Source organism: Shewanella sp. 4_MG-2023, from assembly GCF_030548015.1.
Taxonomy (GTDB): domain Bacteria; phylum Pseudomonadota; class Gammaproteobacteria; order Enterobacterales; family Shewanellaceae; genus Shewanella.
The window spans coordinates 1-57,671 of the sequence record NZ_JAUORL010000006.1; the positions used below are offsets into that span (position 1 = coordinate 1).

Here is a 57,671-nt window from a genome sequence, read left to right on the forward strand (position 1 = left end):
AGCATGTTAATAAACGGTGACCTTCCTACAGAGGACTTTCACCTCATTAGTTCATGCCCATGCTGGGCGTACACAAGGCGCTTAACTCGTTCCCTTCGGTCACTGGGACAATAACACTGCGGTGCTTCGCACTTTACCGCAGTGTTATTGCCCGTTAGCTTTGCGTTAAATTGCAAATCAGGAGTCAAAATGTTCTCTGACCTTATGAAAGATAAAGTTACGATTTTAAAACAAAATGGTGATAAACACGAAGGTATTCAAGCAAGTGTGCAAAGTAAAATGACCTTCATACAAAGAAGCGACATTCTTATTGAAACTGGTGATTTAATTCAACGGATTATGTCTAATGGTGGTGTTGAAACCTATAAAGTAATTGATCCTGGGTTTCATGAAGGCGGATCATTAATTCCAGCTGGATATCAAATCAAGCATAAAAATTTAGGATTGCCTGAAGCTGAAAAAGCTGTGCAGACAATTACATATAATTTGAATGGGCATAATTCTAGAGTCAATAACAACTCTGTAGACAACTCAACTAACACTGTAAATAATAGTGATGTTGCAGAGCATATCGCTTTGTTACGCGATGAAATTAATCGTATTATCGAATCTGAACAAGAAAAGCAAGATGCACTAGAAGTTGTGGATGCAATTGAAAGTCAATTTGAAAGCAATAAACCTAGTAGAGTTCTAGTTAATACTCTCATTTCTGGTTTGCCACATGCAGGTAGCATCGCTTCTATTGGTTCTTTTTTACTCGCCGCCGTTGGTGGTTAGCAATTTAACAGATAAGGATAGGCCGCGCGTAGCCGCGTCCTTATCCCAAGTGTTGAACAAGCCCGAGTGATACCTTTATAGTGTAAATATCGGCGTAAGATCTTACGCTTTTTCGATGTGTGCAGAGCAGTTACATTTTTTACTAGCCGCATCGTTCCCTTAGCATCGCCAGCTAATTTCGTAGTGGTTCAGTAAAACTGGCCACTACTTTGTAGTCAAAAGGTGTGTTTGGCATAGAATAAGTTATCAGAACGTTTAGTTTCATTTGTTCATCGTAACTCGGAATTGTCCAAAAGTGGGTTAGGGACGTAACACATTTCTGCCCCATTGTGTGTTTCGACCGATTGAACAAACTCTTCACTAAAGCATCATTTGACTTACTTTTTTTCATGCCTAGAACTCTAACTATCTAACCAAATTTGCTAATCCACTACAGTGGCCAAATTAACTATGCCACTACAAAAGGCTTCACATCTATTCCTTCCCGATGTTTTAGCCTTATAAAGGGAATTGTCAGCTTGTAAAAACAAGTTATCGGTATCAATCACTTTTCCTTTGATAGTAGAAATACCAATACTTACCGTGACAACACCTGCATCGGTAGAGTATTCATGAATCATTGCTTCAGCTTGTATATTTTTTCTTATTCTTTCTGCGACATCTTTTGCTTCACGGAGGTTAGTATTGGACAATACAATCACAAACTCTTCTCCACCATATCTTGCTAGTAGATCAGAATCTCTATACACACTTTTTCTTAATTGGCTAGAAATTATCTTTAGTATACTATCCCCCGCAGCATGACCATAATTATCATTGTAGTTTTTGAAATTATCAATATCTATAATCAGAAGTGACAAGGGCTCACCAGATCGCATTGCTAAGGCTGAAATTTTTTTTAAATATGCTGAATAAATACGACGATTATATAGCCCTGTCAAAGAATCAATCTCGCTAAGCTCCTTTAATTTTTTATTTACCTCAACTAATTCTTCTTTAAGCTTTTGGAGATTTACTTGCTCAGTAATATCACGACTAATACCGAACACTCCTATCAACTCACTTCCTCCATCTTTGTAAAGAGGCCATTTATAGGTAGATACCCAGCCCTCATTTCCATCTTTATCTGTATAAGGCTCGATTTTGTTTATTTTCTGTAATCCACCTTCGATTATTTTTTCATCTTCCTTACGATATGCGAATGCATCATCATGAGGAAACACATCAAAGTCATCTTTACCGCGAAGTTCCTTCCATGAGTTTTCCCCGACAAGATCTGCAAAGCTCTGACTGCACAATAAAAACTTATAATTCATATCCTTAAAGTAGATGTAATCGCTAGTAATAGATAATAAGGACATGAAGTGACTGAGGAAATTACTTTGCATACATCTGCTCTCTTATTTTTCGGGGGCTCACAAAATTTCAGCGTTAAATTATCCGTTAATATTAAAGATAGCTGACTTGGCCAACTAAACCAAGTCACAGCCTTCATTACCTATGCCAATCGAAGTTGGTATGTTGTGGCTAAGTGAATTTGGCCACTAATTTAGAGTGAACCAACAACATTTTCTATCTCGCAATGTGCCCCATTGCGACTTAGCGAGTAAATTATTACGGTCACATTCCACCAGTTGTTTGGAGTTCTCTGCCTTCAAAAGTAACCATAAATAGTTTTAGAGTGTAGCTTCCTAAAATAGTGGTATTTAATATGCTATTCCCCTGTATATTATGCATCTTAGTAATTACAGGGTATAAGGAAGGGTATCATTATGGAGTCTTGTTTGATTTTCTTTTTAAATCATCGTGTTACTTTCTTTTTGGCGGTGTGATGTAAATATCACAATAGTCTGTGACGTGGTGTAGTGAAATAGTTAATTTGGCCACAAATTAAAAGGTTAAACCACTGCGGGTAACACATGTGATGGTCAATGGAGTGAGGGCATTCGTTAGATTCCTTCACTACCCCTACAAAATCTAATGTGTATTACTATCGACTAGTACAATAACTCTAGCAAGCTTCTGTCCAGAAATAAGCTAGCTCGGTTCTAAATGAGTGACCATTCCCCCTTGGCCACTCAAACAAAATGATAAGTTAAATTGATAACAAATTTCTCGGAAACAACAGTTAAATTATTTTAAAATCATATACAAGAATACTAGTAATATTGAAGCCAATTATCTTTCATCGCTAATATGATTATCTGTTTTGAATTCGATTGTAATCAAGTATGCCTGCATCTATTGGATGATTTTTTTTGTATTGCGTCATCAAGGTGTCACTGAATGCCCAAAAAGCAGGGTCAGTTCTTCGAACGCCATAGTTATCTAACAATCTTTTGTAATCAGCATTGGTTTTAACCTTGAGAACTTGAGCGACTAATGCTGGCAGCTCAGCTTCTTTTACGCGCCAAAAAGCATTGGGGTAACTGCCAAGTAGGCCGTTAACCAGTGTCACATTATCGCGTTTATATAGCCGGTTGGATTCTTCATCAAATAAGCTAGAGATGTTTTTATGGGCACTGTTTCTTATTAGGGTGAAAAGCTGAGGTTCAACAGAGGTATCTGCAGCTTCAATCAAAATATAAGTAAGTTCAGGGAATATAGATGCATTTTCCCCTTGTAGATGATTAATCCTTTGAAGGTGCGCCTTACTCTCACCTGAAAGCTGGGTTGACTCAAGTGCATAACGAGTTGGCGTTACCTTTGCGACTCGCTGTTTGAGCATTTGCAATAATTCATGCTTAGGGTCGTTTGTCGTATAAATAACTTCTGTGGGTTTACTGAACTCATTGATATTGCCTTCAAGATGATCTGTTAAATACAGACTTGCATCTTGATACCAATCAGCAAGCTCTTGGTGACGGTTTTTCGTTGGTAACAAGGTTAAAAAGTTCGACTCACCTTCCATGCGAAGAAGATCCATGTACATGCGAGTAATTAATTGATGGCCAAAATTACCATAGACATCATAACCAGCCACAAGCAGGTAATGAATGCGCTCTAATAACGAATAACTGATAACCCAAGCGGTTTTAGGTTGCTCACCGATTAAGCCTTTCACGACTGATGCATTATCAAAATGGCGAAATACCGTTAGGCTAGCATTAGCATTCGTACCATTGCCGTCCCAAATAAGCTGAGTCGTTAAGTGTTCATTATTTTCGAATTCTTCTTCCAAGAATGCATTTTTAGCACGAAGAAAGCGGCCCTGTTGTCTAGCATATTTAATCCAATTACTAACCGGTCGCAAAGTATTGCTTTCCTGCTCAGCAGGAAGGGTCAGGTTGTCGGCCTGTGAGCGATAAAATTCATTTAATTGTGAGAGGTTAGACATATCAGGGTCGACAAAAAACACCCAAAATCGGTCATTAATAACATCAAGTGCAAGCTGTCCTCGACATACCGGGCCTTTTATATACGCCATAATGGTATTTTGCGCATTATCAAGCAAAAACTTATAGCGCGCCTCTACGGGTAATTCTGTGAAGGCGATAAGCGGATTTGCAGCAACTGATGGTTTATAGCTTGGTAAAGCGCTAACTTTATAATTGGGTTCAATAAACAATGACTTTATACGCTCAAGCTTTTCATCGCTGAGTGCATATGGCATATGTGTTTTATCGACAATGGTTTCGCGCACTTGTTCTAAGCGATAGTAAAACGAATCTGTCTTTGGATCATCGTAAGGTCGACGTGTTGCGATGACATCGATGACTTCCCCTGGGGCGCTTTTCGATCTAACCAATTTAAAAAAGGTCGGTACCCCTTGCGGGCCAATGTCCTCGTTCTCGAAATATAAATGTGAAACAAACAAATGTTCAAATATATAGCGACTTGTTAGTTGTTGTTTTAATGATTTTTTATTGAGGAATGTTTCCCATTTCTCCGCCGCTGTAAGTTCATTGCTTGAAGGAGGAGCTACGGCTGTCATTGGTGCGCCTGTAGAAAGCCACTGCAACAATATATTATTTTCATTGTTTGATATTTGCGGTAAGCCATAAGGCATCCCCCATTTAGGGAAATCCTCTTCATAGCTGTCCATTTCTTCAATCGATGGGCACTGTTGGTTATGATCAAGGGAGAAGTCCCACGAGTCATCAAGTATGTCTTCTGTTGGTAAAGGATGGCTTTGTTTTAACAGTAGCATTCGCGCAATAACACCGGCTTGTATATTGGCTGCTGGTGATTGTGAGCGTTCATTCAGTACTGGAGTAAAGCCTTTATCACGCCATTGCGCAGTTGTTTGGGCATCGAGAAACATGCGAGTAGTATTTGCAGAAAGTAACCGCGTACCTTGGTACACTTTATCTTTATTCGCACCACGGTCTATACCTTCAGCGGATGACATCTTAAGTTGACAAGGCGCATCGTAACAAGCGTGGCAGACAACACATCGGTTATCGATTATAGGTTTAACATCATTAATATAGCTTTGAGCTTGAACTGAGTTTGTTTCTACCATGCGCTGTTGGGGCTGCGCTTTACCGTATAACTTATCGTAATTAAAACCCACAAAAATCGCGCAACCTGACAAGATAACACAAAGAAAAATTACCATTGTGCGGCTGTAGTACTTCAAAAAAAAATTATACATAGTCAATTGGCAACCTCTTGGTTTGTTGCGTTTGCATCAAATGATTATTGATGGTTTTGTGGCAAAAAATTTGCTGTTGCTTCAGGAATAATCTTTCCCATCTCATTCAGCGATTCAATTAATCAATGATAAGGAATGAATTTGAATAGAAATATTTTGTTATTGAGTTTAACCTTTGCTGCTTGGGTTGGTATGGCTTGTCACCAATGAGTTATCTTTATCTCATTCTGTCATAGCGAGTAATTTGCCACTCCTTCAATCACTTGGCGTGGGTTTATTGAATATGCGCCTATATGGCCTAACAAGCTAGTTCAATATCAATTTATCTCGAACACATCGAGGTCCAGAACGACAAAACCTAGCCTAAAAGTAGTCTAGTTATACTGTGCTATCAATAAACACAGTAATAGCCTAGTAAAATTGAGCAGATCATCACAGAGCGAATCCAGGCATAAACGAGTGTTATATAAGTGATAGGGTTTTACGCATTCTAAAGCCAGCGTATTTTTAAGTGAAAAGACCACTGAGGGCAGATAAAAAGTCTAACTTTTTTATTGGTTAGTTGAATCATATCTTATGATTCAAGATGCTGCTGTAAAGACAAAAAGTCTGACCTTAATATCTGCCTACTTCAAGTTATTTTTGGCATAAAAAAAGGCTACCAGAAAGTAGCCTTAAATCCCCAGCTCTGAAGCAAGCTTCAGCGCAAATGGTGTAAAATTAGCAGACTCTAGCAACTAAGCCTTTTAAATAGAATCCTTCAGGGAAGCCGCTACCGATTGGGTGATCGCTGGCTTGGCTTAAGCGGTCAATAAACTGTACATCACGCTTGGCATCTAAGGCTGCATCTGCCACAACCTTTTGGAATAAGTCCGCAGGCATCAGCCCAGAACAAGAGAATGTCAGTAAAATGCCGCCTGGATTTAATAACTGCATCGCAATCATGTTGATATCTTTGTATCCGCGACAAGCACCGTTTAGTTGGGCTTTATTATCGGCAAATTTTGGTGGGTCTAATACAATAACATCAAAGGTTTTACCCTCGTCACGGTACTGGCGTAATAGCTTAAATACATCAGCTTCATGGTAATTAACATGGTCATCATTAAAGCCATTGATTTGCATATTTTTACGGGCGGTATCTAACGCTAACGCCGACACATCAACGTTTTCAATGCTCGATGCGCCGCCTTTAGCGGCGTATAAGCCAAAGGTGCCGGTGTAACAAAAACAGTTAAGTACTGACTTGTCTTTTACAAATCTGGCAGCAATATTGCGGTTATCACGTTGGTCTAAATAAAAGCCGGTCTTATGACCTTTAGTGACATCAACTGCGATTTTAATGCCGTTTTCTTCAATGAACACTGGCATTTCTGGCAGCTCACCATGAAGTAAACCCGTTACCGGCTTTAACCCCTCTTTTTTACGAGAGTCAACATCTGAGCGCTCATAGATAGCGCAATCAGGATAAAGCTCAGCGAGGACTGATACTAAGGTATCACGCCAGTAATCTGCGCCCGTGTTAAGTAACTGGCACACTAATACATTAGCGTATTTATCAATGGTTATGCCAGGCAGTCCATCTGACTCAGCAGCAACCAGTCTGTAACCGGTTAAACCCTGCTCAGCAATTAATGCTTCACGGCCTGCTTGGGCTCGTTGAATGCGGCGAACAAAAAAGTCTCTATCGATAGCTTCTTCTTTATCAAAGCTCCAAATACGCACTTGAATTTGCGACTCTGGTGACCAAGCACCACGACCTAACCAATGACCATCATGGGCTACAACATCAACAGTTTCACCAGCTTGTGGTTTTCCTTTAATATTGTGTATACCACTTGCAAAAACCCAAGGGTGTTTACGTTCAAGTGATTTCTCACGCTTTGGTCTAAGCTTGATTCTGATAGCCATGATGTTGCCTTTTTCAAATTGGGATACGGATGATAAGGATCCTCAGAAAGGAACGCAAGAAACAATAGTAAAATATAGCGTATAGCAGGCTTTAACGGATTAAAAAGCAAGATGATGTTGCTAAAATGATGTTACTAAGATGAGGTCTAGCATCGCTAAATTTATACACGGCTGATTATATTTTACCGAGTGTAAGCAGTCATTAGGTTATTTCTTGTTTATATTTACAGCTCAAATATGAGCTCTCTCATTTTTATATCATTATTCTCCTTTAAATTTACAACCCAAAAAACGCTAGTTAAAATAAATTCAATAGCGTTTTTAAATAATTTTAAAATTGAAACAGCAAATTGCAACGACAAAATATTAACCATTACTTTTGATGTAATAACAGGGTAAATAATTGAGATTGGCTTAATAAGGTAATATTTTTATAATTATTACCATCTGTGGTTAATGAAATAATCGGGTTTTGTAAAAAGTCTTTGGCATCATCTGCAGAATACAATTCTGGTATGTCTAAATGATATGTTTCACTGCCCTGTACATCGAGTCTTAAATATAGCGGCTCTGATTTTACCCAATAACCTGAGTCATCGGCATTATCTTGAAATAAATCACTATAGCTAATTTCTAACAAATGTAGCCCTTGGCCTAAGTCTACCTCACGCTGAAACTCTACAATAACACCATTAACGCTATCGACATCAAGATCGTCATGAAAGGTTATGCTGGCGGACTGGGCTGTAAAACTGCTGAGTAATAATCCCATAGCAATCGCTAATGTTAATTTAGTCTTCATGTTCAACTCCAATAAATTAATAGTTAATGTCACGTATATTCAAGCTAGCAACTGTGCTTTCACAACGGTCATTTAATTAGACCTAATGCCGTCATAAAAAATTTCACAAATACACTATTTAATTTATTTGAAGACGAACAATACAATCATTAAAAAATAAAACCTGTTGATAATCAACATCACAAACAATAATAAAATCTGATCAACACTTAAATGTTTATCAAAATTTTAATATCGTTAAACATCGCTGCAGATTTACCTAATAGGCTTCAACTCACAAAATCGATTGCTCAAGATTACGTATTTTTTTATCAAAGTACGCTTTTAAGAAATCTAGCAATAAGCGCACTTTTTTAGAGTCTGTCGCCCCGGGTGGAAATACCCCATAAATGGTAATGTCACTAAATTGATAATCATCCAATACGGTTTCTAAACTGCCCTGTTTCACTTTTGGCCAAGCATCATAGGTTGGCACTCGCCCTATCCCATGGCCGCCTTCAATGAATGCGGTACGCGCTGAGGCGTTATTGGTGGTAATTGAGCCTTTCATTTCAATACTAAATGAGCGTGAACCCTTATTAAGATGCAGCACTTTTTTTTGTGGTTTATACATCACCCAGTCATGGCTGGATAAATCAGCTGGGGTTTCTGGCCTGCCGTATTTATTAAAATACTCAACCGAGCCACATAGGCAAGTTTTGAGCACACATAATTTAGTTGCCTGTAAGCCTGAGTCAACCAAAGGCGCACCACGAATAGCTAGATCAATGCCTTGATTGATAATATTAACGATTTCATCAGTTAACATCACATCAAGTTCAATTTTTGGGTACAAACGTTTAAATTCATTAAGGGCTGGCACTATGGTTTCTAAGCCAGCGTTGACAGGACAGGTGATCCTAATCAAACCCATAGGCTCACTTTTCATATTCTCAATTTGCTTGTTGGCCGTGTTAGCTTGATCGGCTATCACTTTACAAGATTGATAATAGGCTTCACCTTCTTCGGTCAAACTAATACTTCGAGTAGATCGATTTAACAGTCTTACCTCTAAATGCGCTTCAAGCTTTTTTATGTGATAACTCACTACCGCCCTTGAAAGACCAATATGCTTTGCTGCGCCGCTTAAACTGCCCTGTTCAACAACTTGGGCAAACACCACCATGCTTTTCAACTGCTCAAATGACACATTCATATTTTAATATCCAAGAGTTTATTTACTGGAATATTGTATCAATTATTTAAACAATGAAGTCAATTATATCTGCATTGTCAGATGCTAATTGGCTTTCTATACTGTAGCCACTTTCAACAAAGAGATAATGACTTTCTCTTTTGAATCACTCTACATCAGAACTTATGCAAGCTTTGTACTTGCCGTAATAACTAAAATAAAAGGGTTTTAAAATGACACAGAAAAAAGTATTAATGGTGCTTACCTCTCATTCAGAACTAGGCAACACGGGTAACAAAACTGGTTTTTGGGTCGAAGAATTTGCAGCTCCATATTATGTGTTTTTAGATGCAGGTTTTGAAATCACCCTCGCATCGCCAGCAGGCGGACAACCACCGATTGATCCAAGCAGTGAACTAGAAGGCTTTCAAACCGCTGACACTCAGCGCTTTGATGACGATAGCCAAGCTAAAATGGCACTGGCTAACACCAACGTATTAGCTGATATTGATGCCAGTGATTACGACGCGGTATTTTATCCTGGCGGTCACGGTCCACTGTGGGACTTAACAGATAATGCAGACTCTATTAAATTAATCGCGCAATTTATTGCTCAAAACAAACCTGTTGCTGCGGTATGTCATGCAACGGCAGCGTTACTTAACGTAAAACAAGATGACCAGTACCTTGTAAAAGGTAAAGCGGTAACTGGTTTTACAAATAGTGAAGAAGATGCTGTGCAATTAACTGATGTAGTTCCTTTTTTATTAGAAGATGAATTACTAAAACGTGATGCAGATTACCAAAAAGCAGCTGACTGGCATGCGTTTTCAGTTCAAGATGGGCTAGTTATTACAGGCCAAAATCCTGCAAGCTCATCATTAACAGCACAAAAATTAGTTGCTCAGATCACTGAGTCATAAATTCGTTATTTAGGATATTCTCATGCTTAATTTTACATTCCAAAATACCACTAAAATTCATTTCGGTGAGGGCCAAATTAGCGCCATCTCAAAGGAAATTCCAACATCAGCTAAAATATTAGTTGTTTATGGCGGCGGCTCCATTAAATCAAATGGTGTTTATCAGCAAGTGTCTGATGCGCTCAAAGATCACACATGGTTTGAGTTTTCAGGTATTGAGCCTAATCCACAATACGATACGTTAATGAAGGCACAAACCATCATTGAAGCTGAAAACATCGATTACTTGCTAGCAGTCGGTGGCGGCTCAGTGGTCGATGGGGTTAAATTTATTGCTGCTGCTGCGAAATTTGAAGGTGATGACCCTTGGGATATCGTCGCAAAAGGCGCCAAAATTGAACAAGCATTACCTATTGGTGCCGTATTAACCTTACCTGCTACGGGTTCTGAATCAAATGGCGGCTCTGTTATTACTCGTAATGGTAATAAATTGCCTTTTGGTAGCCCATTAGTACGTCCGTTATTTGCAGTGCTTGATCCTTCAGTCACTTTATCTTTATCAGACCGTCAAATTGGTAATGGTGTTGTTGATGCTTATATCCACATCATGGAACAGTATTTGACCTTTGATGTAAACGCTAAAGTACAGGACCGTTTCAGTGAAGGTTTACTACAAACCTTAATTGAAGAAGGCCCTAAAGCCCTTGCTGCTGAAACAAAAGACGATTTAGAGATTAGGTCTAATATCATGTGGTCTGCCACTATGGCGCTTAACGGCTTGATTGGCGCCGGTGTACCACAAGATTGGTCTACACATATGATTGGCCATGAACTAACAGCAAGCCATGGTATTGATCATGCGCGCACCTTATCAATCGTGCTTCCTGCGGTAATGAAAGTGCGTCGTGAGCAAAAACATGCAAAATTAGTTCAGTATGCTGAACGTGTATTTGGCATCACAACAGGTAGCGATGAGCAAAAAATTGATCAAGCTATTGAGGCTACCGAAAACTTCTTTAAGTTAATGCAAGTCCCTACACGCCTAAGTGATATTGATCTTGGTGCAGAGCAAGTTGACGTATTAGTTGCTGCACTTGAAAGCCATGGCATGACTAAACTTGGCGAACATGGCGATATTGACTTAGCAGTAAGCCGCGAAATTCTCACCACTGCGATCTGATCTATAACTCAATTGACCATTTAGATGAAAGGCTAGCATTGCTAGCCTTTTTTAATGGCAGTTTTTATCTTTCCTCTTAATAGCTCACTGTTCTTTGCTTCTTTGCAAAATAACACCACTAAGTTTGCCAAGTGGTTTTATAGGTAAAATTATGCTTCGACTTGTAGCTTTAATCATTGACTTCATGGCAGTAAATAGCTATTCCGCTAATCCCAGCCTTCACTAGCGCTTGTATTTGTGATCTAGTTAAATAATTCATCAGATGATGAATATTGAAGAATTAATTCACTAAAACAATCCGCTGCATTGCTTTACCATATTCTACACTTAATGAATTAATGGATACGCTAAGTATCTTCAAAGCTGTGTTGAATTTATGCCTAAAAAAATAATGCCAGTTAAAAAGCCAGTCGGTAGGCCAGCTGTCAAAGCAGATAATCGCTGCGCACTTATCAATGCAGCAAAAACCTTATTTGTCGATAATGATTACGATAAAGTCTCTATTCGAGCCATTGCTGCTAAAGCAAAAGTGGATGCAAGTTTAATCCGCTATTATTTTCAATCTAAATTGGGGCTTTTTGCCGAAATGCTCAAGGAAACCATTGAGCCAGTTCATGCCCAATTAAATAATTCCAAGGAAAAATCGACTCAAGATTCACCAGAAAAAATATTACTGGCCTTTTATAAAATTATGAGTCAAAACCCAGATTTTCCGAAACTCATATTTCGCACCGCCAGCCTTAAAACCACCAAGAAAAACCAAGAGCTGCAAGCCAATTTATTGAGTTTATTCCCGAAAAATAGGTTAACCATTTTTGAAAAGATGCATCAGCAAAACCGTCTACAGCAAGGTATTGATCCAATGTGCGCCAAAATGAGTTTTATTAGTTTAATGGTATTTCCATTCTTAATGCCTGACATATTTAAACAAGCATTGAATATTAAAACCTCAGCAGAATTTTTACAGCATTTAGCTAAGCAAAATGCACAAATATTACGTCATGGGCTTATTGCCAATGAATCTCAACTCAGTCAGGACGCTTAACATGACCCCGTTAAAAAGACACTATGTTTTTCCAGGCATCATCGCCGGTATTATCATCTTTATCGCTGCGATATCATTACGCTCGTCACCAGAGTTGCAACCCAACCATGATAAATCACGCCTGGTCGATGTTATTAGCCTGACAAAACAGCCCGTACAACCTGTGATCAAAGCCTATGGTCGTGTGGCTCCAAAGCATATCTGGCAAGGCATTGCCGAAGTGGGCGGCAAAATTACTTATCGCCACCCTGAGCTTGAAACGGGCAGATTGATCAAGGCTGGCACCTTAGTGTTAACCATTGACCCTCTTGAATACCAACTAAAACTTGCTCAAGCTGAAGCTAACTATAATTCAGCTCAAGCGCAGTTAGTACAGCTAAATCAGCAAGAAATAAACTTACAATCAAGCATAGAAATTGAGCGCCAACGACTGACCTTAGTTGATCAAGAATATAAACGTAAACAATCGTTAAATAAGAAAAACTTGATCTCAAAATCAGAACTTGAAACCCAAAAACAAGCTTTACTGGCCCAGCGTAACTTAGTGCAAGACTTAACCAGCAGCTTAAGCTTGTTGCCTGATGATAAAAAAGTCACTGCGGCGCAAGTTAAGGTTAATCAAGCTTTACTGGAAGATGCCCAACGTCAACTCAATAATACTCGCTTTACTTTGCCTTTTGATGCACGCATTGCCGAGGTCAACATTGAGCAAGCTCAAGCCGTCACCAATGGCGCTGTGTTGTTCGAGGCCCATCAATTAGGCGCAGTTGAAATAAAGGCTGAATTGTCATTATTTGATGCCGAAACCTTAATTCATTCAATTAATGAACTGCCAAGAGATACCTCTGCATTACCTTCAATTGAAAAAGTTAATTTTGACACTCATATCACGGTCAATATGGGTAAAACCTTACACCAATGGCAAGCTAAATTGACTCGCGTTGCCGATACCATAAACCCAGATCAAGCGACGATAGGTTTTTATCTTGAAGTTGATCAAGATTTCAACCAAATGAATTTGTTAGCTAAACCGCCATTAACCAAGGGCATGTTTGTCACCTCCTATATTAAAGGTTATCCCTCAGAGCATTACGTTATCCCAGAAAAAGCCTTACATGGTGAGCAAGTTTATTTAATGGATCAAGACAACAAGCTGGTTATTAAACAGGTTGAAGTGCTATTTAGAACCGACAATGGCGTCGCCATTAAAGGCGATATTCACCAAAATGACCGTGTGGTTACCAATGACTTAATTCCTGCCATTAATGGCATGGGGCTTAAATTATCAACAGCGAACGAAACCACTACCCCAGTAACAAGTGATCTAGCGAATGACGAGGAGCAGGCACTGTGATTAATTTTTTCACTCGTCACCCCACCATTGCTAACTTAATGATGTTGGCATTTTTTGTCATGGGCTTAAGCAGTATTGGTAACATTAAACGTGAAACCTTTCCTGAATTTAGTCCGCCTTACATTATCGCCAGTGTGGTTTACCCCGGCGCATCTCCAGCAGAAGTGGAAGAAAGCCTGTGCCTGCGTATGGAAGACGCCATTGATGGCTTAAGTAATATCGAAGAAGTGAAATGTGACGCCCAAGAAGGGATTGCATCATTGACGGTAAAACTTAATGGCGAAGCCGACATTGGCCGCAGTTTGGTTGATATTCAAACCGAAATTAACGCCATTAAAGACTTTCCGGCGCAAATTGACCCACCAACGGTCAAAGAGCTTGATTGGGCTGAACCGGTTGTAGATATTGCCATCGCTGCAGATGCCAGCTTGCCACACCTTAAATCCTATGCTGAGGATTTAAAGCGACGGTTAAAAATCGAGGCGGGCGTGAGCTTAGTGAGCGTGTCTGGCTTTTCAGATCATCAAATACGAGTCGAGTTAAACGAAGCGGATATTCGTCGCTTAGGGCTAACAGTAGCCGAAATAGCTGATAAAGTGGGCAGGCAAAATGTCCAAATGCCCGCTGGCAGTATCGAGCTTTCTGATAAAAACCTGTTGATCCGTTTTGATGAACGACAAATCACCCCTGATAACCTCAGTAAAATCATCGTTTCCTCTAATACTGAAGGCGGCGTGGTTACCTTAGGCGACATTGCTACCATCACCGACTTATTTGAGCTTGAGGAAGAACATACCATCTTTAATGGCCAACCTGCGGCCATGCTTAAAGTGCAAAAAAACAAAGCCGATGATGCCTTAAGAATTAAGTCCAGAGTCACTGAGTTTATCGAACAAGAACGGCTTATAGCCCCCGATGGCGTGACCCTAACCTTAACCAACGATTTATCTTCACTACTGCAAGACCGATTATCAATGCTGCTTCGAAATGGTTGGCAAGGGATCATCTTAGTGTTCTTTTCGATGTGGTTATTTTTCTCGTTACGCTATTCGTTTTGGGTTTCAGCGGGCTTACCTGTAGCCTTTATGGGCGGCTTGTTCTTAATGAGCATGTTTGGCGTATCAATCAACATTATGAGCCTAGTCGGCTTACTAATGGCCATTGGTATTATGATGGATGATGCCATTGTTATTGCCGAATCCGTTGCTGCCCATGTTGAAAAAGGCTTGCCCACCAATGAGGCGGTGATCCAAGGGGTAAATAAAGTCGCCCCAGGCGTATTCTCATCATTTTTAACCACAGTGTTTATTTTTGGCAGTTTATTGTGGTTAGACGGGCAAATGGGCGCGGTATTGTCGGTGGTGCCACTGGTATTAATCATGGTCTTAAGTGTGAGCTTAATTGAAGCATTCTTGATTTTACCGAATCACTTAAGTCACTCGCTAAAATCTAATAAACAGCAGAAACCACCGTTAAAGTTTAAACGGGTCTTTTTAGAAAAGTTTGAACACTTCAAAAACAACACCTTAGTTAATGCCGTTACCTTTGTGGTGAAATGGCGCTATGCCAGCCTTGGGCTTACACTTGGCGGTTTAATGCTGTCTTTTGCCTTAGTGGCAGGTGGCGCGGTAAAATTTGTCGGCTTTCCTGAACTCGATGGCGATATTGCTGAAGCAAGAATCATTTTGCCACCAGGTTCCACTTTAGAGCAAACCAAAACTGTCGTTAGTCACTTGGTTGCCGCAGCCAATACCGTTGGCGATAAATTAACGCAACTAAATGGCGAACAGTCGAATCTCATCCGCTACGTTACCGAGCAATATAATGTCAATGCGGATGCGGGCGAACAAGGCCCACATGTGGCAACGGTAAGATTAGATTTGTTATCAGCTGAAACCCGCGAAACCCTGATTGATAACTTCATTTCAGCATGGCGCAGCGCCAGTGGTGATATTGCAGAGCCCATCTCCTTGGTATTTAAACAACCGAGTATGGGCCCTGCTGGCCGTGATGTTGAAGTCAGACTGCAGCATGATAATTTAGCCACGTTAAAACTGGCCTCCGTTGATTTGCAATCTTACTTAAGTCAGTTTTCTGGGGTTAATGGCATTTTAGATGACATGCGCCCAGGCAAAGAAGAAGTACTGGTAAAATTAAAAGATGGCGCTGAAAATTATGGTGTTGATGGTGAGATGGTAGCATCGCAACTGCGTGCGGCATACTTTGGCCAAACCGCAGATGATGTGCAATCAGGCCCTGAAAACATCGAAATACAAGTCAGGTTGAATAAACAGCAAGCAGGTAATTTGCAAGCGTTAGCTAACTTCCCAATCATGTTAAGTAACGGTAATCAGATACCATTAAGCGCAGTAGCAACATTAGACTTTGAACGATCTTATGTACGTATTCAGCGCATTGAAAGTCAGCGCACTGTAACCATTATGGCTGACATAGATAATGCCAAAGCCAATGGCAGCGAAATTGTCGCCAAAGTGCAAAATGAATACGCTAATGAATTACGCCAAAAGTATCCGGGACTAAAAGTTGATTATGAAGGCGCAGCCAAAGAAACCGCTAAGACTGGCGCTTCTTTCTTACAGGGTTTTATTATCGGTTTATTTGGATTATTTGCGATTTTAAGTTTTCAATTTAGAAGCTATTTAGAACCTTTTGTGGTGATGTTAGCCATTCCTTTAGCACTCATAGGTGTGTTTTGGGGCCATTTACTCACAGGCCATAATCTATCAATGCCATCAATTCTTGGCTTTGTATCTTTAGCGGGTATTGTGGTTAACGACTCCATCTTGTTGGTGCAATATATCCGCCATCACGTAGATATTGGCGATGATATTCAGCAAGCGGTAATTAAAGCGTCTCGAGACAGGTTCAGAGCAGTATTTCTCACCTCACTGACCACGGCTGCTGGACTATTGCCATTACTGTTAGAAACCTCGCTACAAGCGCAGGTTGTAAAACCCATTGTAATATCAATTGTGTTTGGAATATTTACCTCAACCTTGTTGGTACTGTTTATTATTCCCTGTGCGTATGCGGTGTTAGCAGATTTTAATTTAGTCCATAAACACGAGGATTTAGAGGCCTAGTGCTTACTAGGCTATAGCTCTCAGACAAAGTTACAAGCTAAAAATAATGGCTAATAAATAACCCGCAAGCTGTATTAATGGCTAGCGGGTTATTTTTACATGTGTAGATATATGAAAGAGCTAGAAGCTTTAGCTATAGGTTGGCGCTTTAACCTAACGATCAATAAGCCCCAAACAATGATGTTAATCTGGCTTATTGATTTTATTTAATAATCTCATGAAAGTTTGTTGCTCTTCATAGGATAAGCCACTTAGGCATTTTTGATTAACCCACTCAGCTTCACCAATAAGATCTTGCTCTAAGGCCTTACCGGCATCAGTTAAAAAAATCTGAAAGGCGCGGCGGTTATCAGACTCTTGATGGCGAGTGATATAACCCTGTACTTGCAGTTGATCTAATAGCCTAGTCATAGTGTAATTAGCCACATCACACACTTTAGACAGTTCAGTTTGGCTAATGCCCTCTTCTTGCCACAGTGAAAACAGCACAGGCCAAAGCTTAACGTCAAGTTGGTAACGTTTTAAGCGTTCATCTAGCTCGTTTTGCAGCGTAAGATTAAGATGCGAGATTTGATAATATAGGCTTTCGTATCGTTTCATATAACCACTCCTACAGGCTCATCAATCCTTAGTTAAGCGCAAAAGTTAATCATCAACATAAAATACTTGGTGGCTGGTGCGTAAAAGAACTAACCAAGTTAATCAATGTTGCCCTAAAAATGTAATTGCAACTAATCATTGGTGCTATCACTAACGGATGTGACTAACATAAACAGGCTTAAGTACTGATATTATTTATCTTTATACTTATTAAGCTTGTTAACGTGTAAGTCAGTAAACCCTTGCGGAGCTGCTTTGTTATACCACAGCTTGCTACACAGGCCAATTAGCACCTCACCCTCTTTGTACGTATAAGACCGCTTTTTTAGTCAATCTATTACAAACTGATTTATATAACGGTAATAGCAAGCCCGCCCCAAACAAGCGATGATGCCTCGCTCAATGGGCACTTCAATGGTGTTTTCTAATAGTTTCACAGCCTTAATATCAACAATCTGATGCTCAGTGCCAATGCTACTTATTAAGGTTAGTCCATTATTTGCTAGCGGCTCATAGTCAACGATAAAAATTGCATGGTTATCTACGCTGACTTTAACCTTTTCAACCGGGGTGATAAGAAAATATTCATTATCAATACAATGAAGCACACTGGCAAAAAGCTTAGCAAATTTTGTCGGTAAAGGACTGGCTAAATAGAACCAATCCCCATGATGGTCAATATAAAACAATGGCTCAGTGCTACATAAATCAACTTCTGCACCTAATTGACTGGCAATACTCAATGGTTTTTCATTTTTATGTTTAGTCATTAGCAACGTGCTCATCGGCAGCAATCAGTAACTGAAGTAAGGCTTCTACTGGGTGTTTTGGCTTAAAGCCCGCAAAACGTTTCACTTGGCTACGGCAAGAATAGCCTGATACCAATATTTGGCTTTTCTCAGCGATGCTGTCTAAGGTTGGCTGCCAAGACATAGCAAACAGCTTAGATGAGCGGCCCATATTATCCAGTTCATGGCCATAGGTGCCCGCCATACCGCAGCAACCCACGTTGATCATTTCAAACTCAGCGCCAAAATGATTAAATACCGCTTTCCATTCGTTGGCCGTAGCCGGTTTTGCGGTGGATTCAGTACAATGACTAAACCAACTAAATGACGCGCTGGTTTTGTCTAACGCTGGCATGAGTTGAATCGCATCGGTTAACCACTCATTAGCTAACAGTACTTCAAAATTGCCTCGCTGCGCCCCTAGCACCTCTTGATATTCATCTCGATAACAAAGCACTAATGCAGGGTCTAAGCCAACCATCGGCATATCAAGTTGATAAACTTGATTTAAAAAGTCTGCACTTGATTTGGCAGTCGCGGCAAATTTATCTAAAAAGCCTTTAATGTGTGATGGTTTACCATTGGGTTTAAACGGCAATAACACCGGCTTTAAACCTATTTTTTCTATTAATTGTATAAAACGATAAACCAGCTCAGCATCATAAAAACTGTTAAATGGATCTTGCACCACCAGTACATAATTGCCACGCTCTGATGTTGGAATACTTTGCAGCGCCTCTAAATCATAACCACGGCTTGGATGGCCATCCAGACGCTGTTTTAATGTGGGAACTGATAATGCAGGTGAATCTATATAACCAATAGATTTTTTGATAACCCACTGACTTAATTTATTTTGCGAGGCAAAATTGGTTACTTTTGGCATAGCAGCCATAAGCGGCAGCATGTCTTCAATACCTGCAACTAAATAGTCTTTTGCTGGGCGCATATATCGTTTGTAATAGATATTGAAAAATTGCGCGCGAAATTTAGGCACATCCACTTTAACAGGGCACTGCCCTGAACAGGCTTTACAGGCTAAACAGCCTTTTAACGAGTCCATGACTTCATGTGAATAATCATAATCTCGGCCAATGTGAAAGCTGTTTTGCGCTCGCTGCATAAAGCTTAAAGGTTTAGATTGAGCCAGTGCCTCTACATCAACGCCCTCTGCCTCCAGCAGCCTTAACCATTCCCGCATCAAGCCACTTCGGCCTTTAGGTGAATGGATCCGATCGCCGGTAACTTTAAATGACGGACACATGAACGAATAGCTACTGTAGTTAAAACATAAGCCATTACCATTACAATTCATTACATCAGGAAATGCATCACGGACTTGAATCGGAATTTGTCTATCAAAGGTGCCGCGCTTAACGCTATCAACATTAAACATCATTGGGCCACTGCCTTTAGGCGCGACTAGTTTGCCCGGATTTAATCGATTGTCAGGGTCAAATAAGCCTTTAACCTCTTCAAGTTCGCCATATAGTTCATCACCAAATACGGCTGGTCCATATTCACCACGCACCCCTTTACCATGTTCGCCCCACATCAAACCGCCATATTTAAGCGTGAGTTCAGCAACTTGATCGGATAACACTTTTAGCAGCTTTTCATCCGCTTCATCGCACATATCAAGCGCGGGACGCACATGCAGCACTCCTGCATCAACGTGACCAAACATGCCATATTGCAATTTATGGCCATCTAATAAGTCCCTAAACTCCATGATAAAGTCAGCTAAATTTTCTGGCGGTACGGCAGTATCTTCGGCAAATGGCAGTGGTTTTCTGCGGCCTTTAGTTGCGCCTAGCAAGCCTACGGCTTTTTTACGCATGGCGTAAATTTTATTAATACTGGGCTTATCTTCAGTAATTTGATAACCCACAACCCCAGCTTGTTCGCTAGCCAATTGTGCCGCCAGTGTTTTTTCAAGGGCAGCAATGCCTTGCCTAATATCAGCCTCATCCCCAGCGAATTCAACCATATTGAGGCCTTCAATGGTTTTATTGGGTACTGATTCAATGAGGTGAGACACTGAGTGCCAAATAATATCTTCACGGGCCAAATTCAGCACTTTTGAGTCTATAGTTTCGACCACGGTAGCATTGGCTTCAACCAATGATGGTGCATGACGCAATGCTGATTCAAACGAGTCATATTTAATATTTACCATCATCCGCGTATGTGGCAATGGGGTGATATTTAATTTGGCCTCTGTTAATACCGCCAGTGTACCTTCAGAGCCTGCAAGTATGCGTGATAAATCAAATTGGCTTAAATCATCATTCCATACATGTTTTAGATCGTATCCGGTTAAAAAACGATTTAATGGCGGAAACTGTTTTAGAATAAGCTCACGCTTGTCGCGGCAACGCTTGGCAATCGTGCTAATAATATTGGCAGCAAAGCTATTGGTGTTTACGGATTGGGACTCTGACTGATTTAACGCCTCATCTGCCGCTATTGGTGTGCTTGAAAGCACACTACCATCAACCAATACGCTGGTAAGGCCAAGGACATGATCAGATGTTTTACCGTAAACCAGTGAACCCGCACCCGATGCATCAGTGCTGACCATGCCGCCAACCGTTGCACGATTAGAGGTTGATAAATCTGGACTGAAAAAGAACCCATGTGGCCTAAGGGCATCATTAAGTGCATCTTTTACCACACCAGCTTGTACTCTTACCCAGCCTTCTTCTGCATTGACTTCCAGTACTTGATTCATGTGCCTTGAGACATCAAGTATTAAGCCGTGGGTCAGTGATTGTCCGTTAGTGCCAGTACCGCCACCACGGGCACTAAAAGTCACTTGTTTATATTGAGGGTCTGCAGCTAATGTCATCACCAGCTCAACATCCGCCTGAGTGAGAGGATAAATAACCGCTTGGGGTAAAAACTGGTAAACAGAATTGTCGGTCGCTTGAATTAAACGCGCACTATAACGTTTATCAATTTCGCCAGAAAACGAAGATGCTTCGAGCGCATCAAGAAAGCTTAAGTAAATTGGTTCTAACGTCTGTTGATGTGATAGCAGCGGTAACATAGTCAATTTCTGTTTATAGTAATTTAAAGTCATTATAAACAAAAAAAAAGCCGCTAAAAGCGGCTTTTGTTCATGTTGATAAATTAGTTAACTAAAAACTAACTTTTCAAGCATATTAAGCATGTTCTTCTGCTAAATATAACCAAGTGTCGATGACTGTATCAGGGTTAAGTGACACAGTATCAATACCTTGCTCTACTAGCCATTGTGCAAAATCTGCATGATCAGATGGGCCTTGGCCACAAATACCAACATAAGCACCTTTGGCTTTAGCCGCTTTAATCGCTAATGAAAGCAATGCTTTAACAGCATCATTTCGTTCATCGAATAAGTGACTGATAATGCCAGAATCGCGATCTAGACCCAAAGTTAATTGAGTTAAATCGTTAGAACCGATAGAGAAACCATCGAAATGCTCAAGGAATTGGTCAGCTAATAATGCATTAGACGGTAACTCACACATCATGATGACGCGTAAACCATCTTTACCACGCTCTAAACCTTGCTCTTTTAATAATTCGATAACTTGCGCGGCTTCATCAACGGTACGAACGAATGGGATCATAATCTCAACGTTCTTAAGGCCCATATCATTACGCACACGTTTAATTGCTTCACATTCTAGAGCAAAACAGTCACGGAACGATTCAGAGATATAACGACTAGCACCACGGAAGCCCAACATTGGGTTTTCTTCTTCAGGCTCGTAACGGTCACCACCAACAAGGTTAGCGTATTCGTTAGACTTAAAGTCTGACATACGTACGATAACTTTCTTAGGATAGAACGCACTACCGATGGTTGCGATACCTTCAACGAGACGAGCAATATAGTACTCAACTGGTGATTCGTAACCTGCAATCATTTCATTGATTTCTTGCTGCAGCTCAGCAGGTTGTGAATTAAATTCAAGCAGCGCTTTAGGGTGAATACCAATCATGCGATTGATAATAAACTCAAGACGCGCAAGTCCCACACCTTCGTTAGGTAAACGGGCGAAATCAAATGCACGATCAGGGTTACCGACGTTCATCATGATTTTCATTGGTAGTTCAGGCAAGGTATCAACACGGTTAGTGATAACTTCAAACTCTTGCTTACCATCGTAGATGAAACCGGTATCGCCTTCAGAACAAGATACAGTCACTACTTGGCCATTTTTGATACTGTCAGTAACATCACCACAACCAACAACTGCAGGAACACCAAGCTCACGCGCAATAATTGCTGCGTGACAAGTTCGGCCACCACGGTTAGTGACAATTGCGCTAGCGCGCTTCATGATAGGTTCCCAATCTGGATCAGTCATGTCAGTAACGAGTACATCACCTGGCTCGATTTGATCCATGTCTTCGATAGAGGCTAGCACTTTAGCTACACCAGTACCGATTTTATGACCAATCGCGCGTCCTTCTGAAACAACAGCACCTTTGGATTTTAAGTGGTAGCGTTCAATTAATTGCACGTCTTCACGGCTACGAACAGTTTCAGGACGAGCTTGAACGATATATAACTTACCGTCGTTGCCATCTTTTGCCCATTCGATATCCATTGCACGGCCATAATGTTGTTCAATGATCACCGCTTGCTTTGCAAGCTCCATCACTTCTTCATCATTAATAGAGAAAGTGCCGCGCTCAGCTGCTGCAACATCTTCGATTTTAACTTGCTTGCCGTGAGAAGCATCATCAGAGTAAACCATCTGAATCATCTTGCTACCGATATTACGGCGCACAACGGCTTTATGCCCTTGCGCTAAAATTGGTTTGTGAACATAGAATTCATCAGGGTTAACAGCGCCTTGTACTACCATTTCACCTAAACCAAATGATGAAGTGATAAAGACAACGTCGTTGTTACCTGATTCAGTGTCCATGGTAAACATCACACCAGAAGACGCTTTATCTGAACGTACCATGCGTTGTACGCCAGCAGATAATGCCACACCTTGATGCTCGTAACCTTGGTGAACACGATAGGAAATTGCGCGGTCGTTAAATAGCGATGCGTAAACATGCTTAATCGCAAGCAGTACAGCTTCAAAGCCTTTAACGTTTAGGAAAGTTTCTTGTTGACCCGCAAACGAAGCATCTGGCATATCTTCAGCTGTTGCTGATGAACGCACTGCAAATGAAGCTTCTTGAGTCTCGCTAGAAAGTTGCTCGTAAGCTTCACGAATCGCATCTTCTAGTTCTGGTTGAAATGGGGTGTCGATAACCCATTGTCTGATCTGCGCACCAACTTTTGCAAGTTCGTTTACATCATCAACATCAAGGGTTGCCAAGATGTCGAAAATTTTCTGGTTAACACCACTTTGCTCTAGAAACTCATTAAATGCATGAGATGTAGTCGCAAATCCGCCAGGTACTTGAACACCGGCATTAGCCAGGTTACTGATCATTTCACCAAGTGACGCGTTCTTGCCGCCAACCTTGTTTACATCACCCATGCCTAATTCTTGATACCAGAGTATGTATTGCTGCACAGTTATCTCTCCACAAGTTTATTTCAATGGCCCCTTCACACGAGGGCAGAGGCATTCTACACTCCCCCTCAACAACCGTAAATGTATAATTTTATTTGTAATTTTATTACTACAAGAGGCTGAAATGACACCAAAAGTATTCTATATCTCAGATGGGACCGCGATCACAGCAGAAGTATTTGGCCATGCTGTCCTATCCCAATTTCCAGTTGATTTTGAAGCACTTACAATTCCATTTGTTGACAGCATTGCTAAAGCTGAAAAGGTAAAACAACAAATCAATGATAGTTTTATTACAACAAGCTTAAGACCCGTTGTGTTCCATTCCATCGTAAATTCCGACATTCGCGATATTATTTTCTCCAGTGAAGGTTTAGATTATGATTTTTTGAACACCTTTGTTTCGCCATTAGAACAACAACTGGGTATAAAAGCTGCGCCGGTGATCAACCGAACTCACGGTAAAAGCACGACTAACGAATCTTATGATAATCGTATTGATGCGATTAATTTCACTTTAGATAATGATGACGGTCAAACCATGAAACATATGGATAAAGCTGACATTATTTTGCTAGGTGTTTCTCGTTGCGGTAAAACGCCATCGAGTTTGTATCTTTCTATGCAATTTGGCATTAAAGCAGCAAACTACCCTTTTGTTGAAGATGACATGGATAATCTCAAGTTACCTGAAGCGTTAAAACGTAATAAGTCCAAATTATTTGGCTTAACCATTGATCCCCAACGTTTACATGAAATTCGCCAAGGCCGCATGGAAAACAGCCGCTATTCATCACTAAGACAATGCCGGATTGAAGTGAAAGAAGTAGAAATGATGTATAAAAAAGAACGGATCCCGTTTGTTAATACCACATCTCATTCTGTAGAAGAGATTTCAGCTAAAATCCTCGATATTACCGGGCTGAAGCGTCACATGTTTTAATTTTAATGTCGCTGTGGTTATTTAACTGTTAAGCCGAAAATGTGAAATTCATAACATTTTCGGCTAACTTATGTGAATAAAATGATATCAGTTCAAAAACCTGCATGATTTGTCCGTGTCTAACGCCTGCTAATTAGTTATAATCCCGAGCAATATGATGTTAATTCATCGCAAACATGCTCGGTAAAGTGAATGACTATTAAAACAGACGAACTACGTACATCCCTTTTATGTAAGGTTATTTCTCCTGCGCAACTCGCATCTGAATATCCACTTACGCAAGATGCTGCCGATTATTTAGTTGAGCAACGTCATGAAGTTGAAGCCATTATTGCTGGCGAAGATCAACGTTTATTGGTCATCATCGGGCCTTGTTCAATCCATGATACTGAAGCGGCATTAGATTACGCCCAGCGTTTAGCAAAACTTCACCATGAGTTAAAAGACGACTTATGTATCGTAATGCGGGTTTATTTTGAAAAGCCACGTACGATTGTTGGCTGGAAAGGATTAATCTCAGACCCTGATCTTGATGGTAGTTTTAGCCCAAACAAAGGCTTACGTATGGCGCGTCATTTACTTCAGCAAATCACTGAATTAAAACTGCCTATTGCCACTGAGTTTTTAGATATGGTCAATGGTCAATATATTGCCGATTTAATTACCTGGGGCGCTATTGGTGCCCGCACCACTGAAAGCCAAATTCACCGTGAGATGGCGTCGGCTTTATCTTGCCCTGTTGGCTTTAAAAACGGTACTGACGGCAACATTAATATTGCAGTCGATGCTGTTCGCGCCGCCCAAGTACCACATATATTCTATTCACCAGATAAAGATGGTGCTATGGCAGTTTATCGTACACACGGTAACCCGTATGGCCATATCATTTTACGTGGTGGTAAAACCCCGAACTATTCAGCCGAAGATGTTGAAATCGTCCGCGCCCAGCTCGAAACCGTTGGCGTAACCCAACGTATGGTGGTTGATTTTAGCCATGGTAATAGTGAGAAAAAACATAAAAACCAGCTAAAAGTTGCTGATAGCATCATGGCGCAAATGCGCGCTGGCAGCACTGCGGTTGCAGGGATTATGGCAGAAAGCTTTATGATTGAAGGCAACCAGAAAGTCGTTGAAGGCCAGCCATTAACATACGGTCAAAGTATCACTGATGCTTGCCTGCATTGGGAAGACTCAGAAAAATTATTACGTGATTTAGCCCAAGCCTCTAAAGAACGTAAAGCACTTTTAGCCAAATAACGGCTCAAGTATTAACTTATAAAAAAGCCAGTTAGGGTAACCTAACTGGTTTTTTTATCGCTTTAACTTGTACTGACGTTAACTCACTTTTTGTGCCGACGGCTCCACTGCTTGTAAACAAGGAACATTGGTATAAGCGGGATCGTCATCTAATGAGCTTAATGATAATTGCTGAAATTGTTCATGTACGCTCATAAAGCTCTCAACCAACCTTGGATCAAAATGTTTGCCCTTTCCTGCAACTATCACTCTTACCGCTTCATAATGACTAAAGGGCTTTTTGTAACACCGTGGTGAAGTCAGCGCATCGTACACATCCACTAGCGCGACTATTCTTGCAGACAATGGGATCTCGAGACCTTTTAGCCCTTTAGGGTAACCACTGCCATCCCACTTTTCATGATGCCCACCAGCAATATCACGGCCCATTTTTATAAAACTGCATTGAGGCGCAAATTCAATTAGAGAATCTAACACTTCTGCGCCAATCACTGGGTGAGCTTTAATATTTTCAAACTCTTCAGGGGTTAGTCGACCCGGTTTTAATAAAATAGCATCGGAAATCCCCACTTTACCAATATCATGTAATACAGCTGACAGAGTTATTTCTTCTACAAATGAGCCAGTTAACTCATTAGGCGCATCTTTGTCTAACCCTCTTTGGCTTGCCAATAACGCGGCATAGTGCTGCATACGTAATAAATGAGCGCCTGTTTCATTGTCGCGATATTCTGCCAATTTAGCTAAACCAATCACAGTTGCTCTTCTTGAAGTTAATGTTGTCTGTAACGAACTGAATAATTTTTCTAATAAATAACTGACAGAAAGCGTAAGAATGGCATTAGCTGCCACAAAATTCATGCATACAACCGCCCAAATAATACTGTTGTAGCCTTCAATACTCGGCCAAGGCAACCAATTATAATGACCGCAAATACCGACAATAACTAACGACATGGCATTGAGTATTTGCGCCCAATAACTGGCATTACGACCTAATAACACCCCTGTTAATGGAGGAAAAAGAAATAACCAGAAAAAACCGGCACCACTTGGGCCTATCGCCAGTAAGAAGCCTGTTCCAATCATATAGGCAAGTAAGCAACCAATGATGAATCGCAGTCTATTTGCTAAGTTGTTTTTATAAATAATCAGCAATAAGGTGGCATAAACCACAGTATTAAAGATCGCCATCGGCCATAAGCCTTGAACAATACACAAATAAACACTAGTAAAGTAAACGGGAATACAAAGGAAGGCTAACGTGGTAAATATCCGGTCAAATACCTCTTTACGCCAAATGCATAATGATTCATTTGATGCGGTGAGCTCTCTTAACAAGCCTGCAAATGGTGACATACTTCATCCTTGAATCGTTCATTGGAACAACCAACCTTGCCTTTTTAAAACAAAAATATGATGCTTTAAGCTTTAAGTATTGTAGAGATAGCGGGAATAGCAACATAAATTGCCGATAAAAACCTGTTACCTATAAATAGATTTGCCGCCACAGCCTTAAACAATTATTGCCCCATGAGCTCAATGTTTTTGCCGCTAGCAGCTTGCAAGTTTGACTCAGGTAAAAAAAACTGCCAGCTTAAAGGAAAATATCAAGCACAAAATATTGATTATTTAAAAGGATTTACATGAAATCATCATCATCTCTTAAAACCATAGCTGTACTTGTTAGTAGCTTACTTTTGCCTGTGACATCTTTGGCTGCTAACAGCGATTTTAATACTGCATTTAAAGATTATAATTTAGCATTAGAAAATAGTGATGCGGTGTTAGAGCTACAATATGCCCGGTTAGCGTTTGATTTAGGTAAGCTCAAATTTGGCGAGGATAATATTAATAGCGCTAATTTAGCCTTAAATTTAGCTACTGCGTTAACTAAAAACGCGCAAAAATCACAAGCAATGACTTTTTACCAATTAGCCTTAGATATTTATCGTACCAATGGTGACGCCATTGACGATATAGAATTAATTGATCCACTCACCTTATTGGCCGATGCCACTACAAATAACAAACAAGCAAGATCTTTACTCAATGAAGCAATAAATATTAGTGAAGACTCTGGCAATCCACTATTACATGCTAAAACCTTGATGCTGGCATTTAAACGCTTGGTGAATACTGAGTTTTATACTTCTAGAGTTAAGCAATTTCTAATTGATGCTGAAACGATATACGTGCAGCATTTACCGGCTAATTCTGCAGATAGAGTCGATGCTACCTATCTGCTCGGCTCAGTATTACTTTGGGAAAAACAATACTCTGAAGCTGAAACTAAACTTTTACAAGCCATTAAAGAGTACAGCGTGCTCGATTATGACCATCCCTTCGAGTTAAGTGCTCACGCTAAATTAGTTGAAATTTACAGCTTGCAAGATGAGCCAACCAAGGCTACCGAGCATTGCGTAGCCATTGGAAATATGACGCCATGGGAAGCTAATCAAGAGCAAACACCACTATTTAGATCTAACCCTAATTATCCCAGATCAAAGCTGATTCAACGAAAAGAAGGCTTAGTTCAATTGTCATTAACGATTGATAAAAATGGCTTTGTCACCAATCCTAAAGTGATAAAATCCAAGGGTGGGAAATCCTTTGAAATAGAAGCATTAAAAGCACTTGAGAAATGGCGTTATGCGCCAAAATTTGTTGATGGCAAACCCGTTGAAGCAGAAACCACCCTGCAACTAGATTTTTCCATCGGATAAATTATTGGACATTCTACTGTTCTTTAAAGTCAGCCATCGCTAGCCACTTGAGTTATTTATCTAGGCTAAGACAGTAATAATAGTCTCGTTAATTGCTGTCCTAGTCTAATGTTAAGTGACTAAAGTTAAGTGACTCATGTTACTTTACTAAAGTTAAGTGACTCATGTTACTTTACTAAGGTTAAGTGCCTCATGTTACTTTACTAAAGTTAAGTGACTCATGTTACTTTACTAAAGTTAAGTGACTCATGTTACTTTACTAAGGTAAAGTGACTCATGTTATTTGACTAATGTAAGGTGACTCATGTTACTTGACTAAGGTTAAGTGACTAATATTAAGCGACTCTCGTTAATTACTTAATCAACAACTCCCCCCGAAAAGCGATAATAAAATGATGAGCTACCCTTCAGTAAAAATTATATTTCAGTTAAGCATCATATCGATAATTTTCATTGGATTAAGTTCGCCAATTCTCGCCACAGCCAATGAAAAAAACGCCGCGGTAAATAGCCATAATACTCCTGCTATGTCTAACGCTAGCGCATCAACGTCCCATAAAACCAGCACCATTTTTTTGGTTCGCCATGGTGAAAAACAAACTGGTGAAGATCCACAATTAACAGAACAAGGTAAAAATCGCGCCCTTGCTTTAGCGAATACCTTATCAGCAATTAAGCTTGATGCCGTTTATAGCACTCAATACCAGCGCACAGAGCAAACAGCGCTGCCAACAGCTAACTCACAATACCTCAAAATCAGTTACTATAATCCCAGAGAGTTAGCTGAATTTGCCAGCCAATTACAGCTTAATAGTGGCGCTAAGGTATTAGTGGTTGGACACAGCAATACCACCCCTAAACTGGTGAATTTACTGGGCGGCGAACCCGGCACTGAGATTAATGAAAAATCTGAATTTGACCGTTTATATATAGTAACGATATTTGCCCCAAGCAGTTCAGAAAAACCAGCAGCGCAGGTTAGTACCACATTGCTAAAGTATTAGCCTACTAAAGACCTGTGTTATTGGCCTTGTTGATTTAACCTAAAACAAGTTAGAGGCTCATGAAACTTGTGCATATTATTAATTAAACTTTGCTAATCTAAGGCTACTACTCCCTCGCACAGCTACCCTTTATTCCCGCTTAAACGTATAATCGCGCCACCTTGGCGAAGCCGCCACATAAAAGCATAATATTAGGTCGTTATATGCCCTCCACTAGTCAAACAGAAATCACATCACAGCTTAGTTTTCATGAAGATGTCGCTAAGCGAATCGAACAATCAGAGTCGCGAGTGATTAAAGCAATTTTCCCTTCCAATACCAACCATCACAACACCCTTTTTGGTGGCGATGCATTGGCGTGGATGGATGAAACCGCCTTTATTGCGGCCACCCGTTTTTGCCGTAAGTCTTTAGTTACTGTTAGTTCTGATCGCATTGATTTTAAAAAAGCGATACCGGCAGGTAGCTTAGCTGAGTTAATTGCCCGCGTTATCCACGTCGGTAACACATCAATTAAAGTTGAAGTGAATATATTCCTTGAAGATATGTATCAAGACAAGCGTGAGCATGCCATACGCGGGGTATTTACATTCGTCGCCGTTGATGAGCAGCGCGCTCCAACTCAAGTGTGGCCATAAACTCAAATTGCTATAAAAAACTGCCCATCATAAATCGTGATTGACCCTATTCAATGGCGAGTTGCTTATCAAAAAGCAGGTTTAAGTAACGGAATGACTCTTTCGCTCCGTTACTTTCTGTTTTTACGTACAATCATGCCTTTAACCCATAAGCTTATTAGACAAAAGTCTAAAATAATGAGTTAAATTGTTCGTTTGCCGCTTTGTATTTGATAAACCCTAGAATTTTATCTTACTTATCTGTTACATTAAATCTTCTTCACGTGCAAACAAGACTATTAAAAAGCCATGAAGCTACATAACTTAAATATAATTATTGCCGATGACCATCCATTATTTCGAAATGCATTAAGACAAGCGTTAAGTAATGCCTTTCAAGGTACCAATTGGTTTGAAGCAGACAGTGCTGAAGCGCTGCAACATATACTTGATGATAAAGCCAGTGAGCTTGACCTCATTTTACTTGATCTTCAAATGCCGGGATCCCATGGGTACTCTACGCTAATACATTTACGTGGCCATTACCCTGACATTCCTGTGGTGGTGATTTCAGCTCACGAAGATATCCAAACCATCAGTCGTGCTATTCATTACGGTAGCTCAGGCTTTATTCCTAAGTCGGCATCTATGGATACCCTTAAAGAAGCCCTTGATGGCGTTCTTCAAGGAGATATTTGGCTGCCTAAAGGAACTGAAGTACTCCCCGTTTCTGATGATCCTTCAAGCCAAATGGCCAGTAAGCTTTCAGACTTAACCCCGCAGCAATATCGGGTATTGCAAATGTTTGCAGAAGGCTTACTCAATAAGCAAATCGCCTATGACTTTGGTGTATCTGAAGCAACAATTAAGGCCCATGCCACAGCAATATTTCGTAAACTCGGGGTGAGAAACCGCACCCAAGCAGTTATCGCATTGCAGCAATTAGAAATGGAAAAGGTCGACCTATCTTAAGCGAACTCTCTCAACTGCCGTTTTCCCAAGCTTGTGAAAATAATAAAAAACCGATTTTAACTGAGTTAAAGTCGGTTTTTTCAAGTTCAACACAAGTATTAGAAATCGGCAGTGGTACTGGTCAGCATTGTGTTTATTTTGCTAAACATTTACCTCACTTAATCTGGCAAGCTAGCGATCAAAGTGATTACTTAGCCCAGCTTAATAGCCGCATCCACATTGAAGGTCCTGAAAACCTACTAGCCGCAATCGAACTTGATGTCACCAAGGCTTGGCCAAGTGCACAAATTGCGACAAACATTGATGGTTTATTTAGCGCCAATACTCTTCACATTATGAGCGAATCTATGGTAGTCGCCTTTTTTGAAGGCTTAGGGCAATATCTTAATTTACATGCTAATGTCGCAATTTATGGGCCGTTTAATTATCAAGGTCAATTTAGTAGCGACAGTAATGCGCAATTTGATATGTGGCTTAAGCAAAATAACCCTCAAAGCGGTATTAGAGATATAGAGTGGATAACATCACTTGCAAGCGATCAAGGCCTAAGCTTACAAGCCGACACCTCAATGCCGGCCAATAATCGCTTATTACATTTCAGCCGCAGCTAAATTAAATGATTATATTAAAGCGCATCACTTAATACTTAATCTCGGCAACATTAGCATTATTGCTTATCGCTTTTGCCGAACACTAAAACCATAAAATCAAAGCCCAAATAGCTTAAGTTATGTCGCAAAACTTTGTAAGCTAGAGCTTAGTTATTTCTCTAACGATATCTACAACAAGGAACACGCATTATGGGTTCGGTTACCACTAAAAAACACCCAAACGGTTTGGAATTTGTCGAAGTTAATACCCCACTTTGTCAGGCACGTATATTTCATCAAGGGGCTCAAATAGATTTTTTCCAGCCCAAAGATAAAGCGCCTTTGTTATGGGTCTCTGATGCTGATGATTATCAGCCGGGTAACGGTATTCGCGGCGGCATTCCAATATGTTGGCCATGGTTTGGTGCCAGTGACATTGAAGGTTTCCCGCAGCATGGTTTTGCCCGCACCAGTTTATGGTCTTTAGCATCCGTTAAAATGCGCAATCAAATTGTTGATTTAGTGTTTACCTTGAAAGTTTCAGCCGAGCAGCAACAGTATTGGCCACATGATACTGAGGTAAGTGTATTATTTTCACTGTCTGAAACGTTAACTGTCAGCATAGTGAATAAAAACAATGCTGATTACCCAATTAACTTTACCCAAGCATTGCACAGTTATTTTCCTATTGAGGATATTCATCAACTTAAAGCCTCAGGCTTTAAAGATTCCAAATACATAGAATTTGCCAAAGGCCCTTTTGCCCAAGAGTCTGACGACGTGTTATTTGACCGTGAAACTGACCGAGTTTATACAGGTTTAGCACAAACCCAGGTACTGCATACTGCAGCTGGTGATATTGAAGTCAGCCGTGAAAACAGCCAGTCTGCGGTGTTATGGAATCCGTGGATTGATAAGTCCCAGCGTTTATCTCGCTTTAATGATAATGACTATCTCACTATGGTTTGCCTTGAAGCGGCTAACGTATTAGAAGATGAAGTTCACTTGCAAGCAGGTGAAAGTCATACCCTCACAACCCACATTCGCTGGCGATAAGCATAATTTGCATCAGTTATTTCCCTGTTAATAGCACAGCTTAACCTGCTGTTGTTAACAGGGTGATATCAGCGAGTAAACTGCTGTGATAAACTAGCTTACAATCAATATCTTAAAAGACTACTCAGCCCAAATGACAGTTCGCCTTTTTACTGTTAAACGATTCTTTATCCTATGCTTTTTTACTATTGCATTAGGCTTGCTTGTGCTGCAACAAAATTTTCGCCCTATCGCCTTAAAAGTACTTAACACCCTCACCTCGGCTTATGATATTCAGGTTAAAGATCTCGCGGTTAGCTTTGATACTGTTAATAAACTCAATTTTAAATTTATCTCCCTTGAGTATGAAGATAGTGTAATTAGCTTACACAATGCCGAGCTAAGATTAGTCGATGGCTATGGCGCATTAAAAAACATGGCTCTGACAATACAAGATTTTGAGGCTGTTACAGTAGAAAGAATTGATGTTAACTTAGGTTATTCATTTCTTAAGCGCCGTTTTGTGGGTAAAGATAACCAAGCAACAACTGACGCTGATGTCGGCCTGAGTATCAATCATTTGCCGTTCATTGAGCTGGCTAAGATAAATATTTACTGGGCTGATGATAAAGACTTAACTCAGCCGTTAATCGAGGCGCATAATTTAAGCCTTGCTGCCAGTGGTCAAAATCAAAACATAGCAGTTAATCAAACAAGTCGTAAAAAAAGCGCTGCTACATCTTTTGCTACTTCAACTTCAACAATACTGACAGGTAAGCTGTTGCTTATGCAGCAAGAGTTTATTGATATTGCGCTAAGCCTAAATCCACGTGAGTGGCAGCTTAATTCCGATGTCGATATCAATAAAGTGCTCCAAAGCCTGCAATTGCTGGAACAGTCAGTGACTCAGAGAATAACGGCCACCACGAATACAGATGAACAGCAGGGATTACAACTATTATCCCAAGCTTTAGCCCCTGTAATAACGCCTATTTCAGCGGCAAATTATCAATTTAATGGCAACTGGTTAGGGCAAACACGATTAGATTTACCAAGTGGGTCAATCAGCAGTCATCACGAAATTAGCAATATTGAAATCGCGCCAACTGCTGACAATAACGTTAATAGTACTATTAGCTTTAAACCTGAAATGCCCATCAGCCTCGAGGTTAATTATCAGCCACAAGATACACATAATGCTAATCAGCGGGTATCAATTTCTTTAGCGCCGTTTTCGTGGCAGCAATCCACCAGCCCAAAGGCGCTTATAAAACTCAGCGGTTACTTAAATGATATTCAAGGTAATCGTGCAGATAGCGTTGCCAACGTAAATCAAAAAGTCGAAGATCGCCAAAATCTCGAAAAAAACCAAAGTGAGAACAATATACAGTCATTACTGACTCAAGTTGCTAAGCTTAGCGCCGAGACAAATACAGGATTACCTAAGGGTGACGCCACTATTGACTGGTCTTTGGCGTTTAACTCACCGACTTACATGGATATCACACTGGCTAACGATAGCCCAAACTCAAATAGCCATTATGATTTACATATAGCTTCATTCAATGCACAAATAGCCCATCCACTGCTTACTACTCAGCTCATTTTTACTGATAACAGCGCCGCTATTGCTAATGAAAACTACCAAGTAAAAAGCGCAATAAATGTTGATATCAACCAAGTTAAACCAATTGATTTAAGTCACTTAGATAATGTCGACAGTACTTTAATTATTGATGGCGCAAGCTTAACAGGCCAATTAGCTGTTGAGCATCAGCTAAGTCAAAATCACCCCACAACCAAAGTTAGCCTCAAACAAAACGCTCAATTACAGCTTAGTGATTTAAGCTTAATATCTGCCAACAAACTTATCGCCTTTGAGGGACTTAACTGGCAACAACAAGGGGCTAGCGAGCTTAGTTCAACCATTGACGGCAGCCAAATAAAGCTCAATGACTTCTCATTCGGATTTGATAAGTTTCATCTTCAAGATGTAAGCACAGCAACTGATACGATTAACGCCAAAGAATCGCTTGAAATACATTTAGGCCAATTTGCTGTTGATGCTAAACAAGCAATTGAGTTATTTATGCCAGCGACGTTACCCGTGGATGAATTAACCTCAAAGCTCTTACCTTCAAGTATGAACCAGCCTAAGAATCTAGCTAGTAACAATTCAACTAATGACATCAAAAGCCAACCAAGCTTACTTACGTCATTATTAAATCAGCGCAATAGCAGTGATTTAATCTGGCAATTAAACGATATCCGCATCGATAAATTGATCCCGACTAAATCAAAACTGCGCCGCTATCCACTACTGCGATTAGACAGCTTAACCCTTGAACAAAACCTGCAGTTACACAGCCAGCTGCTCACAGGTAAAGAGCTTTGGCAACTTGATGAGCTAGCACTATCGAGCTACCACCTACTGCAACTACCTAAAAATAATAACCCTTTATCATTAGCCGGTCAGTGGCACACTGACTCTGATTTAGCCCCTCTGCTTGGAGTGTTAGCGCAAACTCAAATGCTGCCGAGTGATTTATCCATTGCAGGCCATAATAAATTGGATGCTGGTTTTGCCCTTGTTGAAAGCCAAGGGGTATCCTTATTTGAAATGAAATTTACTCAGTCACTCTCTGATGTTGAGGCGCAGTACAACGAAATGTTTTTTGATAATGGCAGTATCAATGCCCAATGCCAATTTAACTGGCAACAAGCCCATAGCTCACAATTATTAACAAAAACCTACAGCCAAAGTCGATTATTGTGTCAACAAACTGAGCTAAACATTGCTAACGCCTATGTCGGCATAAACTTAGATGAACTCAATCTCAAAGCCGATATTTCATTAGGTAAAAATGAGCAAATACCTGCCAAGAACTGGTTACAAGAAATCACAGGTTTAAGTGATACAGACGTCAACTTAACAGCACGGGGCAATTTACTGGATGGCGAGTTTTTAATACCTGAGTTTTTTTTAAAATTACACGATAAGTCAGAAGGCTATTTGATGCTTAACGGCATTAGTTTACAAACCTTACTGGCAGCACAGCCTCAAGTAGGCGTATATGCCGATGGGATCTTTGACGGAGTCTTACCCGCGACTTTAGTTGATGGAAAAATTAATATTGCCGGAGGCCATTTAGCCGCCCGAGCCCCTGGCGGCTTAATCAAAGTCTCTAATAACCCAGCACTTGAGCAAGTGAAAGCAAGCCAACCTCATTTAGAGATAGTGGCGCAAGCATTAGAACACTTGCAGTATTCCGAGCTAATAAGCACACTTGATATGCAACAAAATGGCGATGCCCAATTAGCCGTTCAAGTAAAAGGACAAAGCAAAGATATTGAACGACCTATTCATTTGAACTACTCTCATGAAGAGAACCTATTTCAATTATACAAAAGCACGCAGATTGGTAACCAACTGCAAAATGATATTGAACGTTCCGTGAAGTAAAAGGACACCTTTGTGAACACTCAGTCGATTTACCGAATATTTCTTATTGCCGCATCAGTACTGCTGATAGGCGCCTGTACCCCAACCGTTAAAATTGAGCCACCAGATAAGCCTATTGTCATTAATCTTAATGTAAAAATTGAGCATGAAATCATTATAAAAATCGATAAAGAGCTCGATATTCTTTTAGAAGATGATGAGCTGTTTTAATCAATAAGGAAGCAATAATGAACACAAAAATCATGGCTTTAGTTTTAACGTTACTTCTAGGGTTAACACTGAGTTCAAATGTAGCTGCGTTGACATTGCAACAAGCTAAAGACCAAGGATTAGTTGGTGAGCAAACTAATGGTTATCTTGGTTTGGTGGTCAATGATAACGACGCAAAAACATTAATAACTGAGGTAAATAGTAAGCGAAAGCTACATTATCAAAAAATTGCCAAAAAGAATAAATTATCCACTGAAGATGTCGCTGCAAGAGCCGCGCAAAAAGCCATTGCCGCAGCCAGAAAAAGTCATTTTATCCAAACAGCTAAAGGGAAATGGACTCAAAAATAAATGACTAAATACCGATTTCAGTCGATCGATTATGGCTTGGAGCTTGGTATGAGAATTAACTGCATGAGGGATAATTGCATTATATGTACTAGCTCAGACTTTAACAAAACTAACGCGCCTTGGTTTAAAATACCTTGGCGCGCCGCAAACTTAAAATTACATAGTCACCATTGCCCAGTAATCGAGACGCGCCTTAGGGTCTAACACCGCTTTTTTACACACTTCTTTGTATTTATTCATTAACGGACCTAAGCCGCTTTGGCCTTGTAAACTGGCAAGCTGCTGGTTTTTCGCTTCTGTGACCGCTTTAGCCGCCTTTTCGGCACTTAAGTAGCCCGCGGCTAATTTTTCAGCTTCAACTGCTGATGTTTTCAATCTTTCACCAACCGGTTTCATCTGCGGCGCATTCATACCCATAATCATGCTAGAGCTAATTTGATAATATGCGGCACATTGGACTAATTCATTAGTAAATGCGGCTTCAGCTTTATCTTGCGCCTGTACGCTTAAGCTAGTGGCAACTAACGTGATCGCAGCGGCGAACTGATATCCTTTTTTAAACATACTGTATCCTTTCTTAGTAATTAATTTCTGAGTGCGCAATGCTATTGCTAAATTGTTGTTGGTAATGAGCTAAACGATGCTTTAAATGCTGCTTAACCGTTGGCCATTCTGAATCAATAATGGAGTAAACAACTGTGTCTCTGACTGTGCCATCTTTCAAAAGTTTATGGTTTCTTAACACCCCATCTTGCTTAGCCCCAAGACGCGTAATTGCCTGCCTTGATGCTTGATTGTGCCAATGGGTGCGAAATTCCACCGCCATGACATCCAAGGTTGAAAACGCATAATCGAGTAATAACAATTTGGTTTCGGTGTTAACACCGGTGCGCTGGGCACGTTTTGCATACCAAGTGTAGCCAATTTCTAAGCGACGATTAGGTTGATCCCATTGGCAGATACGGGTGCTACCGATCACCTCACCTGAGGTTTTGTCCCGCACGGCAAAAGCCAATGCTTCGCCAAGTTGTTCTTGGGCTATGGCTTTTTCAACATAAGCTTTCATATCATTGGCATGGGGAACCGAGGTATACCAAAGCTCCCATAAGTTGCCATCAGCAGCTGCAAGACTTAGCGCTGGCACATGCTCGAGTGTTAACGGCTCTAAAATGACATGTTCACCCATTAAAAAAGTATGACTGTCTGCGTATGCCATTGAGTACTCCTAGATAAATAGTTAACTTGATCAAACAATGACAGAATACATGATCTAGATCAGAATAAAATCACCTTTTTGCTATTAAAAACAACAATAATGTCTTGTCTCATACGAACCAAAAAACCAAAAAGACCAATATCAATTGATATTGGTCTTTGGAGTAAGTGTTCTGAGTCAAGATTGCTGCTCGAGTGTAACGATGGATTTAGCTTATTTTTGTGCTAATTAAAACTTATTTGATAAACACTGGTGCTGCCGCTTACTTCATTGCCAATAATTAATAATGGCAAACCTGTAGGGCTATCCTCAGCTAGAATAAATTTCATCCCTTCTGGGCCTAAATCACCCACAAGCTCAGGTTGCCCACTCATGGTTTCGCCGTCTATTTCAAAGTCGATATCAAAATCACGGTTCACCACATAGTCAATAAAACTGACGTCAAAAGGATTAGTAATATCGTAAATCATTATCCCAGATGTACGCTCTAAGCCGATGAAAGCATAATTTTTATCACCGATTCTACCTATCGCTAGCGCTTCAGGCTCAGGACCTTTATCATCACTGCGACTATCGCCTTTGCTTTCTTCATTATGATTGTTGAAGTTTTCACCTAGCACTGCTGCGGTAATCCTCTCAAAGTCATTACCACTATCAAAGACTAATTGACCAGCATGACTCCAGATAGAAAATGAGCGGCCACCATAAGATACAATTTTATCAAAATCGCCGTCATTATCATCATCACCCATGCTAGTGGTAACCTTTAATCGGCCTAATTGAGTTTTATCTTGGGCGGCTAATATTTGCGGGTGGCTTGAGTCTAAAATCAAATCATCGGCGCGGGCTTCTTCAGAAAAACCATCATAATCACGAGCATCACCTTCATTGGCTGTGACAATAAAGTCTTGTCCATGCCATTGATAACTGGCGATAGTGTCAGGCTGATACATCCCATAGACACCAGCATAATTAACGATATTAATGGCATCATCTTTGTCGCTGGCATCAAGCTCATTACCTGCTTTACCGTAATCTTTAAGGCCTAAAGCATTAATGGCTTCGACGGTATTATTCTCTAAGTTAATCACTGCGATAGCATTGTTTTCTTGTAAGCTGACATAAGCAAACTGATTATCTTTGGACACTGCAATATACTCAGGCTCAAGATCCTGTGAAACTGAAGCGTTTGGTCCATTAATCTTAATCATATTACTAAGCTCATTATGGCGAGCTTCACCTAGATTAAATTCATTAAAATCAATCAAAGTAGCAGTATCTGCTGGCAGACCATCGGTAATCTCTATCAACGCAATAGTACCTTCTGGGTCAACGCTATAATCAGAGTTTGGCTCACCTTCATTTGCTATAACCAGTTTGGCACCATCATGGGTAAAAACCACATTATCCGGTAATGCCCCTACTTCTACGGCCTTAATAAATTCAGGCTCTGCAGTGGCTGATAATTGATAAAATGCAACGATACCCTTGCCTTGGGTCGCATTGCCGGCACTATCAGCTCTTTCAACTGCAGCGGCTAATAAGTCGCCATAAATACTGACACTGTTGACGCTGCCTAAATCATTAATTTCAGCATCTTCAGCAACGTTTACACTTAAGGTTTTAGTGAGGTTGTTTAATGTTATCGCCGTTATGTCATCTGAATTAACCCTTGCTAACGAAGATAAGTCTAGGACATCTAACATGCCACTTTGTGCATTAACTACATATACGCTGTTGCTAGCCTGATGAAAGTCAACAATTTCTGCTGCGCTTTGGCCATAAATTCCTGATTCATAACGACCGATTAGCCCTAACTGCAATTGACCTTGAGCTTCAGCACATAGTATTTGAGTTTGGCCAGCAAGCACTTCATCTGTATCTAAAACACCATTTATGTTTACATCAATCCCCGTGTCGATCTGTTGACCACCAAATGGACACTGGCTATTGCCAGCAGTTAATTCAGTGATTGAGATTAACGAGCTTAAACCATTCGTACCATCAACACCTTGAACGCCATTAAGACCATCATCACCATTACAGCCTGCTAGCAGCATCATTGACATTACTGTGGTTAACGGCAAAAGTGTGGTTAACGGAAAAATTTTCGTTTTCATGCTTTAGTCTCTATTAAGTAATTGTTGCAAAGTTGGGCGCTAAGCTACTCAAGTTCGATGACACTAAAACGACAACAATGTTACTTTAATGTTAAGCCTCAACAGTCTGATTTAGTAAAGATTAAAATACACTTAATTCCTGATATTTTTCGATGCTGATCACCTTTTTCATGGTAAAATTTTGCCAGAATTTCGTACTCTCTTTCCTATAAAATTCTTCGATTTGATCCTATTTTATGTCTATCCAATGAGGTTTTTGTCAGCATGTCTTCTAACTCTCCTTCTGTGACCTCGGCGCAGAACTCCCCAAACCTTGCCATGCTTATTCCGATGCTGGCTGCGATTGTGGCCATCACCCCATTAGCCATCGATATGTATTTACCAGCAATGTCTGCCATTGCTGACAGCTATTCAACCCATGTCACCACAGTGCAGCAATCGTTAAGTATTTACCTTGCGGGCTACGCGCTAGGGATGCTCACTTTTGGCCCGCTTGCTGATCGCTTTGGCCGTAGGCCCTTGGTCATTTTTGGCTTAAGTGGGTTTACCTTAATCAGTTTCTTTATTTCTATCACCGCTAATATTGAGTTATTTTTAGCGCTGCGTTTTTCCCAAGCATTTATTGGCGCAGCTGCCACGGTTGTGGTACCTGGTTATATTAAGGAAGTTTATGGTGACAATACTGCCAAAGGAATGTCTTACGTCAGCTTAATAATGATGTTAGCGCCGTTACTTGCGCCCAGTGTAGGCAGTTTAATTTTAGAAGTGGGTGAATGGCCGTTAATCTTTTTAAGCCAAAGTTGTTATGCTATATTTTTGCTTTTGTTGGTTATTTTTAAATTAAAAATGCCCAGCGACAAAGCAAAAGATGCCCGCAGTAATAAGTCTTTTTTAAACGCCTATAAAACCGTGCTGAGCCGCCAAGGTGTGAAACTCAATATTAGTTGCGGAGTACTGACTTCCTTTGCGTTTTTCTGTTATTTAACAGCTTCGCCTTTCATTTATATGGAAGTCTTTGATTTAGATAAAACCTTATTTTCAATATTATTCAGTACTAATGTCGGCGCTCTGATGTTGGCGAACATTTTAAACTCTCGAATTGTCGGGCGTTTTGGCTCAAACAGAATGCTGTTTGCTGCAACCGTGTTTGCCACCTTAGCAGCCGCAGGTTTGTTGCTGGTGAATCTTTTAGGCTTGAGTTACCACTTTACTGTCGCCATGCTGATCCCATTAATGGGCTGTTTAGGAGTGATGTCAGTTAATGCCGATGCCATTGTGTTGATGAAATTTAAACAAGAAACCGGTACTGCAACGGCTGTAATTGGCACTCTGAGATTTGGCTTTGGCTCATTAGCTGGCCCTTTATTGGCTTTCTTTTATACTGGCACCGCGGTGCCATTTTCGGCGATGATGTTGTTATCAGTAATGCTGGTAATGGGTTGTTTATTGTTTCAACGTACCCAGCCAAGAAACTAATCATCTAGCGGCTTGAACTTGTAATAAAACGGCTCATAAAGAGCCGTTTAAATTCACACTAACACCATAGGTAATGTGCTTAGTAACATCGCCGCCATCAACCAATTAAAATTTCGCTGACGAATAGGTGTGTTTAACTTCTGACTGATAGAAGAGCCTATCAGTACCCAAAGCAATGACATTGGTAGCCCTACAATATTGAATACCAGCACCCCACCAATTGCCGTTGTCCAATATAAATCACCACTAATAGTAAATGCGCTTAATAAGCTAATTGAAGCCATCCATGTTTTAGGGTTTATCCATTGGAAAAAGGCCGCTTCAACTAAGGTTATCGGCTTAGCCCTTTCGCTGGCTTGATTGCGTCCATGTTGCGTGGCTATTTTGACCGCGAGATAGATCAAATAGCCAATGGATGCATATTTTAACATCTGATGCAGTAGCGGCCATGACTCAAATAAAGACCCTAACCCCAATAACATAGCCACATGCAAACTGGTTTGGCCTAAACGGATCCCAATCATATGCGGTACGGTTTGTTTAACACCAAAATTAGCACCAGAGTTAGCCAATAGCACATTATTAGGCCCTGGCGTACCCGTCATGGTAGCGCAAAATAGTGCGGCCGATAGCATCAACATGACAACAGATGGGTCCATACATTTCCTATTTAAACATTTTTAATCAAATCACCTTAAACTCAGCAAATACCTGTCCGAAAAACAACACGATACAAGCAAGCGTAATATACTCGGTTTAATTCAAGTTTCTGCAGTTTTCACACTTTTTAATTAATTTAAAACGCCTAATTGTCATTTATCTTAAACAATCATGAAATACTTTCACCTAAATTACTTTATTTCAACAAGACACTTGTATCGTGCTCAAAAATAAATATGATGAAGGTATCTTGGAAATCAGCAAGATACATATTTAGTCAAATTATCTGAGGCGGTTTTCTACTGCGTAGATAAGCGAGTTCGAATTACCGTTCGGGCTTATTTTTAGAACGATTACCGTCGTTGTAGCAAGATACTGTTTACCATAACGGTAACTTAAGAGGATTTAGCAATGGAAAAATTATCCGGCGCCAGCATGATAGTGCGCTCGTTAATCGATGAAGGCGTAAAACACATTTTCGGCTACCCAGGTGGCTCAGTACTCGACATCTACGATGCGCTGCACAAAGATTCTGGCGTAGAGCATATCCTAGTAAGACATGAACAAGCAGCTGTGCATATGGCTGATGGTTATGCCCGCGCCACCGGTGATGTGGGTGTCGTACTGGTAACCTCTGGTCCTGGTGCTACTAACGCCATTACCGGTATTGCTACCGCCTACATGGACTCTATTCCTTTAGTGGTTTTATCAGGCCAAGTTCCGAGTAATTTGATTGGTAATGATGCTTTCCAAGAATGTGACATGATTGGGATCTCACGCCCTATTGTCAAACATAGCTTTTTAGTTAAAGATCCCCGTGAAATCCCCGAAATCATCAAAAAAGCTTTTTATATTGCAGCAACCGGTAGACCTGGCCCTGTCGTAGTTGATTTACCAAAAGATTGCTTAAACCCTGAAGTCCTGCACGAATACATTTACCCTGAAAGCGTTAATATGCGCTCTTACAATCCGACAACCGCAGGCCACAAAGGTCAGATACGCCGTGGATTACAAGCGCTGTTATCGGCTACAAAACCTGTGTTATATGTGGGCGGCGGCGCTATTATTTCAGGTTGCGACCAACAAATTATTCGCCTAGCTGAAAAGCTCAATATTCCAGTCATTAATACCTTAATGGGCTTAGGCGCATTCCCTGGCACTCACCCACAATGCTTAGGTATGTTAGGCATGCACGGTTTGTATGAAGCTAATATGGCGATGCACAACTGTGACTTAATTTTTGGTATTGGGGTGCGTTTTGATGACCGTACCACCAATAATGTAGAAAAATATTGCCCTAATGCCACCATTTTGCATATCGATATTGATCCGGCATCTATTTCTAAAACCATACGAGTGGATATACCGATTGTTGGCTCTGCTGAAAATATCCTCGATAGCATGTTAGCTTTACTTGATGACACCGAAAAAACCAACGACAGCGAAGCGCTTGATGCTTGGTGGGTTGAGATTAATCAATGGCGCGAAAAAAATTGTTTAGCCTATGACAAATCAAGTAATCGCATAAAGCCACAGCAAGTGATCGAAACACTGCATAAATTAACCAATGGCGATGCCTACGTCACCTCTGATGTGGGTCAGCACCAAATGTTTGCCGCGCTTTACTATCCATTTGATAAGCCACGCCGTTGGATTAACTCAGGCGGGCTTGGCACCATGGGCTTTGGTTTACCTGCAGCCATGGGCGTAAAAATGGCGATGCCAGATGAAACCGTAGTGTGTGTTACGGGTGATGGTTCAATCCAAATGAATATTCAAGAACTTTCAACTGCGCTGCAATATGACACCCCAGTAAAAATCATTAATTTGAATAACCGTTTCTTAGGTATGGTTAAGCAATGGCAAGACATGATTTATTCAGGTCGTCATTCACACTCTTATATGGATTCAGTGCCTAATTTTGCCAAAATCGCTGAAGCTTATGGCCATGTTGGCATGACGATTAGTGATCCTAACGAATTAGAGTCAAAGTTAGCTGAAGCATTGGCAATGAAAGACAAGTTAGTCTTTGTTGATATTAGCGTTGATGAAACAGAGCATGTTTATCCAATGTTGATCCGTGGAGAAGCAATGAAAGATATGTGGTTAAGTAAAACGGAGAGAAGCTAATGCGTCGTATTATTTCTGTATTATTAGAAAACCAACCAGGGGCATTGTCTCGTGTGGTTGGACTGTTTTCTCAGCGTGGCTACAACATCGAAAGCTTAACCGTTGCGCCAACAGAAGACACCACCCTGTCACGCCTTAATATTACGGTGAATGCTGAAGCTGATGTTCACGAACAAATTGAAAAGCAACTTCATAAGTTAATTGATATTTTAAAAGTCTCTAACATAACTGAAAATGCCCATATTGAGCGAGAACTGGCATTGGTCAAAGTTAAAGCCCAAGGAGAGATGCGTGAAGAAGTCAAACGCACTGCTGATATCTTCCGAGGTCAAATAGTGGATGTCACCGCCAGCTTGTATACCATTCAAATGGCCGGTACCAGCGAAAAAATAGATGCCTTCATCAGCGCGCTTGCTGAAGTCACAAAGGTAATTGAAGTTTCTCGCTCAGGCGTTGTAGGTCTTGCCCGTGGCGAGAAAGTCATGAAAGCATAGTGTTTACTTTTTACATGGCTAGTAACAAGTCTATGTATAAAAAAGTGTCACAATAAAGGGAGCTGATTAGCTCCCTTTTTTATGCTTATTATTGTTAACTTATAAATTTGACCTAATTGATTCACTGTTCATGTTTGAGAGCAATAATGTTTGATCAGAAATGGCAGGGGCTTGCTTATTTATTGAACTTCGACTTGATGAAGTTTGATCGTTTTCACTAGCTGAAGTGAAGTTATTGTCAATTGAAAACAATATCGTTTGATCATTTTGTAACTCACCTCTGGACATTTCCGAGTTAGATCTCTAAATCTAATTGGTGAATTTAGGATTAAAATTTCTATGCTAAGTGAGTTCAACTACAAATGAGTGGCCAAATTCACCTTGTCACTACACTAAACGTTCATTTCCTACAAATGCCAGTAACTCTTTGGGTTGCTCACCTTTAATCGCTGAATTTATGCATCGTTGAATACTAGTGTAATCTGAAGTTTCAGGTGTTGCAGCCATTTGCGCGCGAATTGGATTCAAATCAACATAGGCCATACAGGCAAGAACTGCTGCGTCAAAACTTTATTGACTGCCGACAGATCATATTGATTCACCTTGTTAGCTTTACGCTTAAAGCGAAAACAGCCCTACCCTATATTTTGCTCACTCTGTTATACTAACCAGCTATTCTTTACCACTGCGCCATGATTAACGCTAAACCAAACATTAATCATTGCTGACAGTGTTGTTAATTATCATTTTACTTTACCCGAGATTACACATGCCATTTTCGAAGCTGGGATTAAGCGATCCAATAATCAGTGCACTTAGTTCTTTAGGTTATACCAAGCCGACTCCCATTCAATCTAAGGCTATACCTGTTGCTTTATCGGGTAAAAATATCATTGCCGCGGCGCAAACCGGCACCGGTAAAACAGCCAGCTTTGTACTGCCTATTATCGAACGCTTTAAAGCTCCCCATAAAGTACGTGGCAAACGCGTCAAAGCACTGGTATTAGCACCTACCCGTGAACTGGTGATTCAGGTTGAGCAAAACATCAAAAAATACAGCCAGAACTTATCAATAAATTCAATGGTCATGTATGGCGGCGTTGACAGTAATGCCCAAAAGCAAAAGCTCATTGAAGGCATTGATATCCTGGTGGCAACGCCTGGCCGTTTGCTGGATATGTATACTCAACGTGCCGTTAACTTTGACGAGCTTGAAGTGTTAGTGCTTGATGAAGCCGATAGAATGCTGGATATGGGCTTTATTGAAGACATTAACCGCATCATCGAATTGTTGCCTGATGAACGTCAAAACATGTTGTTTTCAGCCACTTTGTCTAACCAAGTTCGCGCTCTGGCTAAATCAGCCATGCGTAACCCAGTGCAAATTTCAGTGGTTGAAGATGCTGACGCAGCGCCAAAAATTGATCAATGGTTAGTTACCGTTGATAAAGAAAAGAAGTCAGCATTACTAAGCCAGTTAATTAAAGACAACGATTGGAAACAAGCGCTGATCTTTATCGAAACTAAACACGGTGCAGCAAAGCTGGTGACTCAATTAGAAAAGCGCGGCATTATTGCAGAGTCTTTTCATAGTGGTCGTAGCCAGCCGATACGTGAGCAATTACTTAAAGATTTTAAAGATGGAAAAATCACCTATCTTATTGCCACTGGTGTTGCTTCTCGTGGTATTGATATTGATGACTTACCTATCGTCATTAACTACGACTTACCATACCCTGCTGATGATTATGTGCATCGTATTGGTCGTACTGGCCGTGCTGGGGCGTCTGGTATTGCAGTGTCATTGGTGTCAAAAGATGACTTTAAAAATCTCTGCGCAATTGAGCGCCGTTTGGGTCACTTAATTGTCCGTAAAGAAGTTGAAGGCTTTACTACGCGTAAAGAAGTACCGATTTCAATCTTAGATTTTGTCCCTAAGAATGCCAAAGTGCCAAAAGCGAAAACTGATGACAAGCCAACGCTTTCTCGTGGCAAGTCAGATAAGCCAAAGAATAATCATTACGATAAAAATAAAGCCAAACGCTTTAACAAAGAAAGCGCAGCTAAAAGCCCATATAAAACTAGTGACCGCGGCGAGAATAGAAGCTCAGACTCTCGCAAGCCTAGTAAAAATAACACCAGCAGATCAGTGCCCAATGGCACTGGCGCTATAAACCCTTGGGGTAAATAGGCTGATATTTTTATAGCCGCTAGGTTAAAAGCCACACTGGGTCAATATTGTTTAAAGCGCCGCTAATTTAATAGCGGCGCTTTTTTAATGCTGATTACCTCAGTATGAGTATCTGTAGTTAATGGTTAATGGTTAATGGTTAATTGTGAATGGTTATTTATCACGAATAGTCACTCGCCACGGTGGATTTAATCGATTCTCTCCTGCCCAATACAGCTTTATCTTATTACCTGCAGGATCAAACAGCCTTGCTTCACGCCATAAATAGTCTTGATCTGTGGGCAAAGTTTCAAATTCGATGCCTTTTTTAATCAGCTGATTAACCCATTCATCTAGTTGCTCATGTTCAAAATAGATAACGGTTCGGTTATCACTCATATTCAATTGCAGCTCATCTAAGGTTAATGAAAAACTGGCCTCACCATCAGGACACATAAAACGAGCGTAATGGGCAGTATTAACGATTTGAGTAAAACCGAGAGTTAAATAAAACTCACAGGCTTTAGTCATATTATTAACCGTTAAGGTAACTTGATTAAGATGCATACTGACTCCGACTTAAGATAAATCTCCAACTAATACTGTTCGTTTTTACTGTTGCTTATACTATTTATAAGCGCCAATGAAACTTAAACATAACGATTTCGTTCACTGGGAATATCCGTTAAATACTGGACAAACTCTACCTCAATGCCATCAGGGTCAAGATAATAAACACTGTCAGAGTAAGTATCTTCACGGCCTTTAATCGCTATTTCAAAACCAGCTTGCTCCATTCTTGCCATTAAACTTTTAAGATCTGACACCACATAAGCAAAATGGGCTAAGCCTAAATCATAACCTTCATTGGGACGCATTTTTCCTTTACCGCCATCGTTAAACGATAAGTAATTATATTCATCACCAAAGTGCAGCCATTTACGCTGCACCCCATGCCACTCACCTTCACCACCGCCGCGAACTTGCCAATGGGGAAAAGCTGCCCGATAAAACGCTAAGCTAGCGTCTAAATTTTGTACTACTAAATTTAAATGCTCTAATCGCATAATCATATTCCTTGTTTTAAAAACCTGACATTACTTATTAATCATCACTTGATTGAATAGGGTTCGGCTTAGTTCAATAACCGCTGTGATTGCGTTTTCTGCTGACAAATCATGATTCTTAGCGCCACTTGGGGAGCGGCTTGGGTCATCTGAAGCATCATAAGCTTGCTCAGTGACCACTTCCTTAGAGGGTTTGATTACTGTGGTAACCGGAGTTGTTGTTCGATGACTGAATGTATTCACTTGTTCAGTTTTAAAAATTAAATACGTCATTTTGCCTCCTGCATTGCAACGATTTTTAAATCAACTTGTTGTAATATAGTGCCACTATAAAACCTCAACCTTGGTTGAGGTAAAGTATTATTTTTACTGTAATAGGAATATTTTGATGCTTGATGAAATGGATTTAACAGTCGGGCAAGTGGCCAAGCGTTGCGGCATAAAAGTCTCAAGCCTGCATTTTTATGAATCAAAAGGCTTGATCACCAGTTTGCGCAATCAAGGCAATCAGCGCCGCTATCGCCGAGATGTGATCAGGCGGATATCCGTGATAAAAGCCGCCCAAACCATGGGAATAAGCTTGCAGGATATCAAGCAGGCATTTAGCCACCTTCCCAATGAACGCACCCCAACCCCTGAAGACTGGGCGTTGCTATCGACCAAGTGGCAAAATCAGTTAACTAGAAAAATCAATTATTTGACTAATTTACGTGACTCTCTAGATGGCTGTATTGGTTGTGGATGTTTATCAATGAAAAACTGCCCCATATACAATCCTAATGATGAACTGGGTAACAATGATGCTGGTGCGGTCATTTTAGATAGAGCGCTTAAATAGGGGCTTGTGACTTTTACGAGCAGTGCTTTTATTGAAAGCGACGTTATCGCGAAGTGCTTTTGTTGAGAGTGACTTTAATGTGGGATCAATAATGTGGCGTCAATTTGTTGTGAGGGGCTTTATAAACAGTCATAAGGCAAAAAGCCCAACTAGGAAAATGAATCTAGTTGGGCAAAAATCAGGGAAGAGATGAAACTAGTGCCCTTTATTATTTACCTAAAGGGCGGTAACGCATTAACTTTCAATCGTATTACTGGTAGCGCTGCGCGCAGAATTGATTTGAATTTTACGTGCTTTTAACGCTTCAGGGATTTCTCTTACTAAATCAACATTTAATAAACCATTTTCTAATTCAGCACCAACAACCTTGACATGGTCTGCTAACTGGAAAGTGCGCTCAAATCCACGCTCAGCGATACCTTGATGTAAGTATTTACGTTCATCGTTTACTGCAGCCACTTTACTGCCTTTGATAAGTAACTTGTCACCTTCGCTAGTGATATCAAGTTCTTGCATACTAAATCCAGCAACCGCCATAGTGATACGGTAGCGATTTTCGCCAAGTAATTCGATGTTGTATGGAGGGTAACCGGTGTTACCATTTTGTACCGCGGCGTGTTCAGCCATTTTAGCTAAACGATCAAAACCAATCGCACTACGATAAAGAGGAGTTAAATCTGGAGTTAAATTAAATTTACGCATTGTCATATCCTTGTCTAAAGCAATATGTGAAAAATAAAATGCCATTATTGGCTGTTTGTCATTACCCTTGCGGCGTAATGCTAGTTAGTACCTCTATTGAGCGTGCCTAACTTACAACTAGATATGAGAACGATATTTTATTTTTCAAGTAAATTAGCAAAAATAATTTTTCCTTCAGCCAATTAATTTAAATATAACCATTAATAATCAATATCTTAAAAAGATAAAAATTTTCAAATAAAAAGACAACCAAGTGGTTGCCTTTAGGTTTAAATGCTAACAGAAGCTAACATTAACTCATGGATACTAATAAATACTGCAGCCTAATGAACTTTTAGATTGGGTAAATTTCACTTCATTTTTCGGATTATAATCCTCAATTTGAATATTTTTCTCTTTCTTAACGTATTCATAAAGCTCAATGGCATCTACATAACCCGCTTCAAGAATATTAATCTTAGGGTAATTGTCACCACCTGCTGCGCTAAAACTTGGAATAGAGAACTGATAGGTTGCCGATATATCAAAAGGCTGACCATTAATACTATGAATTTCAACGTCTTGATCACGACATTTTACAGTCATATCAATACCGTAAAATTGCGCATAAGCACCGCTAGTTCGGGTATTGGTAGCCACTTTTGATAAATAGCTAATTAATTTGTCACCTGACATTTCTGCTAAACCAATAGTATTTGAAAATGGTTGCACCGTGAGCACATCACGATAAGCAATATTTCCTGCCGGAATAGAGGCTCTGACGCCACCAGAGTTCATGATACCAAAGTCAGCGCGCACTTTATTACTGTGTACTTTCGCAATTAACCTACCTAAATTGGTTTGCTGGGCACGCACCACCTTGCGATCGCCTTGTAATAGCCCATCTACTTTACCTATGATCACATCAAGCTCTGCGCTGCCTTTTTGCTGATAAGGTAATAACGCCGCTTCAACCTCAGGGTTACGCTCAACATGCTCACCTACTGGCCAAGCAAGCTTTTTACCAAAAGCCATTCGCTTTAAGTTAATTGGAATTAATCGGTAGTCCACTAAATACAATTTACCGTTAATGTATTCAAAATCAGCGCGGCCAACAAAGCGTCCCCACTCATGGGCTTGCATAATCCAAGTGCCATTTTGTTTGTCTGGACGACAAGAGTCACCCGCGGTGAAGGTTTTATCATATTCACTGTTGCGACCAGCCATACACACTGGATTTTGCGAGTGCCCGCCGATAATGGCGTCTAACTGCCCTTCCTCTAACCCTCTAGCCATCGTGACATCACCAGGGGCATTACTGCCAAAATCTGCATCCTGATAATGGCCCATATGGGTAGCTGCAAACACTAAGTCTACAGTTTCATTGGCTTTTATTTGCGGTAACAACTGCTTCATTTCCGCGATAGGATCGGTAAAAATCAACGATTCTGTATGCAATGGATTAGTTAGCTTTGGTGTGTCGTTAGTGGTCAACCCCACTACAGCAATGTCAATATCACCCACTTTGAACACTTTATAAGGTTCAAAATAACGTTGATTAGATTCTTTATCATAGATATTGGCAGCCAACATTGGAAATGTCGCTAACTCTGCTTGCTCTGCCAATACTGACAATGGGTTATCAAATTCATGATTGCCCACCGCCATGGCATCATAACCAATCATATTCATGCCAATAAAATCGGGGATGGCGTTTTGTAAGTCGGATTCTGGTACACCCGTATTGATGTCGCCACCTGATAACACTAAGGTATGCCCACCATTTGCGGCGACCTCTTTACGAATACCATCAATGACAGTAAACCGCGCTGCCATGCCATACTCACCCGCTTTGTTATGCCAAAAACGACCATGATTATCATTGGTATGCACCACAGTAAATTTAGTGCAATTATTATCTTCGCAGTCAGGTTTTCGATCACACGCAGTTAAACTGGTTAATACACCGATGACGACCAGTAGACTCGGAATTTTTCTTATCATTATGTTATCCGTAAACCTTCAATTTAATACAAGTTGCCTGCAATTTGTTTGCAACTAGTTTCACTACATAAAACGAGCTGTATTTTAACAAAAGTTTACTAAATGTTGTGATTTATTTTTAAGTTATCACTATAAATAACAATGATTTATTTTTATTATTACACGCAGATTGTCCAATATAATAAAAAGGGATTTAGCCAAATGATTGAGCTGTTCGAATATAAAAAAGGCTCAGCGCCATAACAGCGCTAAGCCTCTTGTTTTTTATAGCATTTAACTATCACAAGTTAATAGTGACATTGTACTTAATTTGAAACAGCCACACTAAAGTGCCAGTTATGCTTTCCCGAGTTTATCGGTTAGCCATTGACCAATGTGGGACAACTGCGCAGGTATAACACTATGTGCCGTAGGGTAAGTAAGCCACTTGCTCGAATAGCCTGCTTTAATTAAGGCATCATGGGCCATTTTTCCAGCAAATAATGGCACCACTTCATCTTGCTCACCATGGTTTTGTAATATCGGCGTATCACTGTTAGCTTCGCTTAAGCCCTCAGGTAAAGCCTCTCCTGCGGGTAAATAACATGACAATGCCATAATGCCTGCAAGTTTTTGCTCAAACCTCAACCCAGTAAATAAACTCATGACGCCACCTTGGCTAAAACCTGCCAGCACAATGTTTTGAGCGCTAATACCCGATTCAATTTGTTCATTGATCAGCGCTTTTACTGCGATTTCAGAGGTTAACACCCCATTGATATCGGCTCGATCATGTAAATCCATGCTTTTAATATCATACCAAGATCGCATGATATAGCCGCCATTTATGGTCACCGCTTGTTCTGGTGCATGGGGAAAAACAAATCGAATACTATGATCACTTGGTAAACCTAAAACAGGCACGACGGGCGCAAACCCGGCTCCTGAGTCTCCTAAGCCATGTAACCAAATGACACATGACTTCGCAGGTGTAGCTGGTTCAACTGTTATACGTTCTAGTAGGGTTGTCACCGACGACATAATTAAATCCTTTATGATGAATTGCGGCTATCTTATACCAATCCATAAGCACCGTTAAGCTTGAAACAAAAAAGGTAGCCGTAGCTACCTTTTTCAATTTACACCGTTTTTAACTTACTCATTAGTTAATCAAAAGAAATTATTGAGCACAACTTTTCACTAACGCGCCATTACGGTAGAAATTTAATTGACCTTCTACAGGTGCATAATCGGCAGCTGATAATACAGGGTTTGCCACAAAGTACTCACGAAAAACTGCTGCATCAGTTAATTGGGTATCTATGTAGTTTTTATGTTGATTAATAACTGGATAATCGTCACCACCAGCAGCACTGAAATGGATTAACGAGAAGGTATAATCATCTTCTAAATCGAAACTACGGCCACCAAGAGAAGCAATATCGACGGTTTCAGCATCACAATTCACATCCATAGCTACATGGTTAAATTGTGGGAAACCACCACCGGTTTTAACTGCCACAGCAGCTAAATAGTCTTCAACTTCCGCACCCGTCATAGTGACATAAGACACAAAATTACCAAATGGCTGCACTGTTAGCACATCACGATATGAAATATCACCTTCAGCGATAGAAGCGCGGACACCACCTGAATTCATTACGCCAAAGTCTGCAGTGACATTGAAGTTATTGCTAACAAATTCAGAATAAGCTGTAGTGAGCAGGTTACCTAGGTTTGTTTGCTCAACACGTACCACTTCACGATCGCCTTCAAACTTACCATCAGTATAGGAAATCACCACATCTAACAATTCTTGACCGCGCTGTTGATATGGCAATAAGGTGTCATATACTGTTTGGTCTTTTTCAATTTCTTCAGTAATGAAAACTAACTCGCCACTTTCATCTTCTTGCTTTAAGTTAATTGGGATGAGTGAGTATTCTGCCAGCGTTAGCTCTCCATCCATGTATTCAAAATCAGCACGTCCAACGTACTTGCCCCATTCATGGGCTTGCATGATATAAGTCCCATTTTGCTGATCAGGTTTACAGTCATCACCTGGAGCAAAATCTGCGTACTCATCCCCTTCCATACACACAGGGTTTTGTGAATGACCACCTATAATCGCGTGCAGTTGACCTTGCTCAACAGAGCGAGCTAGCATCACATCACCAGCGGCTTCTGTACCATGATTACCGTCAGCATAATGACCCATATGGGTTACAGCAAACACCATATCAACGTCTTCATTGGCTTCGATTTCAGCAAGAACAATAGGCAGCTCGTCTTGAGGATCGGTAAATGTCAGTCTGTCGACATTTTCTGGATTAACAATTTTGGGGGTATCAACAGTGGTAAAACCGATAATCGCAATTTTTACGCCATTAATATCAAACACTCGGTAAGGTTCAAAATAGCGCGCGTCTGCATTTTTGTCATAGATGTTAGCTGCAAGCATTGGAAAATTAGCCAATGTTGACTGCATATCAAGTGTGCTTAGAGGATTGTCAAACTCATGGTTACCCACTGCCATAGCGTCATAACCTAATAGGTTCATCCCCATGAAGTCAGGAATGGCTTGCTGCATGTCTGACTCAGGTACACCAGTGTTAATATCACCACCAGATAAAAGAATGGTTTCACCGCCAGCACGCTCTACTTCATGTCGAATTTGATCAATCACAGTTTTACGCGCAGCCATACCATATTCGCCATTGCTGTTTTCCCAAAAACGGCCATGATTATCATTGGTATGAATAACAGTAAAGCTAGTACATGCATCACCAGCAGCTTCACAAGCTGTTAGGTTTTTATCATCGTCATTACTACAACCTGACAATGTCGCGAGTACAGCAGAGGCCACTAAGCATTTGCACAAGATGTTTTTCATGATCTAACCCTTAATCAATTTAATTTTTATAATGTACGAGCTATCCAGCCCATTGCTGAATGCTAGCAAACATTGCATAAATCTCATGTCAGTTTGATTACAAAAAACCACAATTTACCCAGCCACAACAACAAGATGCATCTTGATAAACATTAAAATCAAAAACAAAACACTCGCACAAAAAAAACAAAACAAGTCAGACATTTCAAGCTGTAACAACACAAATTGTATCTGGTTGATATTTGAACCCATATAGCCATATTTTTCTATTGATGTGAGTTTTTTGTTAAAAGCACCGCAATTAAAGCAACCAATACTCGCTATTCCAATTCAATATTTTCAGTAACAGTAAATACATTTAGGCTCAAGCAGCTTCGAATTAATCGAACGTTATAGCCCATTTAATCCGCTTTTTTTGCTAAAATTTATCACTTAAACTCAGTCATAGAAGTTGAAATTATCAGGTGGCAATGATGGGGTTATTACAAAATGGACACTGGGTCGATCAATGGTACCCAACGAAGGAAAATGGCGGCAATTTTCACCGAGAAGATGCACAATTTAGGCATTGGATCACACCAGACGGCAGTGCTGAAGTAAGTGGTGATGCAGGCTTTAAAGCTGAAGCTGGACGTTACCATTTATACGTTTCATTGGCTTGTCCTTGGGCTCATAGAACCTTAATTTTTCTACAACTTAAACAGTTAACCCAAATGATTGATGTCACTGTGGTTGAGCCGCACATGCTCAGTAACGGCTGGGAGTTTGCAGGATCTAATCAGTCGGCAGCTGCTAATGCCATTGAAGGCGCTAATACCGATCCTTTGTTTAATAAAGATTACCTGTATCAAATTTACCAAATGGCCAAAGCTGATTATAACGGTCGTGTCACTGTGCCCGTATTATGGGATAAACACACTAATACCATAGTCAGTAATGAATCATCTGACATTATTCGTATGTTTAATCGGGCGTTTAATCATCTTACGGCTAACCATGACGACTATTATCCAGCAGCACTACGTCAAGATATTGATGAACTGAATGCCATGATTTACGACAACATTAATAATGGTGTATATCGCAGTGGTTTTGCTACTACTCAACAAGCATATGAAGCAGCAATAACGCCACTGTTTGCCAGCTTAGCGCAATTAGAACAACGCTTAGCAACAAAACGCTACTTAATGGGAGATGTGATAACTGAAGCAGATTGGCGTTTATTTACCACTTTAATTCGCTTTGATTGTGTTTATGTAGGCCACTTTAAAACCAATATTAGAACCATTGAGTCCTACCCTTGCCTTTCTGGTTACCTCAGGGACTTATACCAACAGCCTGGCATTGCTGACACGGTAAACTTTGAGCACATCAAGCAGCATTACTACTTTAGCCACCAACAAATTAATCCAACCCAAATCGTGCCAGTTGGCCCAGAGATTGACTATAGCAGTCCCCATAACCGAGATTCACTAGCCTAGGTGTTCCTGTAGTGAAGCTTGTCGCAGCCGAATCAGATTATTCGGCTGCAATGCCCATTATTTCGATGGCTTCATAAAATTGCTGGGCATTATCCAATTTTAAACTCCAGCGCACAGCGCCAGCATCTGCGATTAACATGAAACTGTCACTAAGACATTTCATGTCATCGACCATTGCGGTCAAGACGATGTTATTGGTATTTAATCGACACTGGATTTCAAATGGCGTGACCACTAATTTACCTTGGGAAAATTCAATTATCATTCGGATGCTTCTTTTATTTCAAACAAAAATCCCAAGTATATTAACTACACTTGGGATTACATTTGGGGTAATGCAGCAATAAATTAGTGCTGATGACCACCCTCACCGTGTGAATGACCGTGGGCAATTTCTTCATCTGTTGCTTCACGAAAATCAACCACTTCGATATCAAAGGTTAACTCACGACCAGCCAATGGGTGATTAGTGTCAATCGTTGCCATGAATTTACCCATTTTAACGATAGTCACTTGGCGTTGGCCTTCTTCAGTATTGACAATAGCAGACATGCCCACTTTCCATACTTTAGCGCCTTGTAGGTGTTTTACTGAAACACGTTGCTCAGCACCTTCCATACGCTCACCATAGGTCTCAGCAGCTGGTAATGTAACGGTGAACTTTTCACCCGCATCTTTGCCAGCAATGGCATTTTCTACACCTGGCATCATGTTGTCATGGCCATGTAAATAGGCGATTGGAGAACCACCTTCGTTACTTTCAATCACTTCACCTTGTTCGTCACGAAGGGTGTAGTTGAATCGAACTACCATATTGTCTTGAGCGCTCATCGAATGTCCTTAGTTTACTTCGATATCAATAGTTTCCGCAGCTTAACAAATACCCGATTAAGCTGCCAGTAAAAGCCGAGATAATCGATTGCTATGCTTTTAGCTTATGCTTTTAGCTTATGCTTTTAGCTTATTCTTTAAGCTTATGAACTGAGTTTAAGCACTAAGCCTGCGAACTGGCAGAGAATAAACTCTCAGCGATGCAATCATTATTTTTTAATTGAAGCTACGGATTATAAACTGATCTTAATACCTAACGCGGCGAAGGTTTTTTGATCGGGAAAGCCATCAGCAATCAAGTTTTTACTGCGCTGAAATGCCTGCACTCCTGCAATCGAGTTTCGCCCGAGTACACCATCTGGCTTACCAACATCAAAACCCAGTTCATTTAATTTTGCTTGCATAAGCTTAATGTCGCTGCGATTAAATAGACCATGATCCGGCGCGCTTACTCTCAGCGGCGCTGCACCATTCACCCTATCGGCTAAATGGCCCACGGCAATGGCGTAAAATTCAGAGCGATTCCAGCGCATAATGACATCAAAGTTATCGTAACCTAAGAATGCTGGCCCGGTATGACCAGACGGGACATACAATGAGGCTTCCATCTCTGGAGTCGTCAACGGTGTGCCATTGGCTTGCTTGAGGTTTAATGCAGCCCAATCGGTTAAC

Annotated in this window: 47 protein-coding genes and 1 pseudogene (1 of these 48 running past the window's edge); 23 read left to right on the forward strand and 25 right to left on the reverse strand. The window is 40.5% G+C overall.

Annotated elements, in window-relative coordinates:
• The first annotated feature begins 189 nt into the window (after window positions 1–189).
• Window positions 190–777 (forward strand): hypothetical protein, encoded by a 588-nt coding sequence (locus Q4546_RS04550; protein ID WP_303445780.1) that lies wholly within the window; start codon window positions 190–192, stop codon window positions 775–777.
• Between the two features lie 422 nt (window positions 778–1,199).
• Here Q4546_RS04550 and Q4546_RS04555 read toward each other — a convergent pair whose 3' ends face one another.
• The 5 genes from Q4546_RS04555 to Q4546_RS04575 form a co-directional block, all read right to left on the reverse strand.
• Entirely contained in the window at window positions 1,200–2,165 is a 966-nt protein-coding gene (locus Q4546_RS04555) for a GGDEF domain-containing protein (protein WP_303445781.1), read from the reverse strand.
• An 812-nt stretch (window positions 2,166–2,977) separates the two neighbouring features.
• A complete protein-coding gene (locus Q4546_RS04560) occupies window positions 2,978–5,338 on the reverse strand; it encodes a fatty acid cis/trans isomerase (RefSeq protein WP_303445782.1) in 2,361 nt (786 codons plus the stop codon).
• 756 nt (window positions 5,339–6,094) lie between these two features.
• Window positions 6,095–7,285 (reverse strand): class I SAM-dependent rRNA methyltransferase, encoded by a 1,191-nt coding sequence (locus tag Q4546_RS04565; protein ID WP_303445783.1) that lies wholly within the window; start codon window positions 7,283–7,285, stop codon window positions 6,095–6,097.
• Between the two features lie 373 nt (window positions 7,286–7,658).
• Window positions 7,659–8,087, reverse strand: a complete 429-nt coding sequence (locus tag Q4546_RS04570) for a DUF2057 family protein (protein ID WP_102519690.1) — start codon at window positions 8,085–8,087, stop codon at window positions 7,659–7,661.
• Between the two features lie 274 nt (window positions 8,088–8,361).
• On the reverse strand, window positions 8,362–9,282 hold the full coding sequence (locus Q4546_RS04575; RefSeq protein ID WP_102436509.1) for a LysR family transcriptional regulator: 921 nt from the start codon (window positions 9,280–9,282) through the stop codon (window positions 8,362–8,364).
• Between the two features lie 212 nt (window positions 9,283–9,494).
• On the opposite strand from Q4546_RS04575, the gene Q4546_RS04580 reads away from it, so the two are divergent.
• From Q4546_RS04580 to Q4546_RS04600, 5 genes are all read left to right on the forward strand, one after another.
• Window positions 9,495–10,184 carry a type 1 glutamine amidotransferase domain-containing protein gene (locus Q4546_RS04580; protein WP_102476261.1) on the forward strand — a complete coding sequence of 230 codons (690 nt, stop codon included), beginning with the start codon at window positions 9,495–9,497 and terminating at the stop codon, window positions 10,182–10,184.
• A 22-nt stretch (window positions 10,185–10,206) separates the two neighbouring features.
• Complete coding sequence (locus Q4546_RS04585; protein ID WP_102476260.1) at window positions 10,207–11,364, forward strand: iron-containing alcohol dehydrogenase; 1,158 nt, start codon at window positions 10,207–10,209, stop codon at window positions 11,362–11,364.
• 376 nt (window positions 11,365–11,740) lie between these two features.
• Complete coding sequence (locus Q4546_RS04590) at window positions 11,741–12,409, forward strand: TetR/AcrR family transcriptional regulator (RefSeq protein WP_102436515.1); 669 nt, start codon at window positions 11,741–11,743, stop codon at window positions 12,407–12,409.
• A gap of 1 nt (window position 12,410) precedes the next feature.
• Entirely contained in the window at window positions 12,411–13,763 is a 1,353-nt protein-coding gene (locus tag Q4546_RS04595) for an efflux RND transporter periplasmic adaptor subunit (protein ID WP_303445784.1), read from the forward strand.
• A complete protein-coding gene (locus Q4546_RS04600) occupies window positions 13,760–16,867 on the forward strand; it encodes an efflux RND transporter permease subunit (protein ID WP_303445785.1) in 3,108 nt (1,035 codons plus the stop codon). Before Q4546_RS04595 ends, Q4546_RS04600 begins: the two co-directional genes overlap by 4 nt.
• 183 nt (window positions 16,868–17,050) lie before the next feature.
• Here the strand turns inward: Q4546_RS04600 and Q4546_RS04605 are convergent, their stop codons facing one another.
• The 4 genes from Q4546_RS04605 to ppsA all read right to left on the reverse strand — a co-directional run bounded on the left by Q4546_RS04605 (window position 17,051) and on the right by ppsA (window position 23,792).
• A complete protein-coding gene (locus Q4546_RS04605; protein WP_102436521.1) occupies window positions 17,051–17,467 on the reverse strand; it encodes a MarR family winged helix-turn-helix transcriptional regulator in 417 nt (138 codons plus the stop codon).
• A gap of 329 nt (window positions 17,468–17,796) precedes the next feature.
• A complete protein-coding gene (locus Q4546_RS04610) occupies window positions 17,797–18,237 on the reverse strand; it encodes a DUF1285 domain-containing protein (protein WP_303445786.1) in 441 nt (146 codons plus the stop codon).
• Window positions 18,230–21,307, reverse strand: a complete 3,078-nt coding sequence (locus tag Q4546_RS04615; RefSeq protein WP_303445787.1) for an FAD-binding and (Fe-S)-binding domain-containing protein — start codon at window positions 21,305–21,307, stop codon at window positions 18,230–18,232. The genes Q4546_RS04610 and Q4546_RS04615 overlap by 8 nt, the downstream gene beginning before the upstream one ends.
• A gap of 115 nt (window positions 21,308–21,422) precedes the next feature.
• Complete coding sequence (gene ppsA, locus Q4546_RS04620; protein WP_303445788.1) at window positions 21,423–23,792, reverse strand: phosphoenolpyruvate synthase; 2,370 nt, start codon at window positions 23,790–23,792, stop codon at window positions 21,423–21,425.
• A gap of 124 nt (window positions 23,793–23,916) precedes the next feature.
• Between ppsA and Q4546_RS04625 the strand changes: the two genes are divergently transcribed.
• Window positions 23,917–24,735, forward strand: coding sequence for a pyruvate, water dikinase regulatory protein (locus tag Q4546_RS04625; protein ID WP_102476252.1), 819 nt, complete (start codon window positions 23,917–23,919; stop codon window positions 24,733–24,735).
• Between the two features lie 192 nt (window positions 24,736–24,927).
• Window positions 24,928–25,992: a 3-deoxy-7-phosphoheptulonate synthase gene (locus Q4546_RS04630; RefSeq protein ID WP_102436529.1), complete on the forward strand. Its 1,065-nt coding sequence runs from the start codon at window positions 24,928–24,930 to the stop codon at window positions 25,990–25,992.
• Between the two features lie 78 nt (window positions 25,993–26,070).
• On the opposite strand, the gene Q4546_RS04635 is transcribed toward Q4546_RS04630, so the two are convergent.
• Complete coding sequence (locus Q4546_RS04635; protein WP_303445790.1) at window positions 26,071–27,351, reverse strand: HD-GYP domain-containing protein; 1,281 nt, start codon at window positions 27,349–27,351, stop codon at window positions 26,071–26,073.
• A gap of 287 nt (window positions 27,352–27,638) precedes the next feature.
• On the opposite strand from Q4546_RS04635, the gene Q4546_RS04640 reads away from it, so the two are divergent.
• The 9 genes from Q4546_RS04640 (at window position 27,639) to Q4546_RS04680 (ending at window position 36,959) form a co-directional block, all read left to right on the forward strand.
• Window positions 27,639–28,718, forward strand: coding sequence for a TonB family protein (locus tag Q4546_RS04640; RefSeq protein WP_303445791.1), 1,080 nt, complete (start codon window positions 27,639–27,641; stop codon window positions 28,716–28,718).
• A gap of 392 nt (window positions 28,719–29,110) precedes the next feature.
• The gene (locus Q4546_RS04645) at window positions 29,111–29,722 is read left to right on the forward strand and encodes a histidine phosphatase family protein (protein WP_198589282.1); all 612 of its coding nucleotides are present in this window, start codon (window positions 29,111–29,113) and stop codon (window positions 29,720–29,722) included.
• Window positions 29,723–29,925: 203 nt separating this feature from the next.
• The gene (locus Q4546_RS04650; protein WP_102438169.1) at window positions 29,926–30,360 is read left to right on the forward strand and encodes an acyl-CoA thioesterase; all 435 of its coding nucleotides are present in this window, start codon (window positions 29,926–29,928) and stop codon (window positions 30,358–30,360) included.
• Between the two features lie 288 nt (window positions 30,361–30,648).
• The gene (locus Q4546_RS04655; protein ID WP_076537614.1) at window positions 30,649–31,311 is read left to right on the forward strand and encodes a response regulator transcription factor; all 663 of its coding nucleotides are present in this window, start codon (window positions 30,649–30,651) and stop codon (window positions 31,309–31,311) included.
• On the forward strand, window positions 31,281–31,922 hold the full coding sequence (locus Q4546_RS04660; protein ID WP_102438171.1) for a DUF938 domain-containing protein: 642 nt from the start codon (window positions 31,281–31,283) through the stop codon (window positions 31,920–31,922). Before Q4546_RS04655 ends, Q4546_RS04660 begins: the two co-directional genes overlap by 31 nt.
• A gap of 189 nt (window positions 31,923–32,111) precedes the next feature.
• Window positions 32,112–32,957 (forward strand): D-hexose-6-phosphate mutarotase, encoded by an 846-nt coding sequence (locus tag Q4546_RS04665; protein ID WP_102438173.1) that lies wholly within the window; start codon window positions 32,112–32,114, stop codon window positions 32,955–32,957.
• 205 nt (window positions 32,958–33,162) lie between these two features.
• Window positions 33,163–36,399, forward strand: coding sequence for a YdbH domain-containing protein (locus Q4546_RS04670; RefSeq protein ID WP_303445792.1), 3,237 nt, complete (start codon window positions 33,163–33,165; stop codon window positions 36,397–36,399).
• 27 nt (window positions 36,400–36,426) lie between these two features.
• Complete coding sequence (locus Q4546_RS04675) at window positions 36,427–36,609, forward strand: YnbE family lipoprotein (RefSeq protein WP_241901002.1); 183 nt, start codon at window positions 36,427–36,429, stop codon at window positions 36,607–36,609.
• A 17-nt stretch (window positions 36,610–36,626) separates the two neighbouring features.
• Window positions 36,627–36,959, forward strand: a complete 333-nt coding sequence (locus Q4546_RS04680) for a YdbL family protein (protein WP_102476248.1) — start codon at window positions 36,627–36,629, stop codon at window positions 36,957–36,959.
• A 156-nt stretch (window positions 36,960–37,115) separates the two neighbouring features.
• On the opposite strand, the gene Q4546_RS04685 is transcribed toward Q4546_RS04680, so the two are convergent.
• From Q4546_RS04685 to Q4546_RS04695, 3 genes are all read right to left on the reverse strand, one after another.
• Complete coding sequence (locus Q4546_RS04685; RefSeq protein ID WP_102438181.1) at window positions 37,116–37,523, reverse strand: hypothetical protein; 408 nt, start codon at window positions 37,521–37,523, stop codon at window positions 37,116–37,118.
• 13 nt (window positions 37,524–37,536) lie between these two features.
• Complete coding sequence (locus Q4546_RS04690; protein ID WP_102438183.1) at window positions 37,537–38,175, reverse strand: GNAT family N-acetyltransferase; 639 nt, start codon at window positions 38,173–38,175, stop codon at window positions 37,537–37,539.
• A 224-nt stretch (window positions 38,176–38,399) separates the two neighbouring features.
• Window positions 38,400–40,295, reverse strand: coding sequence for a choice-of-anchor I family protein (locus Q4546_RS04695; protein ID WP_102519680.1), 1,896 nt, complete (start codon window positions 40,293–40,295; stop codon window positions 38,400–38,402).
• Window positions 40,296–40,559: 264 nt separating this feature from the next.
• Here Q4546_RS04695 and Q4546_RS04700 point away from each other — a divergent pair, with 264 nt between their 5' ends.
• Window positions 40,560–41,771 carry a multidrug effflux MFS transporter gene (locus tag Q4546_RS04700; RefSeq protein ID WP_102438187.1) on the forward strand — a complete coding sequence of 404 codons (1,212 nt, stop codon included), beginning with the start codon at window positions 40,560–40,562 and terminating at the stop codon, window positions 41,769–41,771.
• A gap of 53 nt (window positions 41,772–41,824) precedes the next feature.
• On the opposite strand, the gene Q4546_RS04705 is transcribed toward Q4546_RS04700, so the two are convergent.
• Window positions 41,825–42,430: a LysE family translocator gene (locus Q4546_RS04705; protein ID WP_102519679.1), complete on the reverse strand. Its 606-nt coding sequence runs from the start codon at window positions 42,428–42,430 to the stop codon at window positions 41,825–41,827.
• A gap of 412 nt (window positions 42,431–42,842) precedes the next feature.
• On the opposite strand from Q4546_RS04705, the gene Q4546_RS04710 reads away from it, so the two are divergent.
• Both Q4546_RS04710 and ilvN read left to right on the forward strand, forming a co-directional pair.
• Window positions 42,843–44,561 (forward strand): acetolactate synthase 3 large subunit, encoded by a 1,719-nt coding sequence (locus Q4546_RS04710; RefSeq protein ID WP_303445793.1) that lies wholly within the window; start codon window positions 42,843–42,845, stop codon window positions 44,559–44,561.
• On the forward strand, window positions 44,561–45,055 hold the full coding sequence (ilvN, locus tag Q4546_RS04715) for an acetolactate synthase small subunit (RefSeq protein WP_076537586.1): 495 nt from the start codon (window positions 44,561–44,563) through the stop codon (window positions 45,053–45,055). The genes Q4546_RS04710 and ilvN overlap by 1 nt, the downstream gene beginning before the upstream one ends.
• A gap of 396 nt (window positions 45,056–45,451) precedes the next feature.
• On the opposite strand, the pseudogene Q4546_RS04720 reads toward ilvN, so the two are convergent.
• Window positions 45,452–45,619 (reverse strand): annotated as a pseudogene (locus Q4546_RS04720) (transposase); the annotation flags it as partial.
• A gap of 205 nt (window positions 45,620–45,824) precedes the next feature.
• On the opposite strand from Q4546_RS04720, the gene Q4546_RS04725 reads away from it, so the two are divergent.
• Complete coding sequence (locus Q4546_RS04725; protein ID WP_303445794.1) at window positions 45,825–47,246, forward strand: DEAD/DEAH box helicase; 1,422 nt, start codon at window positions 45,825–45,827, stop codon at window positions 47,244–47,246.
• A gap of 153 nt (window positions 47,247–47,399) precedes the next feature.
• Here Q4546_RS04725 and Q4546_RS04730 read toward each other — a convergent pair whose 3' ends face one another.
• From Q4546_RS04730 to Q4546_RS04740, 3 genes are all read right to left on the reverse strand, one after another.
• On the reverse strand, window positions 47,400–47,792 hold the full coding sequence (locus Q4546_RS04730) for a VOC family protein (protein ID WP_102476242.1): 393 nt from the start codon (window positions 47,790–47,792) through the stop codon (window positions 47,400–47,402).
• An 83-nt stretch (window positions 47,793–47,875) separates the two neighbouring features.
• Window positions 47,876–48,295 (reverse strand): VOC family protein, encoded by a 420-nt coding sequence (locus Q4546_RS04735; protein ID WP_303445838.1) that lies wholly within the window; start codon window positions 48,293–48,295, stop codon window positions 47,876–47,878.
• Window positions 48,296–48,322: 27 nt separating this feature from the next.
• A complete protein-coding gene (locus Q4546_RS04740) occupies window positions 48,323–48,565 on the reverse strand; it encodes a hypothetical protein (protein ID WP_102476241.1) in 243 nt (80 codons plus the stop codon).
• Between the two features lie 115 nt (window positions 48,566–48,680).
• Here Q4546_RS04740 and soxR point away from each other — a divergent pair, with 115 nt between their 5' ends.
• On the forward strand, window positions 48,681–49,130 hold the full coding sequence (gene soxR, locus Q4546_RS04745; RefSeq protein WP_102438202.1) for a redox-sensitive transcriptional activator SoxR: 450 nt from the start codon (window positions 48,681–48,683) through the stop codon (window positions 49,128–49,130).
• Window positions 49,131–49,364: 234 nt separating this feature from the next.
• On the opposite strand, the gene Q4546_RS04750 is transcribed toward soxR, so the two are convergent.
• From Q4546_RS04750 to ushA (Q4546_RS04765), 4 genes are all read right to left on the reverse strand, one after another.
• A complete protein-coding gene (locus Q4546_RS04750; RefSeq protein WP_102438204.1) occupies window positions 49,365–49,832 on the reverse strand; it encodes an Hsp20 family protein in 468 nt (155 codons plus the stop codon).
• A 306-nt stretch (window positions 49,833–50,138) separates the two neighbouring features.
• Window positions 50,139–51,815 (reverse strand): bifunctional UDP-sugar hydrolase/5'-nucleotidase UshA, encoded by a 1,677-nt coding sequence (gene ushA, locus Q4546_RS04755; RefSeq protein WP_303445795.1) that lies wholly within the window; start codon window positions 51,813–51,815, stop codon window positions 50,139–50,141.
• A gap of 336 nt (window positions 51,816–52,151) precedes the next feature.
• The gene (locus Q4546_RS04760; protein WP_303445839.1) at window positions 52,152–52,826 is read right to left on the reverse strand and encodes an alpha/beta hydrolase; all 675 of its coding nucleotides are present in this window, start codon (window positions 52,824–52,826) and stop codon (window positions 52,152–52,154) included.
• Window positions 52,827–52,974: 148 nt separating this feature from the next.
• Window positions 52,975–54,687 carry a bifunctional UDP-sugar hydrolase/5'-nucleotidase UshA gene (gene ushA / locus Q4546_RS04765; RefSeq protein WP_303412558.1) on the reverse strand — a complete coding sequence of 571 codons (1,713 nt, stop codon included), beginning with the start codon at window positions 54,685–54,687 and terminating at the stop codon, window positions 52,975–52,977.
• Between the two features lie 473 nt (window positions 54,688–55,160).
• Here ushA (Q4546_RS04765) and Q4546_RS04770 point away from each other — a divergent pair, with 473 nt between their 5' ends.
• Window positions 55,161–56,168: a glutathione S-transferase family protein gene (locus Q4546_RS04770; RefSeq protein ID WP_102476238.1), complete on the forward strand. Its 1,008-nt coding sequence runs from the start codon at window positions 55,161–55,163 to the stop codon at window positions 56,166–56,168.
• A gap of 37 nt (window positions 56,169–56,205) precedes the next feature.
• Here Q4546_RS04770 and Q4546_RS04775 read toward each other — a convergent pair whose 3' ends face one another.
• From Q4546_RS04775 to Q4546_RS04785, 3 genes are all read right to left on the reverse strand, one after another.
• Window positions 56,206–56,433: a DUF3389 family protein gene (locus Q4546_RS04775; protein WP_303445796.1), complete on the reverse strand. Its 228-nt coding sequence runs from the start codon at window positions 56,431–56,433 to the stop codon at window positions 56,206–56,208.
• A gap of 83 nt (window positions 56,434–56,516) precedes the next feature.
• Complete coding sequence (locus tag Q4546_RS04780; protein ID WP_102438222.1) at window positions 56,517–56,999, reverse strand: peptidylprolyl isomerase; 483 nt, start codon at window positions 56,997–56,999, stop codon at window positions 56,517–56,519.
• Between the two features lie 233 nt (window positions 57,000–57,232).
• Window positions 57,233–57,671, reverse strand: the 3' portion of a protein-coding gene (locus Q4546_RS04785; RefSeq protein WP_303445799.1) for a lytic murein transglycosylase. The gene runs 776 nt beyond the window's last position; the window shows 439 of its 1,215 coding nt (coding positions 777–1,215); the start codon falls outside the window, past its right edge — the gene reads right to left on this strand; its stop codon occupies window positions 57,233–57,235.

Bases quoted from the DNA above. Each gene is read 5' to 3' on its own strand.
- Q4546_RS04635 (WP_303445790.1), bottom strand. From the start codon at position 27,351: ATGTCACCATTTGCAGGCTTGTTAAGAGAGCTCACCGCATCAAATGAA.
- Q4546_RS04705 (WP_102519679.1), bottom strand. From the start codon at position 42,430: ATGGACCCATCTGTTGTCATGTTGATGCTATCGGCCGCACTATTTTGC.
- Q4546_RS04560 (WP_303445782.1), bottom strand. From the start codon at position 5,338: ATGGTAATTTTTCTTTGTGTTATCTTGTCAGGTTGCGCGATTTTTGTG.
- Q4546_RS04690 (WP_102438183.1), bottom strand. From the start codon at position 38,175: ATGGCATACGCAGACAGTCATACTTTTTTAATGGGTGAACATGTCATT.
- Q4546_RS04585 (WP_102476260.1), top strand. From the start codon at position 10,207: ATGCTTAATTTTACATTCCAAAATACCACTAAAATTCATTTCGGTGAG.
- Q4546_RS04725 (WP_303445794.1), top strand. From the start codon at position 45,825: ATGCCATTTTCGAAGCTGGGATTAAGCGATCCAATAATCAGTGCACTT.
- Q4546_RS04550 (WP_303445780.1), top strand. From the start codon at position 190: ATGTTCTCTGACCTTATGAAAGATAAAGTTACGATTTTAAAACAAAAT.
- Q4546_RS04770 (WP_102476238.1), top strand. From the start codon at position 55,161: ATGGGGTTATTACAAAATGGACACTGGGTCGATCAATGGTACCCAACG.
- Q4546_RS04710 (WP_303445793.1), top strand. From the start codon at position 42,843: ATGGAAAAATTATCCGGCGCCAGCATGATAGTGCGCTCGTTAATCGAT.
- Q4546_RS04625 (WP_102476252.1), top strand. From the start codon at position 23,917: ATGACACCAAAAGTATTCTATATCTCAGATGGGACCGCGATCACAGCA.
- Q4546_RS04780 (WP_102438222.1), bottom strand. From the start codon at position 56,999: ATGAGCGCTCAAGACAATATGGTAGTTCGATTCAACTACACCCTTCGT.
- Q4546_RS04610 (WP_303445786.1), bottom strand. From the start codon at position 18,237: ATGACTAAACATAAAAATGAAAAACCATTGAGTATTGCCAGTCAATTA.
- Q4546_RS04665 (WP_102438173.1), top strand. From the start codon at position 32,112: ATGGGTTCGGTTACCACTAAAAAACACCCAAACGGTTTGGAATTTGTC.
- Q4546_RS04695 (WP_102519680.1), bottom strand. From the start codon at position 40,295: ATGAAAACGAAAATTTTTCCGTTAACCACACTTTTGCCGTTAACCACA.
- Q4546_RS04605 (WP_102436521.1), bottom strand. From the start codon at position 17,467: ATGAAACGATACGAAAGCCTATATTATCAAATCTCGCATCTTAATCTT.
- Q4546_RS04685 (WP_102438181.1), bottom strand. From the start codon at position 37,523: ATGTTTAAAAAAGGATATCAGTTCGCCGCTGCGATCACGTTAGTTGCC.
- Q4546_RS04750 (WP_102438204.1), bottom strand. From the start codon at position 49,832: ATGCGTAAATTTAATTTAACTCCAGATTTAACTCCTCTTTATCGTAGT.
- Q4546_RS04630 (WP_102436529.1), top strand. From the start codon at position 24,928: ATGACTATTAAAACAGACGAACTACGTACATCCCTTTTATGTAAGGTT.
- Q4546_RS04680 (WP_102476248.1), top strand. From the start codon at position 36,627: ATGAACACAAAAATCATGGCTTTAGTTTTAACGTTACTTCTAGGGTTA.
- Q4546_RS04595 (WP_303445784.1), top strand. From the start codon at position 12,411: ATGACCCCGTTAAAAAGACACTATGTTTTTCCAGGCATCATCGCCGGT.
- Q4546_RS04640 (WP_303445791.1), top strand. From the start codon at position 27,639: ATGAAATCATCATCATCTCTTAAAACCATAGCTGTACTTGTTAGTAGC.
- Q4546_RS04555 (WP_303445781.1), bottom strand. From the start codon at position 2,165: ATGCAAAGTAATTTCCTCAGTCACTTCATGTCCTTATTATCTATTACT.
- ushA (WP_303412558.1), bottom strand. From the start codon at position 54,687: ATGAAAAACATCTTGTGCAAATGCTTAGTGGCCTCTGCTGTACTCGCG.
- Q4546_RS04565 (WP_303445783.1), bottom strand. From the start codon at position 7,285: ATGGCTATCAGAATCAAGCTTAGACCAAAGCGTGAGAAATCACTTGAA.
- Q4546_RS04575 (WP_102436509.1), bottom strand. From the start codon at position 9,282: ATGAATGTGTCATTTGAGCAGTTGAAAAGCATGGTGGTGTTTGCCCAA.
- Q4546_RS04700 (WP_102438187.1), top strand. From the start codon at position 40,560: ATGTCTTCTAACTCTCCTTCTGTGACCTCGGCGCAGAACTCCCCAAAC.
- ushA (WP_303445795.1), bottom strand. From the start codon at position 51,815: ATGATAAGAAAAATTCCGAGTCTACTGGTCGTCATCGGTGTATTAACC.
- soxR (WP_102438202.1), top strand. From the start codon at position 48,681: ATGCTTGATGAAATGGATTTAACAGTCGGGCAAGTGGCCAAGCGTTGC.
- Q4546_RS04650 (WP_102438169.1), top strand. From the start codon at position 29,926: ATGCCCTCCACTAGTCAAACAGAAATCACATCACAGCTTAGTTTTCAT.
- Q4546_RS04645 (WP_198589282.1), top strand. From the start codon at position 29,111: ATGATGAGCTACCCTTCAGTAAAAATTATATTTCAGTTAAGCATCATA.
- Q4546_RS04740 (WP_102476241.1), bottom strand. From the start codon at position 48,565: ATGACGTATTTAATTTTTAAAACTGAACAAGTGAATACATTCAGTCAT.
- Q4546_RS04655 (WP_076537614.1), top strand. From the start codon at position 30,649: ATGAAGCTACATAACTTAAATATAATTATTGCCGATGACCATCCATTA.
- Q4546_RS04775 (WP_303445796.1), bottom strand. From the start codon at position 56,433: ATGATAATTGAATTTTCCCAAGGTAAATTAGTGGTCACGCCATTTGAA.
- Q4546_RS04615 (WP_303445787.1), bottom strand. From the start codon at position 21,307: ATGTTACCGCTGCTATCACATCAACAGACGTTAGAACCAATTTACTTA.
- Q4546_RS04580 (WP_102476261.1), top strand. From the start codon at position 9,495: ATGACACAGAAAAAAGTATTAATGGTGCTTACCTCTCATTCAGAACTA.
- Q4546_RS04590 (WP_102436515.1), top strand. From the start codon at position 11,741: ATGCCTAAAAAAATAATGCCAGTTAAAAAGCCAGTCGGTAGGCCAGCT.
- Q4546_RS04570 (WP_102519690.1), bottom strand. From the start codon at position 8,087: ATGAAGACTAAATTAACATTAGCGATTGCTATGGGATTATTACTCAGC.
- ilvN (WP_076537586.1), top strand. From the start codon at position 44,561: ATGCGTCGTATTATTTCTGTATTATTAGAAAACCAACCAGGGGCATTG.
- Q4546_RS04730 (WP_102476242.1), bottom strand. From the start codon at position 47,792: ATGCATCTTAATCAAGTTACCTTAACGGTTAATAATATGACTAAAGCC.